At 49.1% G+C, this 51,707-nt stretch carries 51 protein-coding genes (1 of these 51 only partly in view); 31 read left to right on the forward strand and 20 right to left on the reverse strand.

The genetic code is table 11. From position 1 onward, the window contains the following. From JWJ90_RS04795 to dusB, 14 genes are all read left to right on the forward strand, one after another. Window positions 1-1,211, forward strand: partial view of a methyl-accepting chemotaxis protein gene (locus JWJ90_RS04795; RefSeq protein ID WP_205226061.1) — the 3' portion only. 508 nt of this gene lie to the left of the window's left edge; the window shows 1,211 of its 1,719 coding nt (coding positions 509-1,719); its start codon lies off the left edge, out of view; it ends in the stop codon at window positions 1,209-1,211. Between the two features lie 48 nt (window positions 1,212-1,259). Further along, window positions 1,260-1,739, forward strand: a complete 480-nt coding sequence (locus tag JWJ90_RS04800; protein WP_205226062.1) for a chemotaxis protein CheW — start codon at window positions 1,260-1,262, stop codon at window positions 1,737-1,739. A gap of 37 nt (window positions 1,740-1,776) precedes the next feature. Next, window positions 1,777-2,916 (forward strand): protein-glutamate methylesterase/protein-glutamine glutaminase, encoded by a 1,140-nt coding sequence (locus JWJ90_RS04805; RefSeq protein WP_205226063.1) that lies wholly within the window; start codon window positions 1,777-1,779, stop codon window positions 2,914-2,916. A 25-nt stretch (window positions 2,917-2,941) separates the two neighbouring features. Continuing rightward, complete coding sequence (locus JWJ90_RS04810) at window positions 2,942-3,778, forward strand: CheR family methyltransferase (protein ID WP_205226064.1); 837 nt, start codon at window positions 2,942-2,944, stop codon at window positions 3,776-3,778. A 113-nt stretch (window positions 3,779-3,891) separates the two neighbouring features. Then, window positions 3,892-4,461: a response regulator gene (locus tag JWJ90_RS04815; RefSeq protein ID WP_205226065.1), complete on the forward strand. Its 570-nt coding sequence runs from the start codon at window positions 3,892-3,894 to the stop codon at window positions 4,459-4,461. Between the two features lie 17 nt (window positions 4,462-4,478). Further along, complete coding sequence (locus tag JWJ90_RS04820) at window positions 4,479-4,886, forward strand: MazG nucleotide pyrophosphohydrolase domain-containing protein (RefSeq protein ID WP_205226066.1); 408 nt, start codon at window positions 4,479-4,481, stop codon at window positions 4,884-4,886. A gap of 117 nt (window positions 4,887-5,003) precedes the next feature. After that, the gene (rpsF, locus tag JWJ90_RS04825) at window positions 5,004-5,426 is read left to right on the forward strand and encodes a 30S ribosomal protein S6 (RefSeq protein WP_205226067.1); all 423 of its coding nucleotides are present in this window, start codon (window positions 5,004-5,006) and stop codon (window positions 5,424-5,426) included. 41 nt (window positions 5,427-5,467) lie between these two features. Then, complete coding sequence (gene rpsR / locus JWJ90_RS04830; RefSeq protein WP_205226068.1) at window positions 5,468-5,704, forward strand: 30S ribosomal protein S18; 237 nt, start codon at window positions 5,468-5,470, stop codon at window positions 5,702-5,704. Window positions 5,705-5,718: 14 nt separating this feature from the next. Then, window positions 5,719-6,675, forward strand: a complete 957-nt coding sequence (locus JWJ90_RS04835; RefSeq protein ID WP_205226069.1) for a DUF2232 domain-containing protein — start codon at window positions 5,719-5,721, stop codon at window positions 6,673-6,675. A gap of 83 nt (window positions 6,676-6,758) precedes the next feature. Continuing rightward, window positions 6,759-7,220, forward strand: coding sequence for a 50S ribosomal protein L9 (rplI, locus tag JWJ90_RS04840; protein ID WP_205226070.1), 462 nt, complete (start codon window positions 6,759-6,761; stop codon window positions 7,218-7,220). Window positions 7,221-7,439: 219 nt separating this feature from the next. Beyond that, window positions 7,440-8,858, forward strand: a complete 1,419-nt coding sequence (gene dnaB / locus JWJ90_RS04845) for a replicative DNA helicase (RefSeq protein ID WP_205226071.1) — start codon at window positions 7,440-7,442, stop codon at window positions 8,856-8,858. A gap of 140 nt (window positions 8,859-8,998) precedes the next feature. Continuing rightward, window positions 8,999-11,464 carry a leucine--tRNA ligase gene (gene leuS, locus JWJ90_RS04850; protein ID WP_420828896.1) on the forward strand — a complete coding sequence of 822 codons (2,466 nt, stop codon included), beginning with the start codon at window positions 8,999-9,001 and terminating at the stop codon, window positions 11,462-11,464. Window positions 11,465-11,671: 207 nt separating this feature from the next. Beyond that, complete coding sequence (lptE, locus tag JWJ90_RS04855) at window positions 11,672-12,205, forward strand: LPS assembly lipoprotein LptE (protein WP_205226073.1); 534 nt, start codon at window positions 11,672-11,674, stop codon at window positions 12,203-12,205. A 94-nt stretch (window positions 12,206-12,299) separates the two neighbouring features. Next, a complete protein-coding gene (gene dusB / locus JWJ90_RS04860; RefSeq protein WP_205226074.1) occupies window positions 12,300-13,274 on the forward strand; it encodes a tRNA dihydrouridine synthase DusB in 975 nt (324 codons plus the stop codon). Between the two features lie 104 nt (window positions 13,275-13,378). Here the strand turns inward: dusB and JWJ90_RS04865 are convergent, their stop codons facing one another. Further along, a complete protein-coding gene (locus tag JWJ90_RS04865) occupies window positions 13,379-14,317 on the reverse strand; it encodes an MBL fold metallo-hydrolase (RefSeq protein ID WP_205226075.1) in 939 nt (312 codons plus the stop codon). An 81-nt stretch (window positions 14,318-14,398) separates the two neighbouring features. Then, on the reverse strand, window positions 14,399-14,953 hold the full coding sequence (locus tag JWJ90_RS04870) for a DUF1643 domain-containing protein (protein ID WP_205226076.1): 555 nt from the start codon (window positions 14,951-14,953) through the stop codon (window positions 14,399-14,401). Between the two features lie 165 nt (window positions 14,954-15,118). Between JWJ90_RS04870 and JWJ90_RS04875 the strand changes: the two genes are divergently transcribed. Together JWJ90_RS04875 and JWJ90_RS04880 are read left to right on the forward strand one after the other, a co-directional pair. Continuing rightward, window positions 15,119-15,916: a DUF3047 domain-containing protein gene (locus JWJ90_RS04875; protein ID WP_205226077.1), complete on the forward strand. Its 798-nt coding sequence runs from the start codon at window positions 15,119-15,121 to the stop codon at window positions 15,914-15,916. Further along, complete coding sequence (locus JWJ90_RS04880; protein ID WP_205226078.1) at window positions 15,897-16,199, forward strand: Smr/MutS family protein; 303 nt, start codon at window positions 15,897-15,899, stop codon at window positions 16,197-16,199. The genes JWJ90_RS04875 and JWJ90_RS04880 overlap by 20 nt, the downstream gene beginning before the upstream one ends. On the opposite strand, the gene JWJ90_RS04885 is transcribed toward JWJ90_RS04880, so the two are convergent. Further along, window positions 16,168-16,677, reverse strand: a complete 510-nt coding sequence (locus JWJ90_RS04885) for a hypothetical protein (RefSeq protein ID WP_205226079.1) — start codon at window positions 16,675-16,677, stop codon at window positions 16,168-16,170. The two genes, JWJ90_RS04880 and JWJ90_RS04885, sit on opposite strands and share 32 nt — an antisense overlap. Further along, entirely contained in the window at window positions 16,674-16,937 is a 264-nt protein-coding gene (locus tag JWJ90_RS04890; protein WP_205226080.1) for an HP0495 family protein, read from the reverse strand. Before JWJ90_RS04890 ends, JWJ90_RS04885 begins: the two co-directional genes overlap by 4 nt. Window positions 16,938-17,144: 207 nt before the next feature. Between JWJ90_RS04890 and JWJ90_RS04895 the strand changes: the two genes are divergently transcribed. Both JWJ90_RS04895 and JWJ90_RS04900 read left to right on the forward strand, forming a co-directional pair. Continuing rightward, the gene (locus JWJ90_RS04895) at window positions 17,145-18,059 is read left to right on the forward strand and encodes a GGDEF domain-containing protein (RefSeq protein WP_205226081.1); all 915 of its coding nucleotides are present in this window, start codon (window positions 17,145-17,147) and stop codon (window positions 18,057-18,059) included. Window positions 18,060-18,121: 62 nt separating this feature from the next. Further along, window positions 18,122-18,880 (forward strand): YaaA family protein, encoded by a 759-nt coding sequence (locus JWJ90_RS04900; RefSeq protein ID WP_205226082.1) that lies wholly within the window; start codon window positions 18,122-18,124, stop codon window positions 18,878-18,880. A 144-nt stretch (window positions 18,881-19,024) separates the two neighbouring features. Here the strand turns inward: JWJ90_RS04900 and JWJ90_RS04905 are convergent, their stop codons facing one another. After that, on the reverse strand, window positions 19,025-19,447 hold the full coding sequence (locus JWJ90_RS04905; RefSeq protein ID WP_205226083.1) for an NINE protein: 423 nt from the start codon (window positions 19,445-19,447) through the stop codon (window positions 19,025-19,027). Then, a complete protein-coding gene (locus JWJ90_RS04910) occupies window positions 19,437-20,480 on the reverse strand; it encodes a glycoside hydrolase family 3 protein (RefSeq protein ID WP_205226084.1) in 1,044 nt (347 codons plus the stop codon). Before JWJ90_RS04910 ends, JWJ90_RS04905 begins: the two co-directional genes overlap by 11 nt. Window positions 20,481-20,726: 246 nt before the next feature. Between JWJ90_RS04910 and JWJ90_RS04915 the strand changes: the two genes are divergently transcribed. Beyond that, window positions 20,727-21,746, forward strand: a complete 1,020-nt coding sequence (locus JWJ90_RS04915; protein ID WP_240194749.1) for a GGDEF domain-containing protein — start codon at window positions 20,727-20,729, stop codon at window positions 21,744-21,746. A 174-nt stretch (window positions 21,747-21,920) separates the two neighbouring features. Here JWJ90_RS04915 and JWJ90_RS04920 read toward each other — a convergent pair whose 3' ends face one another. Then, window positions 21,921-22,316: a pancreas/duodenum homeobox protein 1 gene (locus tag JWJ90_RS04920; RefSeq protein WP_205226085.1), complete on the reverse strand. Its 396-nt coding sequence runs from the start codon at window positions 22,314-22,316 to the stop codon at window positions 21,921-21,923. 206 nt (window positions 22,317-22,522) lie between these two features. Between JWJ90_RS04920 and JWJ90_RS04925 the strand changes: the two genes are divergently transcribed. From JWJ90_RS04925 to JWJ90_RS04940, 4 genes are all read left to right on the forward strand, one after another. Continuing rightward, entirely contained in the window at window positions 22,523-24,742 is a 2,220-nt protein-coding gene (locus tag JWJ90_RS04925) for an ATP-dependent helicase (protein WP_205226086.1), read from the forward strand. A 63-nt stretch (window positions 24,743-24,805) separates the two neighbouring features. Further along, window positions 24,806-26,098, forward strand: coding sequence for a bifunctional folylpolyglutamate synthase/dihydrofolate synthase (locus tag JWJ90_RS04930; RefSeq protein WP_205226087.1), 1,293 nt, complete (start codon window positions 24,806-24,808; stop codon window positions 26,096-26,098). Then, on the forward strand, window positions 26,091-26,399 hold the full coding sequence (locus tag JWJ90_RS04935) for an HNH endonuclease (protein WP_205226088.1): 309 nt from the start codon (window positions 26,091-26,093) through the stop codon (window positions 26,397-26,399). The genes JWJ90_RS04930 and JWJ90_RS04935 overlap by 8 nt, the downstream gene beginning before the upstream one ends. A gap of 211 nt (window positions 26,400-26,610) precedes the next feature. Beyond that, on the forward strand, window positions 26,611-27,231 hold the full coding sequence (locus JWJ90_RS04940; protein ID WP_205226089.1) for a hypothetical protein: 621 nt from the start codon (window positions 26,611-26,613) through the stop codon (window positions 27,229-27,231). A gap of 48 nt (window positions 27,232-27,279) precedes the next feature. Here the strand turns inward: JWJ90_RS04940 and JWJ90_RS04945 are convergent, their stop codons facing one another. From JWJ90_RS04945 to JWJ90_RS04980, 8 genes are all read right to left on the reverse strand, one after another. Beyond that, complete coding sequence (locus JWJ90_RS04945) at window positions 27,280-28,176, reverse strand: protoheme IX farnesyltransferase (RefSeq protein WP_205226090.1); 897 nt, start codon at window positions 28,174-28,176, stop codon at window positions 27,280-27,282. Window positions 28,177-28,181: 5 nt separating this feature from the next. Then, window positions 28,182-28,772, reverse strand: coding sequence for a cytochrome c oxidase subunit II (gene coxB, locus JWJ90_RS04950; protein WP_205226091.1), 591 nt, complete (start codon window positions 28,770-28,772; stop codon window positions 28,182-28,184). Between the two features lie 262 nt (window positions 28,773-29,034). Next, window positions 29,035-29,319 carry a cytochrome C oxidase subunit IV family protein gene (locus JWJ90_RS04955; RefSeq protein WP_205226092.1) on the reverse strand — a complete coding sequence of 95 codons (285 nt, stop codon included), beginning with the start codon at window positions 29,317-29,319 and terminating at the stop codon, window positions 29,035-29,037. A gap of 20 nt (window positions 29,320-29,339) precedes the next feature. Then, the gene (locus JWJ90_RS04960; RefSeq protein ID WP_205226093.1) at window positions 29,340-29,936 is read right to left on the reverse strand and encodes a cytochrome c oxidase subunit 3 family protein; all 597 of its coding nucleotides are present in this window, start codon (window positions 29,934-29,936) and stop codon (window positions 29,340-29,342) included. Between the two features lie 19 nt (window positions 29,937-29,955). Then, window positions 29,956-31,608 (reverse strand): cytochrome c oxidase subunit I, encoded by a 1,653-nt coding sequence (locus JWJ90_RS04965; RefSeq protein WP_205226094.1) that lies wholly within the window; start codon window positions 31,606-31,608, stop codon window positions 29,956-29,958. 18 nt (window positions 31,609-31,626) lie between these two features. After that, complete coding sequence (locus tag JWJ90_RS04970; RefSeq protein ID WP_205226095.1) at window positions 31,627-32,448, reverse strand: SCO family protein; 822 nt, start codon at window positions 32,446-32,448, stop codon at window positions 31,627-31,629. A 14-nt stretch (window positions 32,449-32,462) separates the two neighbouring features. Continuing rightward, entirely contained in the window at window positions 32,463-33,005 is a 543-nt protein-coding gene (locus JWJ90_RS04975; protein WP_205226096.1) for a DOMON domain-containing protein, read from the reverse strand. Window positions 33,006-33,063: 58 nt separating this feature from the next. Further along, entirely contained in the window at window positions 33,064-33,489 is a 426-nt protein-coding gene (locus JWJ90_RS04980) for a DUF2231 domain-containing protein (RefSeq protein ID WP_205226097.1), read from the reverse strand. A 212-nt stretch (window positions 33,490-33,701) separates the two neighbouring features. Between JWJ90_RS04980 and JWJ90_RS04985 the strand changes: the two genes are divergently transcribed. The 7 genes from JWJ90_RS04985 (at window position 33,702) to JWJ90_RS05015 (ending at window position 44,184) form a co-directional block, all read left to right on the forward strand. Then, window positions 33,702-36,380 carry a cache domain-containing protein gene (locus JWJ90_RS04985; protein ID WP_205226098.1) on the forward strand — a complete coding sequence of 893 codons (2,679 nt, stop codon included), beginning with the start codon at window positions 33,702-33,704 and terminating at the stop codon, window positions 36,378-36,380. A gap of 391 nt (window positions 36,381-36,771) precedes the next feature. Next, window positions 36,772-39,438 (forward strand): bifunctional acetate--CoA ligase family protein/GNAT family N-acetyltransferase, encoded by a 2,667-nt coding sequence (locus JWJ90_RS04990; RefSeq protein WP_205226099.1) that lies wholly within the window; start codon window positions 36,772-36,774, stop codon window positions 39,436-39,438. A 113-nt stretch (window positions 39,439-39,551) separates the two neighbouring features. After that, window positions 39,552-39,746 carry a ferredoxin gene (locus JWJ90_RS04995; RefSeq protein ID WP_205226100.1) on the forward strand — a complete coding sequence of 65 codons (195 nt, stop codon included), beginning with the start codon at window positions 39,552-39,554 and terminating at the stop codon, window positions 39,744-39,746. A gap of 290 nt (window positions 39,747-40,036) precedes the next feature. Then, window positions 40,037-40,312, forward strand: coding sequence for an Lrp/AsnC family transcriptional regulator (locus JWJ90_RS05000; RefSeq protein WP_205226101.1), 276 nt, complete (start codon window positions 40,037-40,039; stop codon window positions 40,310-40,312). An 886-nt stretch (window positions 40,313-41,198) separates the two neighbouring features. After that, window positions 41,199-41,402 carry a cold-shock protein gene (locus JWJ90_RS05005; protein WP_205226102.1) on the forward strand — a complete coding sequence of 68 codons (204 nt, stop codon included), beginning with the start codon at window positions 41,199-41,201 and terminating at the stop codon, window positions 41,400-41,402. A 178-nt stretch (window positions 41,403-41,580) separates the two neighbouring features. Next, window positions 41,581-42,252, forward strand: a complete 672-nt coding sequence (gene tsaA, locus JWJ90_RS05010; protein ID WP_205226103.1) for a tRNA (N6-threonylcarbamoyladenosine(37)-N6)-methyltransferase TrmO — start codon at window positions 41,581-41,583, stop codon at window positions 42,250-42,252. 312 nt (window positions 42,253-42,564) lie between these two features. Then, window positions 42,565-44,184, forward strand: a complete 1,620-nt coding sequence (locus tag JWJ90_RS05015) for an ABC-F family ATP-binding cassette domain-containing protein (protein ID WP_205226104.1) — start codon at window positions 42,565-42,567, stop codon at window positions 44,182-44,184. 30 nt (window positions 44,185-44,214) lie between these two features. Here the strand turns inward: JWJ90_RS05015 and nudC are convergent, their stop codons facing one another. After that, window positions 44,215-45,024 (reverse strand): NAD(+) diphosphatase, encoded by an 810-nt coding sequence (gene nudC, locus JWJ90_RS05020; protein ID WP_205226105.1) that lies wholly within the window; start codon window positions 45,022-45,024, stop codon window positions 44,215-44,217. Window positions 45,025-45,372: 348 nt separating this feature from the next. Between nudC and JWJ90_RS05025 the strand changes: the two genes are divergently transcribed. Further along, window positions 45,373-45,702 carry a DUF5320 domain-containing protein gene (locus JWJ90_RS05025; protein ID WP_205226106.1) on the forward strand — a complete coding sequence of 110 codons (330 nt, stop codon included), beginning with the start codon at window positions 45,373-45,375 and terminating at the stop codon, window positions 45,700-45,702. Window positions 45,703-46,180: 478 nt separating this feature from the next. Here the strand turns inward: JWJ90_RS05025 and JWJ90_RS05030 are convergent, their stop codons facing one another. From JWJ90_RS05030 to JWJ90_RS05045, 4 genes are all read right to left on the reverse strand, one after another. Then, window positions 46,181-46,903 (reverse strand): hypothetical protein, encoded by a 723-nt coding sequence (locus JWJ90_RS05030; protein WP_205226107.1) that lies wholly within the window; start codon window positions 46,901-46,903, stop codon window positions 46,181-46,183. A 3-nt stretch (window positions 46,904-46,906) separates the two neighbouring features. Further along, entirely contained in the window at window positions 46,907-47,356 is a 450-nt protein-coding gene (locus JWJ90_RS05035) for a hypothetical protein (RefSeq protein ID WP_205226108.1), read from the reverse strand. 112 nt (window positions 47,357-47,468) lie between these two features. Further along, entirely contained in the window at window positions 47,469-49,523 is a 2,055-nt protein-coding gene (locus JWJ90_RS05040; RefSeq protein WP_205226109.1) for an ATP-binding cassette domain-containing protein, read from the reverse strand. Window positions 49,524-49,542: 19 nt separating this feature from the next. After that, a complete protein-coding gene (locus JWJ90_RS05045; protein WP_205226110.1) occupies window positions 49,543-51,444 on the reverse strand; it encodes a TonB-dependent receptor plug domain-containing protein in 1,902 nt (633 codons plus the stop codon). Window positions 51,445-51,707: the final 263 nt, after the last annotated feature.

A 51,707-nucleotide genomic window follows, 5' to 3' on the forward strand; every position in this document is an offset into this window, starting at 1 on the left:
ATGTCACTGGTGGCACCAAGGAAGGGTGGCGAGAAGGCGAGATGCATGGGGCTTTTGAGATAATCAGCTCTCTGGAAAAGACCAATGAGGCTGTCAGTAAGGCGAAATGGCATGTCCTTCTTGTCGTTGGTTGTATCCTCGCACTTGTTACCGTTTTCTGCATTTATCTTGTGCAGTCGGGTATTGTGCGGCCGGTTCGCAAGGTCAATGAATTTATCGAGAAAATTGCCGAAGGAGATTTGCAGAATACATTAAAGGTGGAAACCGGTGATGAAATCGGGAACATGGTGGATAAACTCTCCAACATGACCCGGCAACTGAACCAGATAATTCGCGAAATTTCACAAACAAGCGATGAATTGACCGGGTCTTCTCTACATCTCGGGAACTCCGCCGATAATTTTTCACTCAAAGCTGAAGATACCTTTAATCGTACCATTAACGTGGCTGCCGCTGCTGAACAGATGAGTGTGAATATGACTTCGGTCTCTGCAGCTACCGAAGAGGCTTCAATCAACATCTCTTTGGTGAGTACGGCAACTGACGAAATGACATCGACCATTCGAGATATTGTCAGTTCAACGGAGAAAGCCCAGGAGATCACCATGGCAGCTGTTCGCGAGGCGGGTTCCGCCTCCGAGCGCGTTGATGAGCTTGGACGTGCGGCCATAGAGATTGGTAAGGTTACCGAGGCGATCACCGAGATTTCTGAGCAAACGAACCTGCTGGCACTTAATGCAACCATTGAGGCGGCGCGTGCTGGTGAGGCAGGCAAAGGGTTTGCGGTTGTCGCCAATGAGATCAAAGAACTGGCCCGACAAACGGCAGGTGCAACCGGGGAAATAAAGGATCGGATTGGTTCCATACAGGAATCAACCGAGGCAACGGTACGCCAGATCCAGCAGATTACTCAGGTAATTTCCGAAGTGAATACGATTGTTTCTTCTATTGTTACTGCAGTTGAAGAGCAGTCAGCCACTACCGGTGAGATTTCTACTAACATTAATCAGGCATCCCTTGGGATCCAAGAAGTTACTGAAAATGTGGCGCAGGCCTCTACAGTCTCCGGTGACGTTGCCCAGGATATTGTTGAAGTCAGTCAGTCCGCTGAGACTATAAGTATGGGCAGTGGCGAGGTAAAGCAAAGTGCGGTGAACCTCTCGCAGATGGCACAGAAGCTCAAAGAGATCGTGGGCCATTTTAAAGTCTGAACGAGTTAATATTATAACTTTTTATGTGAATGAATACTGGAGACTGAGATGACGGAATCCAATACAAGTAGCAAAGAAACCATTGAGCTCTCGACTTTTTATGTCGGTAAAGCACTCTGCGGTATGGATATCCTTAAGGTACAGGAAATCAATAAGCTCATGGAGATGACGAAGGTTCCCCAGGCCCCTGATTATATGGTGGGCATTCTTAACCTTCGTGGCCAGATTGTCACAATTATTGACCTGGGACAGAAACTTGGTCTTGGCAGTATTGAGGTCAATAATGACTCACGAAATATCATTGTCAATACACCTGGGGAGCATGTCGGGCTCTTAGTCAGCAAAATAAGTGATGTTGTGATGGCAGATCCCGATCGTGTAGAACCCGCACCAGCCAACATGAACGGTATACAGGGTACTTTTTTTACCGGAGTCTATAAAACGGAAAATAAACTTATCGGTATTCTCAACATTAAAGAAGTCCTTCGCCTGGAATCAGATAACCTTAGCCGCGGACTTGAGCGTTAATATCTCATACATCCGTTAAAACGAGTAGATACATTTAATGATCGGTAAAAAAATTAAAGTTCTCGTCGTTGACGACACCATTGTTTATCGCAAGGCGGTAAGTGATATACTCACCGAGATGCCAGGTGTTGAGGTGGTGGGCGTGGCGCATAATGGCAAGATCGCTGTTGCCAAAATCAAGTCACTGAAACCCGACCTGTTGACTCTGGACATTGAAATGCCGGAGATGAATGGGCTGGAAGTTCTGGAATTCTTGCACAAGCATGCTCCACAGACTTCGGCTATTATGGTCTCTACTCTGACCAGCGAGGGTGGAGATATGACCATGCGCGCCCTTGAATTAGGCGCCTATGATTTTATTTTAAAACCCACTGCTAAAAATATTGTTGAAAGTAAACAACAACTACGCAGCCTGCTTACCCCTTTAATCAAGGCCTTTCAAACGGGGCGCACAACTGTTGGCTCTATGCAGGACAGAGGACGCCAACGATGCGGTCGTCCTCGGACCGCGGCTTCGACACAACTGAGAACTCACCCTACATCTCCCGGTACCTCCCTCAAGGGAAAAACTGTTACCAGACCCATAACCCGACGTCAGGGAAAGTCCGAAATCATTACCATCGGAATCTCCACCGGTGGCCCCAATGCTCTGGCACGCATGATGCCAATGTTACCTGGCGATCTGGGGGTGCCTATTGTCATCGTTCAGCACATGCCTCCGGTGTTTACCAAATCACTTGCAAACAGCCTCAATAACAAGTGCGCACTGACTGTGAAAGAAGCGGTCGATGGTGAACCATTACAGGCAAATGTTGCATATATTGCTCCTGGTGGTAAACAGATGAAGTTAGTCGCTTCCACCGATGGAACCAACCGGAACATTAAAATTACCAACGATCCACCGGAAAATTCCTGCAAACCCTCAGCAGACTACCTTTTTCGCTCGGTTGCCGATTACTATGTTGGAAGAACTACAGCCGTTATTATGACTGGCATGGGTTCGGATGGAACCAAGGGGCTTGATGTACTCAAACAAAAAGGAGCATTTATCATTGGACAAAATGAAGAAAGCTGCGTTGTTTACGGTATGCCCAAAGCTCCCGCTGATCTCGGTTTGACCGACGTGGTAGCGCCTCTGGACAGGATCGCCGGTGAAATAATTAAATCGGTGAAATAACAGAATCTTTGGAACGGCAGGGCCCATGCTTAAAATTTCCCCTGAAGAGATAAAGCTCATCACAAAGTATATATACGAAATTTCAGGTATATATCTTGACGAGAGCAAGAAGTATCTCCTGGAGACTCGACTTAATTCCATAGCCGAGGAATATAAATGCTCCAGCTATCAGGATTTCTATAGAAAGGCCAAGGCAGATGCGTCCAAAAAAATTGAACGTAAAATTGTCGATGCCATATCAACGAACGAAACGCTCTTTTTTCGTGATACAGGTCCATTTCAGCTCTTGCAGCACAAGATCCTGCCCGAACTTATAGATGCACGGGCTCCCAAGTCATCTATGCTCAAGACCAACCTTAAGATCTGGAGTGCCGCCTCATCCACAGGTCAAGAGCTCTACTCAGTTGCCATTACGCTTCAGGAGCTTTTAAAAGATACCTCCAAATATACGATCAAACTCCTTGGAACAGACATTAGCGATGCTGCTGTTGCCCAAGCAAGTAGCGGAAAATATAATAAATTTGAAATAGAGAGAGGTCTTGCTCGGGATAAACTCACCAAGTATTTCACCCCCATGGGGCAGACCTGGAAGGTCAGCGACGAATTACGGGCGATGGTGAATTTCCGCAAGTTTAATCTCATGTCACCTTTTACAGGCATTGGCAAATTTGACATCATCATGTGTCGAAATGTCGCTATCTATTTTACCCTGGAAGACCGTAAAAAATTATTTAATAAAATTGCCAGTGCCCTTGAACCTGATGGATACCTGATTATCGGGAGCACAGAATCCCTGACAGGCGTCTGTCCCCGGTTTATTCCTAAACGGCATTTGCGCTCTATTTTTTACCAATTGAAATAGATTTGTAGTGCCTTTTTGCTTTGAAAATTATCCACTGACTCCCTAATTTTGATTGTCTCAGTGGGTTTTAGCAGCCAAGTAACATGCCGGGTCATTATTGAGGAGGTGGGCTTATGAACACAATGTCGATTCTTGTTGCTGATGATGATCCTGTCATCCGTCGTCTATTTGAAAAACGACTATCCGATGAGGGATATGATGTCACGGTTGCAGTGGATGGGATTGAAGCCGCTCGTCTTCTAGATGTCAGCTCCTACGATGTGGTTATCACCGATCTGGTGATGCCTGGTGCTATTGGTGGTATCGAGTTGTTGAACCTGGCAAAGGAAATAAGTATTGAAATTGAAGTGATCGTCATTACTGCCCATTCTTCAGTGAACACAGCGGTCGAGGCGATGAAAAAAGGGGCTGTTGATTATCTGGAAAAACCCATCAATTTTGATGAACTTTTTCTTCGGCTTGAAAAAATTGCTGAGGTCAAAGCGCTTATGAAAAACGCCGGGGACCTCCGTGAGGCTATGAATGTTACCGAAAATTCGGCTGCTCATACCATTCAGGCCCTTGAAATGAACAATGCAACACAACAGGCAACACTGGATAAAGTCGAAAAAGTCCTTGCTGATACATCACAAGATGATCTTGATCGCATCCAGGTTGCCCTTAATCTCATCCGACAAAGGTAGTTAGTTTTATGGAGGAAATGCATCCAGCTCCCACAGGGGAGACTCTTGCTGATCTCATGGCAATTATCGCCACATTACGCGGTGAAAACGGTTGTCCCTGGGATAAAAAACAAACGTCACAAAGCTTAAAAAAATATTTTGTTGAAGAGTGTCAGGAACTCATCGAAGCCATTGAACAGGGAGAATGCACCTCGATCTGTGAAGAGCTTGGCGATGTCTTTTTCCTGCTCTCTTTTTTTATGCATATCTATCGGGAAGAGCAGCAGTTCACTTCCGAAGATGTATTCCGGACCATTATTCAAAAAATGGTTCGCCGTCACCCCCACGTGTTTGCCGGTTCGCCAGTAACCGACGAGCAATCCCTGCGCGATCAATGGAATCGCATCAAAGCTGAGGAAAAAGAAGGGACTCAATCCCAGGACTAAGACCTTTTTTCTTGACTTTACCGTCTCTTTTCCACTAATAAGAAAGATTCAACTATAACCTTCTCGCTCTCATCGTTGGGATTGAAGCGAGGGCCACCAAGACCATGAGGAGGAATCATGCGCCATTACGAAACAACGTATATCCTTCGCCCAAATCTGGGTGAAGACCAATTCACTGAAATTATTGATCGTACCAATGCGATCATCACCGACGATGCGGGTTCTGTTATCACTCTTGATCGTTGGGGGATGAAACGCCTTGCCTACGAGATAAAAAAGGAAGTTCAGGGCTATTACGTCTACCTGAATTATGCTGCAACTGCGCAGGCTGTCGATGAGATCGAGCGTATTTTCCGCATTGACGATCGCGTGCTGCGTTACCTCACCATTAAGCTTGCCGACGCCATGGATGCAGAGGCTATTGAGGCAGAGAAACAGCGCATCGCTGAAAAAGCTGCAGCAAGTGAGCAGGCAGCGGCAGAGGCTGAGGAAGGCGATGACTCCGAAAATAAATCGGATGACGACAACAACGACGAATAATTCATCGCACAATAAACAGCAGATTTCAAAGGAGTAGCACCATGGCACCAAGAAAAATTTTTTCCCGTCGTCGCGTTTGTCGTTTTTGCACCGACAAAGAACTGTATATTGACTACAAAGACCCGAAAACTTTGAGAAATTTTGTTACCGAGCGTGGTAAAATTATTCCTCGTCGTATCTACGGTACCTGCGCCAAACATCAGCGCGAACTGACCGAGGCTGTCAAACGTGCCCGTCAGTTGGCTCTTCTGCCCTACTCGGGTTCTACCCAGGCGTAAACGATCCTGCTGGAATGGGTTTTTTAGGGCGGAGCTGGGGGAACACAACCATCCCCCCTATCCTGCTGTTTGCTCTGAGCATACTGTATTTTCTACCGGTCGCAGCCCCCTCTGTATTTGGGTGGGTGAACGGTTTTTTAGCTGTTCCGGTGTTCTTCTTGCTTCAGGTTTATGGCTCCACCAAAGGCTTGGCGGTTATTCGTCCAAGCCTTATACTGGTTGGTTTTGCTGCACTTTTATTGCAGCGCATCGATATCTATCTCTTTACACTGACCATGGTTCCCCTTGGCTATGTACTGCACGCCAGTGCAAACAGGGGGGAAACGGCCGCTCAAAGCGGGGGCAAAGCCCTGGCAACGCTTCTTGTCTGCTGGCTTATCTTTTGGACTGTTTTAGGGATAGCAACCAACACCAACCCGTACACTTCGCTCATTAACGCTCTTGACCTCGGCTTCCAACAGGCCTTGGAGATGTACTCAGCCAAGGATGCAGGCCTTGCCCCTGAAATGGTGTATAACCTGCAAATTATAACGAATAATCTACGCGAGATTGTGCCCAAGGTGATGCCGGGGTTACTCGCAACAGCGGCCATTCTCACGGTGTGGATGAATATGGCAGCGGGTAATCGTTTTGTTGCCCGGGCAAAAGCCGCACCCTGGGGCCCTTATGAGGGCTGGAAATTACCAGACCAACTGGTCTGGTTGCCGATTGTAGCCATAGTTACCGTACTACTCGGTAACGGGAAACTGCAAAATGTTGGGCTTTGGTTTGTATTTGTTAGTGGTGCTCTCTATTTTTTTCAAGGCCTAGCCGTCATGCTGGCCTTGTTGAACCGCTGGCAGGTACCACCCTTTGCTCGTATTTTTATCTACGGATTTCTTATAATCCAAAGCTACAGTCTGGTGGTCCTGGCTTTGCTAGGCATGTGTGATGTTTGGTTTAACTTGCGACACAAATCGATTGAACGATAAAGATCGACTTCTCACGAAGAGGTATCCAAGATAGGATCTTTGATCGTTTTTTAACGAGACGATAGAGAAAAGAGGACTTTTCAATGGAAATTATATTACGCGAAACAATAGAAACCTTAGGGCAAGAGGGTGAAATCGTAAAGGTCAAATCCGGCTATGCCCGCAACTACCTTATCCCGCAACAAAAAGCCGTTCTGGTAACCAAAGCTGCTCTTGCTCGCCTGGAGAAGGAAAAACAGGCCATTGCCGCTCGTCTGGCCGAAGAAAAGAAACAAGCTGACGGTCTGGCTGCTCAACTGGAAGGCAAAGTGATTGCCATCAGCAAACGCGTTGGTGAAGAGAATCGTCTGTTTGGTTCAGTAACCAACGGGGATATTGCCCAGGCAATTGCTGATGCAGGCGTCACCGTCGATAAAAAATCCATCGTGCTTGCTGACGCCATTAAAGCCATTGGCGAATACAAAGTAACCGTGAAAACCGGTTACCAAACCACCGCCACTGTGACGGTTCAGGTTGTTCCTGAAAATATGGAGAGCGAGCAGTAATGCACCCGTAAAGGCTTTGCTTTTTCCACTCCCTTGGATCGGGAAAAACAAAGCGCAAACAGATGGGCTCACTGAGTGTGGAGCCTGCTGCTTGCCTAGCTATCTAAGTGCCTTTTCTGACATCAGAAAAGGCACTTTTATTTTGCGCGTGCCATTCACTGCCAGCCAAGGTATAGTACACGTTCAACCCTGATTTCATTCCTCTATCACCTACAACGCATGCAACAACCCGCCCCTTCCATAAGTGGTTCCATTACGCCCTCAATGATCCCGCCTCAAAGCATTGAAGCCGAGCAGGCAGTCCTAGGAACCATCCTGTTGCAAGACAAAGCCCTTCTCAAGATCGTTGAACTTATACGCGCCTCTGATTTTTACAAGGATGCCCATAAAACGATCTACGCCGCCATGGTGAATCTGTTTGAAAGGCATGAGCCACACGACCTGATTACAGTCACCAGCCTGCTCTCAGACCAGAACAAACTTGAGCAGGTGGGAGGTGCCTCATATCTGGCCTCGCTTATCGATATCATTCCCTTTAGTGGCACCCTGGTGCATCACGCCCAGCTGATTCGTAAAAAATCAGTCCTTAGGCAACTGATTCAGACTACATCGGAGGTGACTGCACGCTGCTACGATGCACAGGATGATATCGACCACCTTATTGACGAGGCTGAAAAGACAATCTTTGAAATTGCGCACTCCAACAATGCCCAGGGCTTTCAGCCGATGTCGTCCATTGTTCCCCGCGCATTCGACCGTATCACCACCCTCTTTGATAAACAGGAGCAGATTACAGGCGTGGCCACCGGCTACGATGAACTCGATAGAATGACAGCGGGGCTGCAACCTGCCGAGTTGATCATCTTGGCCGCCCGCCCTTCCATGGGGAAAACCGCCCTGTCGATGAATATGGTTCAGCATGCAGCGCTTATCGGCAAGGTGCCCACGGCGGTTTTCAGCCTTGAGATGTCTATGGAATCTCTTGCCCTGCGTATGCTTTGCTCTGTTGGTCGTATCGATTCGCAACGCATGCGTACCGGTAAACTCCACGATAATGACTGGCCCAAACTCACGCGTGCAACCGGCATGCTCTCCGATGCTCCTATCTATATCGACGACACGGCTGGCATCACTGTATTGGAGATGCGTGCCAAGGCTCGTCGGCTCAAATCCGAACACGATCTTGGTTTGATTGTGGTCGATTACCTGCAGTTGATGCAGGGAAAGAGCAATTCCGAAAACCGAGCCCAGGAAATCTCTGAGATTTCCCGATCACTCAAGGCCATGGCCAAGGAACTTCATGTGCCTGTAATAGCCCTTTCCCAGCTCAATCGAAGCCTGGAGAACCGAACGGATAAACGTCCTCAGCTCTCCGATTTACGTGAATCAGGTGCCATTGAGCAGGATGCCGATGTTATTATGTTTATTTACCGTGACGAGGTCTACAACCGTGCGGAGGATAACCCGAACAAGGGCCTTGCTGAACTGATTATCGGTAAGCAGCGTAATGGGCCAACCGGAATGATCAAGCTCACCTTTCTGGGTGAGTACACCACCTTTGAGAATTACACGACACGTCTTCCAGGCGTCTACCAGGCCGAACCTGATATGTCTGAAGAGGAGATCGACATTACCTGAGGCGAGAGTACAGTTAAAAAAATATGTACCTAGCAGAGTGTCTTCTTAGCGAGAGCAAGAGCTCCTCATCTTCTCCTTGAGCCTTTTCTCGTTAACGACAATTACTATAAATCAAATACTTGTGCACATTCGTCATGCAAATCAACGAGAAATACGATTTCAAAGATATTGAACAGCGCTGGCAGTTACGCTGGGATGAGGAAAAGACGAACAAGGTCACCCATGAACCTGGACGTCCTAAATATTACGTACTTGAGATGTTCCCCTACCCCTCCGGTCGTATTCATATGGGGCATGTGCGCAACTACTCCATAGGCGACGTCATTGCTCGGTACAAACGGATGCAGGGCTACAACGTGCTGCATCCCATGGGCTGGGATGCTTTTGGACTGCCAGCGGAAAATGCAGCCATGAAACGGGGAATTCATCCCGCTGCCTGGACCTATGACAATATTGACTATATGCGTGGCCAGCTCAAAGCCATGGGGCTCAGCTACGATTGGGATCGGGAACTGGCCACCTGTCGCCCGGAATACTACCGTTGGGAGCAGAAGCTCTTCCTCGAGCTTTTAGAGCGTGGTCTGATCTATCGCAAGGAAACCACAGTCAACTGGTGCGACGACTGTCAGACGGTCCTTGCCCGTGAGCAGGTTATCGATGGCACCTGCTGGCGGTGTGACCAACCGGTACTGCCCAAAACCATGCACGGCTGGTTTTTTAAGATTACCGACTACGCAGAAGAGCTGCTCAGTGATCTGGACAAACTCAGCGGCTGGCCTGAGAAGGTTGTGACCATGCAGCGCAACTGGATCGGTAAATCCACTGGTCTTGCCTGTGATTTTCAAGTTGACGGGCATGATGAGACGATTACCATCTTCACCACCAGGCCAGACACCATTCATGGCGTCACCTTTATGTCGCTTGCGGTGGAGCACCCGCTGCTGAAAACGCTGACCGAAGGGACCCCGCAGCAAGAGGCGGTGGAGCGCTTTGTTCAGGAAACATTGATTGAAAAGCAACGCTCCTCGCTTGATCAGGAACCCGATAAAAAGGGTGTGTTTACAGGGAGATACTGCATAAATCCCTTTACCGGAGATCGAGTCCCCATCTATGCAGCCAATTTCGTCCTCATGGAGTACGGCACCGGTGCGGTTATGGCGGTTCCTGCTCACGATCAGCGAGACTTTGAGTTTGCCAAAACATATGATCTGCCCATCAAACCAGTGGTTCAGCCCAAGGGGGACACTCTTGATCCCGCCACCATGGAATCTGCGTCTGTCGATCCTGGAGTGTTGGTTGCCTCTGGAGATTTCACTGGGACCGAATCCGAGCAGGCCAAGGTAGATATCATTGCCCATGCCGAAAGTCAGGGGTTTGGCAAGTCGCATGTAACCTATCGGTTGCGTGACTGGGGCATCTCCCGCCAGCGTTATTGGGGGGCCCCCATCCCCGTGGTCCATTGTGAGCATTGTGGCATCGTGCCGGTGCCTGAAAACGAGCTTCCGGTTGTCTTACCTGGCACCAATGAAGCCAGCGGTAACCACAGTCCCCTGCATCAGCAGGAAGAATTTATCGCCACTACCTGCCCAAGCTGCGGCAAACCCGCGCGCAGGGAGACCGATACCATGGATACCTTTGTTGAGTCATCCTGGTACTTCGCCCGCTACACCAGCCCGCGCAACGAGGACGGGCCGGTGGACAAAGAGGCTGCCAAATACTGGCTTGGCGTCGACCAGTACATCGGCGGGGTTGAGCACGCCATCCTGCATCTGCTCTATGCCCGGTTTTTTACCAAATTACTGCGCGATCTCGGTTACCTGGAGGTTGACGAGCCCTTTATCAATCTGCTGACCCAGGGGATGGTCATCAAAGATGGGACCAAAATGTCGAAATCAAAGGGCAACGTGGTTGACCCCAGTGATCTCATTGAACAATACGGTGCGGATACGGTACGGTTGTTTTCCCTTTTTGCCGCCCCTCCCGAGAGGGATCTTGAATGGAACGCCCAAGGCGTTGAAGGGGCCTCACGCTTTCTCAACCGGGTCTATCGCATGGTGGTGCAGAACCTGGCCTGTTTTGAAGCAGAGGCTAGTGTCGATACGGCCACGCTCAACGACGCTTCACGGGCCCTTCACAGAAAGACCCACCAAACCATTGCCCGGGTAACCGATTCAATTGAAACCAACTTTCATTTCAATACCGCCATTTCCGGTGTTATGGAATTGGTCAATCAGGCTGGCTCTTCAGCTGGTGATGGTGTGGATCAGGCAGTCTACAGAGAAACACTTGAAACCATTCTCACCCTGCTCTTCCCCATGGTTCCTCATTTCTGCGAAGAACTCTGGACCCTTTCCGGCCATAAAGAGCAGCTTCATTTTTCTTCCTGGCCGAGTTTTGATGCCGAGGCCGCCAAAGAAGATGAACTCACCATCGTGGTCCAAGTCAACGGAAAGGTTCGCTCAAAGCTGCAGGTAACTCCGAGTATTGGAGATGATCAGCTCAAAGAACTCGCCCTTAATGATGAGAAGGTTATTAAGTTCATGGATGGCAAAGAGCCCAAAAAAGTGATTGTGGTCAAAAAGAAGCTGGTCAATATTGTTATTTGATATGGGTGGCCTGCGCCTATCTTTAGGGAATCTTGAATAATTACTTTTTCTGCCAATCTCCCGGAGTCTGGCGCTTACCTCGTCATACTCAAAATTTTATCCTCGGAATATCAACTATATGCCTGCGGTAAAATTTTTCACAATCCTTGACCTTGATTGAAAAATCTAATTATTCAAGACACCCTTTACTTTATCTGAACTAGGACTATGCTTAAAAAACACGCCTTCATTGTCGGCCTTGTTTGTGTCTGTCTCGTTGCAGTCACCAGCTGTGGTTATTACTTCCCCCATGTCTATGAAGGGAAGCACCGGGTTATTTACGCCGCATCCTGGAAGAACCGAACCAACAAGCTGAAGCTGGACATGACCATCTACCAGTCCCTCTCCCGTTGGTTCCAAAAGACGCAGGCCGTCGATCTTACCAAAGAGCAGATCGGAGCAGACTACATTCTTTCCGGTGAAATCATGGCCATTGATCTGCCAACGGTTTCCTGGGATACCAATTCCGATGCAACCGGAACCAAGGTCAAGCTTTTCGTGCGTTACTCTCTCAAGGATCGACGCACAGGAGCAATCCTCTGGCAAGAAAACGATAAGCTCTATACAGCCGACTACACTGTTGCGGTGGCCAACAGTGCAGCCGATGACGAGGCTCTGGCCAAAATTATAGAGGATATGTCCGAGATTATTTATCTTGGCACCCTGAAACAGTTACGACGGCAAGACCAGAAAACCAAATAATCCTGGGGCTTGTTAGCTGCCTTCTCGTGTTTTTTACAACGTACTCGCATAAGGCGTTTGGGATGAACTCCCTACGCCTTATTTATTTATGGACATGACACCACAACCTACCGTCTACCCTGCCCTAAGCATCGGAGCCCTACAGCTCCCCTCATCTCTGCTTCTGGCTCCCCTTGCCGGGTATACAGATTTGCCTTTTCGCCTTCTCTGCAAAGAAAACGGGGCAGCACTCTGCTATTCGGAAATGGTGAGTTGCCATGGCCTGCTGTACGAGCAGAAGAAAACCTATGAACTTTTGGCGACCGTCCCGGAGGAGCGACCATTTGCAGTGCAACTTTTTGGTAGTGAGCCCGAGTTTATGGGCCGAGCGGCGGCGGTTGTTTCACAAGGTGAAGTCGATCTGATTGATATCAATATGGGCTGTCCGGTCCGTAAAGTGGTCAAAAAAGGCAGTGGGGCCGCCTTAATGAAAAATCCTTCCAATGCCGAAGCCATTATTAAAGCTGTCTGTGCCAATACAGACTTGCCCATAACGGTTAAATTTCGCTCTGGCTGGACCGAAGAAACCCTGAACGCACCAGAATTTGCTCAGATGGCAGAAGCTGCAGGTGCGCAGGCACTGACCATCCATGGTCGGACCTGGGTTCAGGGTTTTGGAGGCAAGGCAGACCGTGCAATGATTCGCGCGGTCAAGGAGTCTGTTTCCATCCCCGTTATCGGCAATGGGGATGTGCTCTGCTATGCAGACGGGCTTTCCATGATTGAGGAGACCGGCTGTGACGGTGTTATGGTCGGACGCGGGGCACTGGGGAACCCTTGGCTTTTTGATCCGCACGGCATCCCGTCTACCCTTTCGGGGCGCATGCCAGTGATTGAACGCTACCTGCAGTTGGCCGAATTGTATTTACCTCTGGCCAAAGTCTTGTTTAAAGTAAAAAATCATACCGCAAAATTCCTTACAGGCCTTAACGGAGCCTCAACCTTGCGGCATGCCCTCTACGATTGTGATGATGTTCAAGCGATTCGCGATTTGCTTGGTAATGCAGTTGCACACCAAAGAGAGCAGTAGCAAAGAAATTTCAAAACACAACATCGCATCTTTAGAAGCATTGATTCCCTATCAAGGGGAACATCATCTGCCAATTAGACATCATCTGCCAATTAGGCTTGCTCCTACTTTTTCTCAGCCTGCTCGTTTCTCTTGTCCTGCAGATAACGGGTTTGAAGGTTCATCGTCACGATGTAATCACCACTCTTCCGTTCGGGAAGCACGTCCAACATGGCAGCGGTCAGTTTTTCGAGATCTTTTTCCTGAGCGCAAAGTTCTTTTGCTTTCTTATCAAAAAATGGCAGATATGCCCTCATCTCTTCAATGTTCCTGTTTGAGGATAAAGGGCCATGCCCAGGAATGATATGGCCAACGTTCATCTCATGGATGAAATCCAGATTATTTTCCCAGCCGGACAGATCAGCTTCACCTATATACGGATGAAAGTCTGTAAAAAGAATATCCCCGGCAAAAAGAACATCCTCTGAAGGGATATGCACAATTATGGAACCTGCGGAATGTGAGGCAAATCCGGTGTGTATAAGTTTTACGGTGATGCCGCCCAGGTCAAGAATCATCCCGCGTTCAAAGGCCATATCCGGAGCAACCGAACGGGTGTTGACCCAGAAATCCGCAGGTAGACCGAACGCTGCCGGGTTTCCAAGCATTTTCTCGCCGCCTGAAAGAATGGCATCCCGGCATTTCACATGGCCAATAATTCTGGCCCCCATATCGGCAAAAAAGCTGTTCCCCAATGCATGATCAAGATGGTAGTGCGTATTTACCACATACCTTGTAGGTTTATCCGTTATTTTCCGGATTTCTGCTGCAAAACCTTTAGCCTCCTCTGCAGACGTCAGGGTATCCACCACAAGCACTGCATCGTTTCCGATCACTATCCCAGAATTGGCGGAATATTTGTTGCCGGGAGTTCCTTCAGGTACCTCCGTATACGCATAGACCGATGCTGTGATTTTTTTCAATTCCGTTTTTAAAGTCTGTGCCGTTACGTTTTGAACAGGGACCATAATCAAAACGTTCATAATCAGTACTATCGTTTTCATTTTCTTCTTGTACCTCCTGTTCTTGGCACCAGGCACATTTTCGCATTCCGTCCTGGTTGAGATGATGCCCACATGGAACTCTTAAAAATATGGCAGCAAGGGAGCGTCGAGTTTCTGATATAGTGGATGTACAGGTGAACCGTTTTTATTTTGCCCAAAACAAAAAATATTCTTGGGATCGCAAGATTCTTGAAGAATCCTCTCCACTTCCGGGCCACGTCCTGAGGTGTGTCCGAGATTGCCCCAGCTCACCACCACAATCCGGGCTTTGGCAGCTATCTGCCGAATCCACACGTCGTTTTCAGGAAGATTCACCGTTGTCGTTTTGGCTAGCTCTTTTGAATAGGTGCCTCGAAGAGACATGACATTCAGCTGGTAATAGGCCCCCACTCCCCAGTATTCTCTGGCACGACGTACCATGCCATCAACTGTCGGGTCGCCGACGTCCTCTGCTGCGCCCGATGGATTCATACTGATACCGCAGGCATAATCTTCTGTATCCCCCCAATAGCGAAACAGGGTAAAACGGTGGGTCCTGTCGGTATTAAAAACTGTCCGTTCTATAATAAGTGGATCAACCGATGGATCCGGTAACGGGGCTGCGGAGCCGGTGGCGGCAGTAGCGTAAGTAGACATCAAGACATCTCGTTGGTAAAATGGTAAAAATCAAATATCTGAATCCGTGCTGGAGTGCGATTGACAAGCCGCGTATCTTCTCGAATAAAAGGAATGTGCATGGAATAGATAGAGCACTACATCGTTCCATTACATTTCGCAAGCCTGCCGTTGAAGGAGCAGACCATGCCCAGCCCCAAACTCCACACCAGGCCCGTTTTACAGCAGTGCACCACCCAATTGTTGAGATCGGTCCGGCTCATCGTCTTACTTCTGACGCTCTCCCCTCTTCAGGTCGATGCTGCGGCTCCCTCGATTTTCCTTGAGGAGCGTTTTACCAGTTTAGAGCGGTGGGCTCCGCTGAATTTTCCTGAGATTGACCGTCATTCAACTTACAGTACCGGCAAATGTGGAAAAGCATCCTGTCTCCTGATGGCAAGTGATAATTCAGCCTCAGGTCTGGTACTGAAGGAGAGTTTTAACGTCTACCAGTACCCCATCATCAAATGGCGATGGAAGATCAGTAACATTTACCGAAAAGGGGACAGTTCAAAAAAAGAGGGTGATGACTACCCTGCCCGGCTCTACATTCTCTTTGCCTATGACGAGAATAGGGCATCTTTAGGCAAACAACTCAAATACAACATGGTCAAGCTGATCTATGGACAATACCCGCCGGATAGCTCAATCAGTTATATCTGGTCCAACAAGCCTTCCAATAAACCCTTTATAATAAATGCCTACACAGACGAAGCTCGAATGATACCCGTGAGTTCCGGCAATGCACTGGTAAAAACCTGGCAGGATTACTCGGTCAATATCGTGCAGGACTATACGATGGCCTTTGGCAAACAGCCCCCGTCTACAGCAAGTCTTGCCGTCATGTGTGATGCTGACAATACCCACGAGTCTGCTCAAGCCATGATTGAATATATTCGTATTGAAAAAAAGAGTGAGCGATTGGATGCACGACGAGAAAAATAAGCCGAGCCCGGTTGAGATTCCCATTGATGGCGTCCTTGACCTCCACACCTTTGCCCCAAGCGATGTCAAAACCCTGGTTCCGGAATATCTTCTAGAATGTCAGCGATTGGGAATTGTTCAGGTGCGGATCATCCACGGCAAGGGCACCGGCACACTTCGGCGCACAGTGCATGCCTTGCTGGAGCGGATGGATATGGTTGCAGGCTATCGTCTGGGCGACGAGAACTCCGGCGGTTGGGGGGCAACGCTGGTCAGGCTTCGGGGGACGGCGACGCTTCCATAGGTTCGACTAACCCGTGCGAGGTAGCCAGGGTACGCACCTGCAGCATAAAGGTGGAAGGCAGGGGCAGCTCCCGCTCTTCCTGGAGAATGCCCAGGGTTTTGGCGATTAACAGTGAACCGATGGAGTGAATGCCTTCCTGGTTATCACAGATGGTTTTCATGCGCAGGGCATCGGTGATGATGGGCACCAAAGGTTGCATGGTGTCTTTCAGTTCATGCAGTTCCCGTTCAACCAGTTCCCGATTGGTATTGGCAAATGTGCGCATGCCATCGTCCATTGGCTGGGTCCCAAAAAGGTTATTAATCACCGCTCCGGAAAGCTGGGTATGGTAGGTCTCGTCCTGATCGACATAACGATCATGTACATTCTCTCGCAAGACCTTAAATAAAATCATTTGGACCGTGGTCACGGCTTCCCGCATAACCGGGATCACCTTATTGTCGACCATGGGTGCTTCGTTTGCTGTCTCTTGGGTCATAAAACTACTCGTATTGCCGAATGATTAGAAAATACTTCATAAAGACGAAGCCGTTCGGCCTCACTGATCACTTCGATTTCCAGATTGAGGCTGAGATACTTCCCGCTTGAACTGGCGTTTCCCTCGACGATCTGACACCGGCCGATATCCACGGTCTGTTCGATCACAGCCAGAATAGCGGTACGTTCCTCACCGATGAGTTTATACTGCCACTGGCAGGGATAAGAAATCTCAGGCTTGCAGCCATCCAGACACTTCATAGGTTCTCCTCCTGCGGCCTTATACCGCATGTTACCACATGCCACCAGGAAATTATTTCCGTATTATTATCTATCAATGTTAGAATAGTGTCCATCCAGATAAGGCCTTTTCGGAGTCGGGGCCTACCTGAACTTGAACAAAAATCCTCATTTCTGAACAGACACGAGAAAAAGCATAACCACCCCCCGAGACGATGGAGAGAAGGGATGCGTCACCAAATTTTAATCGTGAACAGCCAGTTGCAGCGTGCTGAGCTGCCGGCGGAGTATGCAATCAAATTTGATCTTGTTACCGCAGCAGATGGCAAGGAAGGACTGGCACGACTTGCGCTTTCTTCCAACTGGGCGGCCGTACTTGTAGCAACGGAATTGGGAGATATGACGGGCCAGGCCTTTCTCAGCCAGGCGGTTACTCTTTCGCAGGCCGTCCCTCTTCTCTTGGCCCCTGATGATCAGCTCCTCGCCCCCTTACAGTGGGCCAACCGCCGTTCTCTTTTTCGGGTCGTCCCTGAGTCCACACCCGGGGATGTGCTGGCTCGGATTTTTTTAGACGCAGCCCACCAATACTCTCTCATTCATCAGGAAGAAGACCTGTGGGAGCGTATGAGCAAACTGAGCCTTGTCGACCCGCTCACCGGTTGCTATTCCCGCCTGACCCTTGAGGATTATTTACGAAAAGAGCTGAAACGCTCTATTCGCTATGGCCACCACCTCTCGGTCATCCTCAGCGATATCGACGGGCTCAAGGGGGTGAACGAATCGTTTGGTCACCGCATAGGCGATCAGATACTCACTGGTTTTGCCAATATAACTATGCAAAATATTCGCCGAGACATTGACACTATTACCCGCTGGGGTGAAGACGAGTTCCTGATAGTCCTTCCCGAAACTTCCATTCGCGGTGCAGGCCAGGTTGCCGGACGGTTGCAGGAACAGATTTCCCACAAGGGATGCTTTCTCGATGGGCACCAAGTGAGTTGTACCGCAAGTTTTGGGGTCGCCGGCTTTGCTCCAGATCATTCCAGCCGCAATAGCCAGGTCGAGGACCTGTTGCTCATTGCCAGTCGTTGCCTGATGCAGGCAAAATCTGCCGGGGGAAACCAGGTGCTCTGCTGCCCCTGATTATTCGCCGATATAAAAAATGGCACCCAGTTCACCAATAGACGGATTGCACATCTTTCATCATGATTCTTTTTACCTCTTCCAAGGGCCAGAATTTCAGCCCCACAGCTTTGGATTTCACTCCAACTGAGCCCGTTTTTCAAGAAAAGGCACTGTATCTTAACCAACTGCTCACTTCCCTTTCACCAGCAAAGTTGCAATTGCTCATGGGAATCAGCGATACCCTTTGTGAGGAAACCCTTCCCAAAATTGCTTCATTTCCCACTGCGAAACGAAAACCAGCTCTTATATCCTATAGCGGTGAGGCGTATAAAAGTCTTGAGCCTGATTCTCTACCATCAGATGCCCGTGAATTTGGTCAGGCTCATCTTCGCATTCTTTCTGGCATGTATGGGCTCCTTCGTCCCTATGATCTGATAGCGCCCCACCGTCTTGAGATGGGGTACAAGCTGGCAAGCGAGGCTGGCCCGACACTCTACCCCTTCTGGAAGGATGCTGTAACCCAGCACCTCAACGCGACAATGAGGCAAAACAGGAGTGAGGCACTCTTTAACCTTGCCTCTGTCGAATACTCCAAGGTAGTGGATAAAAAAAACCTTATCTGTCCCTTTGTCGATATTCAGTTCAAGGAAGATGATGGGGGCAGACTCAAATCCGTCGCTGTATACGCCAAACGGGCCCGGGGCTTGATGGTTCGCTACCTCCTCTCCAATCAAATTACCGCCCCTGAGGCTCTCCTTCAATTCAGGGCTGGCGGCTATAGTTACCGCCCGGAACTCTCCAAAGAACATCTTCTGGTGTTTACTCGACCCAAACCTTGAAATGCTCCCTGAATCCGTGACGGCGGAGGGGCACTGAACAACGTATCCCTTTAAAGGAGCAAAAATTTTTAAACAAATTCGTGTATTGTTCAGTTTCTTCAGTTTCACACGCCGTCACGGATTCAGGTGCTCGTTTATCTTTTTTTACCTGCCAGTGCTGTGACGGGTGTAACGGCTATTGATCAGAGTGATCTGGTCATTTAACGTCCAGAGATCATAAATATAACCGAGGCCAAAAAACCCGAGGGTCAGCAGATAGAGGATGCCGGTACCAATTTTGCCCAGATAGAAACGATGCACTCCAAACAACCCAAGAAAGACAAGCAGTAACCAGGCGACGTTATAGTCGATAGGGCCTGGTTCATAACGGAGATCTGCCTCACGATCCATCATGGGAATAAGAAATAGATCCACAATCCAGCCAATAAAAAAGATCCCCAGCGTTAAAAAATAAATGGTGCCGGAAAGCGATTTCCCGTAATAAAAACGATGGGCGCCAAAAAAACCAAAAATCCAGGCCAGGTAACCGATCACGATGGAGTGAGTCGGTTGCTGATTATATTCCATTGATTGTACTCGTCCAGGTCGATTTCATCTGTGCTATGCGCGAGAGGGAAACATCTACACGATTGTAATCTATGCGACCGCTGTCAAGTAGGGCGCGGATCGCCTCAATGCCCCGAGAGAGAGCGTCCTCCTGCGGGGTAAGATTATTTCCGATAACCAACATATCAACCCCGGCAAGAAAGGACAATTGCACAGCCTCCTCCAGCCTCCACCCCTGTGAAATAGCTCGCATCTGCAAATCATCACTCAGCACCACCCCGCCAAACCCAAGCTTCTGGCGCAGCAGCCCATCAATGATACGAGGCGAAAGCGTTGCCGGCAGCCGTTTGGGGTCCAGCACCTGGTTCACCAGATGGGCTGTCATAATTCCGTCAGTGTACCCACCGTCGATAAGTTGACGATAGGGGGCCAACTCAAGCTCTTGCCAGCAGGCAGAAACATCCACGAACCCCAGATGGGAATCGCCTCCTGCTGAACCGTGTCCTGGAAAGTGCTTCAGGCAGCAGTGAACATGATGGTCATGGTGGGCTTTGATGACCGCACGAGCATGGGCGACTACCTGGGCGACATTCGGTCCATAGCTTCTTTTGTAGCGGCTAATTATCGGATTTTCCAGGTTTAAATCCAGGTCGACCACCGGTGCAAAATTCAGATTCACTCCCATTGCGGCAAGCTGGACAGCGCAGCTGATGGCTGCTTTTTCAGTTGCCCCTACCCCTTTGTTGGCCAAATCAGTTGCAGAGAAGGAAGGAGAAAAACCATCACGTTCTTTCAACCGACTCACCATTCCTCCTTCCTGATCAATGGCAATAAGGAGCGGAGTGATGCTTCGTTCCTGCAGCGCTGTCGTTAATTTGGCCAACTGGGCAGGTGATTCAATATTTTGTACACTCCCATCGACATTACGATCAAAAAGGAGGACCCCACCGGGGGGATTTTCCCTGAGTGCGGTTGTCAGCCAATTGTCATTCGAGAGAGTGACCCCGCGAAAACCGACCAGAAACAGCTGGGCTAGATTGTGTATCAAATCCATAAAATACCTTTAGATATTGCCATTCATCTCGAGATGTCGGAAAAATGACAACAGATTCAAATTATTGCTTGCATGGATGGTATAAATCCAGTATCAAAAATTTAACATCTTCTTTTCACGAAGAAAAAAAATTTTAACTTTGTTAGGCATGAATTTCGCAAAGTGAATCGTGAATTCCTTCTCGCCCAATGCTTTCAGCCCAAATTGGACGGCAATAAACGAGACATCAACTTCGGGACTTCTGTAATGCGTAAAAATGCCATGGACCAAAAAGCTTTATCAGAGCAGAGACCTCCTCAGCTTCCATCAAATATGGAAAACCTGCTCACTGAGCTAAGCCACTATCGGCACCAGTCAGAAAAGCTTCGAAAAATCAATACACTTTACCAACGAATGGCGGGCATACTGGATCTGCCTTCCATGATTGAGGCCTACTCGATCTGGTTGATGGAGTTTATTGGCCATGAACTCATAGGCTACAATAACGCCTGTAGAGATCGGATGCACATGTTCTGTTCCTACCATGGCCCACAAAGACGTCAGGCCATTCAGTTGGCCCAGGAACTCCTCAACACCGACACCGATGCAGGAAAATGCCCCTCAACGGTTGATGGATTCCACGTTCATCGCTGGATCATTGACTCCTCCGATTGCTGTGGCGTGCTGGTTATGCTGCGCAAAGGAAAGCCTCTCAATAGCGATGATCTTGATTTTATAGAAGAATCGCTTTTGATTCTTGCTGATCCGCTAAAGCGCGCTCTGGAGTATGAAGAGATCTTCGCCCAGGCTCGTAAGGATATGCTTACCGGCTTACCCAACCGATATGTCTTTGAAGAGCGGATCGGCTCTATTATCGAGCAGGCTAAACGCCATGGTCACCCCCTCACCCTTGCGGCTCTGGATCTTGATCACTTTAAGGCAGTGAACGACACCATGGGCCACCTTGTAGGTGATAAGGTCCTGAAGCAGGTGGCGGAGGTCCTGAAGAACCAGATCCGGTTGACTGATCTATTGGTGCGCATGGGGGGCGATGAATTTTTCTTGGTCCTGCCCGACACCTCTCTGCAGGATGCCCGCTATCTCGCCGAACGCCTCTGCCTCGCCGTAGAAGACCTAAACATTGAAACCAGCAGCGGAAAGTTGGCCGTGAGTATCGGGCTTTCCGAATGGGGCAATCAAATGGATTTGGGCGTATGGCTGGAACGAGCCGATGATATTTTGTATCAGGCAAAGACTAACGGGCGGGCACAGGTGGCTGTCAATTAAGGGAATCTTGAATCATTGCTTTTCAAGACACCCTGAAGTTACACTGCCTTCGTCAGGTTCAAAAAAATAAGTTTTAGCTGTTTCCAAAAAAAAAGCCGTTTCTTAGGAAACGGCTTTTTTTTATGTTTTTTTTACGAGTGTCTCGTAAATCGGCCGCCCCGTCACTGTTGCCAATCAAACACCTTCAACCTTAATCTGCAGGGGAATGCAATGCATGGATTTCTCTTTTTGGATGGTGCGACCAAGCTGCCAGTCTGCACAGGAGGCGCTCTCACCTAAAAGTTTAACAGCCTCGTCAACCAACCCTTTGACATTGATAATCGGATGTCTCTTGAAAACCTCGGGCAATCCGTGGGTGAGGTTACATGCAAGACAACGACCGGGCCGCTCATGCAAGTTGAGCACAAAGCCCAGGATTTTACTTGAGGCATCATAGCCTTCATAACCCAAGGTTATATCGTAGGCCCCCTCATCGGCATCACCAAAAAGCGCATCAAAAAAGTCATTGGTCCTCTCCGCAGGAAAAAGGGTTGCAAGGGTTTCCGTGGTATAAATCTGAGCAGGTTCCATCTGTTACTCCAGGTAAACGTCAAATAATTGGCGATATTCCCCCTGTTGTTATAGGTAAAGCCTCTACAGGGAAAATTCTCTATAGTTTCCATGTGTTCCACATTTTCTCTGCACGAGAATACTGGTATGGCGGCAAACTTAATCATTCTCCCTGTTCCATGTCAACATCATTGCAGCACCTCGTCCACTATGGTAGATACCCGCTCATGCAACGCCATCTCTTTAACGACATTGAAACGCCGCCCGAAATCGGATCAGAACCTGCAGAGAGTGCAGTCACCCCCGAGGTCCTCAATCCTGCCCAGTACACAGCTGCCACCCATGGGGATGGCCCTATCCTGGTCATTGCCGGAGCAGGTTCCGGCAAAACCCGCACTCTGGTCTATCGTATGGCCTATCTTATCGAACAGGGTATTGCTCCAGAATCCATCCTCCTCTTGACCTTTACTCGCCGCGCCGCCCAGGAAATGCTGCACCGTGCCGGTGAATTAACTTCAGGATCCTGTCGTCGAGTGATGGGGGGGACCTTTCATGCCACTGCCAATATTTTACTGCGTCGCTTTGGTCACCATATAGATATTGGTTCAAATTTCACCATCATTGACCGAGGGGATGCCGAAGGTATTATTAACCTGCTCAAATCCTCCCTCGGTATGGCCGGCGCCGGCAAACGTTTTCCTTCCAAACGCGTAGTGATGAATCTTATCAGTGGCGCGATCAATAAAGCCAACTCCATTGAAAACCTCGTGTACCAGGAGCAGATTCATCTCACTGAATTTATCAACGATTTTTATACAATTGCTGATCATTACCGTCAGTTTAAGCTTGACCACGGCTTGATGGATTATGACGACCTGCTCGTTTTTCTCAAGAAGCTGCTTGTGGAATCAGAGGAAGCCCGCACTCAACTCTCTGATCGGTTTCAGTACATTCTCGTCGATGAGTATCAGGATACCAATCAGCTCCAGGCCGACATCGTGCGGCTGCTTGCCCATCGCCACAATAACGTGATGGTGGTCGGTGATGATGCCCAATCGATCTATAGCTTCAGGGGGGCGGATTTTTACAACATCATGCGCTTTCCCGAGCAGTTTCCTGGTGCCAAGATTGTTAAACTGGAAGAGAATTACCGCTCAACTGAGCCTATCCTCCAGCTGACCAATGCGGTGATAGCCAGCGCTGAGCAAAAATTCACTAAAACCCTGTTTACCAGCATTACCGGTGGTGTTCGGCCGCAGCTCATTATCGCAACCAACGAGGCGGCTGAAGCCCGCTTTATAGCCAAGGAGATAAAGAAACTCCAGGAGGCAGGCACCCCCTTGGGTGAGATCGCCGTCCTTTTTCGTTCCGGGTTTCATTCCTATAAACTCGAGATCGAACTCTCGGGACATAATTTTGACTTTGATAAACGCGGTGGCCTCAAACTTACAGAATCCGCCCACATCAAAGACCTGCTCGCTTTTTTTCGTATCGTCATCAATCCCTGGGACAATCTCAGCTGGAACCGTATTCTCTTACAGCTGGAAAAGGTGGGGCCCAAGACCGCCAACAAAATTCTTGCAACCCTGCGCGATGTTGATGATCCAGTCCAGGCCCTGGCAAGTTATCGCCCTGCTGCAGCCTGGAAAGAGCAGTTTAAACGACTCAACGCCATGCTGGTCAAACTCGTACAACCTGGACAGTCCCCCTCGGACCAGTTTGACCTGGCCATGGGATATTATGAGCCAATTTTTGAAAAAATTTATTACGACGATTACCCCAAACGACGACGCGATCTGGATCAGTTCAAGGTGCTGATGTCAGGCTACGGCGACCTGCAGTCCTTTGTCGATGATACAGCCTTAGACCCGCCTGACGTCAGCAGCACAGGGGAACAGCCTGAAGATACTTCCGAAAAGCTTATACTTTCCACCATCCACTCCGCAAAGGGGCTTGAATGGGATACGGTTTTTGTCATCGGTTTGGCAGAAGGCCGCTTTCCCCACCAAAACGCAGTGCCTGGCGAGCAGTTTGAAGAAGAACGGCGGCTGCTCTACGTGGCTTGTACAAGAGCTCGCAAACAGCTCTTTTTGACCTATCCGCGGGAAATGACCACCGCCGACCGTAAAACCATTCGGGCCAATCTTACACCTTTTCTGCGTGAGGTGAGTTCTGGACTGTACAATACCAAAGAACCCGCTCGCTCTGCACCAGGTCCGATTTCTTCGCGTCCAGGTCGCGATGAAAACATGGGGCTCCCCTCTTCAGATTGTAAAAAATCAGCGCGGGTCACCTATAAAGAGGGGATGAAAGTTAGCCACGCGTTTTTTGGCTGTGGCCATATTGTTGCCATTCCCGGACCTCGTCGCGTTGAGGTCCATTTTGACCGTCACGGACCGAAGATCCTGCATCTTGACTACGCAAAACTTGAAGTCCTCTCCGAGTAATTCATCCCCACCGTGGAGATAAAGACGGTTTCTTTGTCTCCAGGCAGAGAACAGATTGGTTGTATGAACTATCAACAGGCCTGTGACTGGCTGAATCAGCATCAATTTTTTAGCATCAAACTTGGGCTTGCAACGACGCGCGAACTCTTAGCGGAACTGGGCAATCCTCAGGATCAGTACCCGATTATTCATCTTGCCGGAACAAACGGTAAAGGCTCGGTGGGGGCAACACTCCTCTCCTGTTTGAGCCAGGGAGGGTACCGTACAGGGTTCTACTCATCCCCCCACCTGGTCTCTGTACGTGAGCGATTTTGCCTTGGAACGCAATGGATCCCGCGTGATGAATTCACTGATATCATCAACAGTCTCGACCTTTTCCTGCACGACCGGACGCACCCCACCTATTTCGAACTTACCACCATTATCGTGCTACTCTGGTTTGCTCGACAGAAGGCCGATCTGGTCATTCTTGAGACCGGGATGGGAGGTCGCCTGGATGCCACCAACGTGGTTACCCCACTGCTCAGCATTCTCACCGATATCAGTCTGGACCATGAACAGTACCTCGGCGATACCATAGAAAAAATTGCCTATGAAAAGGCCGGTATCATAAAACCGGGGGTTCCGGTTGTCTTTTCCGGACGCGACAGGGCAGCTCTGCCAACAATCAGTACACAAAGTAAACAGCAGCAAAGCAGGCTCTACCTTCTGGGGAAGGACTTTTTTGGAGAGGCCTGTGATGGGGGAATTGAATATACCTCCCTCTGTGGTACCAGACAGCGCTATTCCCTATCCCTTGCCGGAGCCCATCAGGTGGTGAATGCCAGCCTGGCGCTTGCTGGTCTGGACGTGCTCACCGCCCACTTCCCTCTTACAATCGATCAGATTCGGACAGGGCTTGCACAGGTTGTATGGCCAGGACGCATGGAGCTTGTTTCTCATTTATATCGGGGAAAGAAGATTCAGGTTCTCTTTGATGGCGCCCATAATGAGGCGGGGGTCATGCAACTCGCCGAATCTCTGAGCCAGGGATACCCACGTAACCGACTGATTCTTGTTTGGGGGAACATGGCCGACAAGGTTATGGCTCCAGCCTTTGAACGTATCCTTGCCTGCGCAGACAGCGTCATTCTCACTCGGGCAGAGTACCAGCGTTCAGCCCCAGCTGAATCCCTTTTTGCCCGTCTGCCAGAACCGGTTCAAACCAAAGCCTGTTGCCTTGAGCCAGCTGCTAGAGCCTTGCAGTTTGCTCTTGAGGAGGCAAATGAAGATGATCTGGTCTGTGTAGCTGGTTCACTCTATCTGGTTGGACTTGTCCGCCACATTCTTAACGACGGGGTAACGAGCAATGGATAACTTTTTCGACATGGGGACAATGGATGAAGGTGTCTTGAAAAAGGAGCGGAAAAAGGCTCGAGAGCTGCGGAAAACCCGGTGGTGGCAACAGAAAACTGCAAGTGGCACCTGCTGGTATTGTGGAGAAAAGGTTGGATTTCACAACCTGACCATGGACCATGTTATTCCACTTGCCCGCGGCGGTCGCTCCACGAAAGATAACCTTGTCCCCTGTTGTAAAGAGTGTAACACCAAGAAAAAAAACGCCCTGCCTGTTGAGTGGGACGAGTATATGGATGAATTGAAAAAGCGTAAGGAGTAAAAAAAGAACTCTCCCTGCCAGAGTTCCGGCATACCGAACTAGAGACAATCACATTCGGACAGAAGTTTTTTTGCTCATCCCCCTATTTTCAAGGGTTCCAGCCTTGTCCTCGCTCTTGCTTTGTGCTATCACATTCTTAGACCTCAACCACAAAGTGGACCTTTATGATATTCGAGCAGGCCTCAGGTAGGCAGGCAATGGAAGAGCATTGATGAACCCTAATCTGGTCAAAATCAATGATATTTTTAACATCTACAATTCGTACATTACCCTTTTAGCTCAGCTGAAAAAAGATTCAGGCAACTTTGGCATTGTCTTTCATGATCCAGTCCAAAAACGAATTATTCAGCTGCTCGATGTGGAATTTGCCAAAAATTTTCGTGAAATCGTCTCGGATTTTTCTCTGGGCATGACCACCGGTTCCATTGTCGGACTGGCTAGAGAACGCACCCCAGCTGATATCTGGCATAGCGATACAATTGAACGAAATTATTCGGATAAAAACAGCCTGCACCAGGGAATCCGCCGTATTGTCGAACAAGAAGACGGTATTCCAGTCTTTGTGAATTCCATCAAAGTCATCGGCAACATCTCCCCTGCCCTGGCCTACTCACTGAAGGGGAACCCGACCGAAATCCAACAGATGTTGCAAAAATACAATCAGGTGCAGAAACATATCCTGGAACAGATCAGCAAAGGACGGCCAGATCTGGCTCACTCGACGCCCCCCACCCCGACAAAATCATACAGTGCCGGAGAAGGCTACAAATCGGAAAACCGCCTTCACTCAATTCGCAGACGCATCGACGCGCTTACCGTTGGCACGGACTAAGTGACGCAGCAGTGAATACACATTTCTTTTCTTTCGCATCACCACTCCTCAGTACAGTTGTAGCGCCATAACCAAAGAGATGGAGAGAAAAAAACTGGCATTAAAGACAGTCAGTCCTCGACCAATCCCCCCGCTTTCCCTCCTTACAATCCAAGCGAATACTCCCAAAAATACCAGCCCTGCACAAAATCCCAACAGTATAATCTTACTGGTAAATTTCAACTGTGGCATTTCTACGATAAAGGCCAGGACCGCAGTGATAAGTGCAGCAATCCAGACAAAGAAAATCCGTGTACAACCCTCTGATGAGAGGTGTTGAATCAACGAGGGATACCCAACTTGTCGGTAGTCCTCTTGATGCCGAAAAAAAATCAGAAAAAAATGGGGGATCTGCCAAAGGAAATAGAGAGCAAACAATAACCAGGAACCAAGACTAAAAAATGATCCTCCAGCAGCCGTCCATCCAATGACCGGTGGAAGGGCCCCGGCTACTGCGCCTGGAAGCAGGGCAAAGGGAGATCTTTGCTTGAGTGGGGTGTAGACCAGGTTGTACGATCCAAGAGCAAGCAGTCCCAATAGAGGCGGAACTATCCCTCCAGTTCCCCACCAGAGCACCCCTATTCCTGGAAGAATGCAAAAAAATCCTAAAAGACGGGCCTCCCATGGTTGCAATGTTCCTGTAACCAGAGGCCGCCGGCATGTTCGCGCATACTGACGATCTGTTTCAATCTCCTGGAGGCTGTTGACAGCAGCGCCTCCACAAGCGAGCCCAAAAACGCCCAGACAACTCCACAACAGCGCCCACTCCAGAACAGGTTTATGGAGTACATATCCAAATCCGGCTGCACAGCCAATCGGCAGGCACAACAGGGTTTTTGTTAGTTGGAAAGTGGCCCCAACTTTGGAGAAAAAAGGCTTCAACACAACCACGGCCTGAGGCGACAAAAGTTTTAATACTCCTCAAGCCAGGCTTCATATTCGGCCTGTGGTACAACTTTCAATTTGCCCAACATTTGAGAATGATCAAGGCCACAGTATTCGGCGCATAAAATGTCGAATTCTCCAGGCCCCTGTGTTTGAAACCAGACATAGGTGGGATAATTTTTGACGGCATCGGCTTTTACTCGAAAAGCAGGCAGGTAAAAACTGTGGATAACATCGATTGATTCGATGTTCAGTTTAATTGGTGTATTCTCCGGAACAACCAACAGGTTTTCCGATTCCTTGTCGTTGTCGTAGACAAAGATCCAGGAAAACATCTGGGCGTACACCTCCACCTCGACGGTTCCAGCAGGAACGGAACGCAACCCTGTATACGATTTCCAGCCAACGACAAACATGGACAGGGCTATGAGCGTGGGAATGATTGTCCAAGCCAATTCCAGCTTCCAGTTATCGCGAATATCAGCAGCCAACGGATGCCGGCTACGGCGGTACCGAATCACAAAATAGATCATGACAACGGTAATCAGGGTAAGCAGAACAGCGGAAACAACGAGAATGTACCAAAATGCCTGATCTACACCAACAACTGGATTCATGCGAATATCCCTTGATTATTGTCATCGTCATGCTTCAGGGTGTCTTGAATAAATAGATTTTTCAATCAAGATCAAGGATTGCGAAAAATTTTACCGCAGGCATATACAAGATATTCCGGGGATAAAATTTTTCGCGTGACGCCGAGATTGGTAGAAAAAGCAATTATTCATGATGCCCTTCAGGTAATAACTTCTCATACTATACTTTACACGCAGTGCATTGTTCCTTTTACATTTGTCATCAGATGACCTTCTCCCGTCATTATCTGTATGCCACATCCCAAAAGGTAAAGCTGATCATGATAGCCAGAAAGCAGATGGTGCAGAGAAAGGAAATCTTGATTGCCCTGCCTTCAAATTTCAGATGCATGAAATAGAGCAGGACAAAAGATACCTTGGTACTGGCAATGGCCAAGGCGATGGGAACGTTTAAAATCCCCATATGGACATAGCTGACACCGATGGTCAGCCCTGTGAGAACCAGAAGAGCGGCAAGCACCAAAGCCAGGGTTTTATATGAGAGTATATGTTGCTCGTTTTCTTTCATTATCCCCTCCTCCCCTTGGTTTAGAGCACTAAATAAAACAAGGGAAAAACAAAAATCCAGATAAGATCCACCAGGTGCCAGTACAGGCCCGAGTTTTCAAGAAACGCATAGCGTTGTCCTGTAACCGAATTTTGCCAGATCAGAACAAAACTGATTGCAAGCAGAGTCATTCCAATAATGACATGCAGTCCGTGTAACCCGGTTATGACGTAATAGAGACCAAAAAATATATTGCGCCCTGGTGGGCCATTGATAAGCTCCGGAGCATTGGGATAAATGCCATGGGCGAATTTATGGCCCCATTCAAAATATTTATTGATCAGAAACAGAAGCCCGCAGCCAAAAGAGATGGCCAGCAAAGCAAGGCTCAAGCGTTTGCATTCCTGGCGAATCGCTGTTATTGAGGCCGCCACCGTGAAACTTGAGATCAAAAGAATGCAGGTGTTGAGCGAACCGATAATCCGGTTGAGTTCCTTGCCGCCCTCGGCAAATTCTTTGGGGTAATCGTGAAAATACACTGCATAAAGAACAAAAAGGCCTCCAAAAAGGATGATCTCGGTGTAAAGAAACAGCCACATCCCGATGCGAATACCAGTTTGATCGTCCTGGTGTTTCATAGTGTTTTCCAGTCTACAGTCAATCAGGTTTACCTTGTTCCACCTTGGCCTCGGTTTCGATTTGAGCGATCACATCAGAAAAATCATACGGATAGTCTTTTATAACCGGCTCGGTGACAAAGTTATGCAAAGGAGGAGGCGAAGGAACGGTCCATTCCAGGGTACAGCCTCCCCAAGGGTTGGCAGATGCCGTTTTCCGCTGCCGAAAGCTCAACATCAGGTTGGCCAGCATGAGCATCACTCCGAAAAAGAGTAAAACCCCGCCCACAGCAGCCAGCATGTTTCCCTGAGCATATTGGGGAAGATAGTCGTAATACCGTCTCGGCATCCCCTGAAGCCCAAGAATGAACATGGGCACGTAATGAAACATAAAACCGACGGTGGTCAGTGTAGTTGCGATATACGCCACGCGAAAGTTGTAGAGGATACCAAACATCTTTGGCCACCAGTAATGGAGGGCAGCAAAAAAAGCAAAACCGGTACCTCCAAACATGGTGAAGTGAAAATGGGCAACCACAAAATGGGTATCATGTACATGAATATCCGGGCCGGCAGCTCCAAGAACCAAACCGGTGAGGCCACCGACGGAAAAGAGATAGATAAAAACAAGCGACAACAGCAAAGGGGGAGTCATCTCGATTGAAGCCTTATACAGCGTCGATACCCAGGAAAACACCTTAACCGCGGTGGGGATGGCCACCAGAAAGGTCAGCAGAGAAAACACAAAGACAGCCGTGTCACTCATACCGCTGGTGTACATGTGGTGTGCCCAGACCAGAGAACCGGCAATGGCGATTCCCATGGAAGAAACAACTATCGCCTTATAGCCAAAGATAGCCTTACGGGAAAAGGTGGGGATAACCTCGGAGATAACGCCCATGCCCGGCAGGATCATGACATAGACGGCAGGATGGGAATACATCCAGAACAGGTGCTGATAGAGGATGGGATCGCCCCCCTTGGCGGGATCGAAAAGGCCCACCTGAAAGACCCGCTCAACAATCACCAACAGCAGGGTGATGGAAATAACCGGGGTGGCGAGGAGCTGCACCCAGGCTGTTGCATAGAGAGACCAGGTAAAGAGCGGTATCTGCATCCACCCCATCTTCGGGTCCCGTTTACGATGCACGGTGGTGATAAAATTCAGCCCTGTGAGCATAGATGACATGCCGAGGATAAAGGCGGCAAAAACAGTCATGGGGACATTATGTTTTGTCCCCACACTGAAGGGAACATAGAAGGTCCAACCTGTGTCGGGAAAGCCGCCGCTACTGAAAAGCGAAACAATGGCCAGCATGCCTCCAAGCATGTACAGATACCAGGAGAGCAGGTTCAAGCGTGGAAAAAAGACATCGTCGGTTCCCAGCTGAATAGGAAGAAAAAAGTTACCAAAGATTGCAGGGATCGCCGGAATGATGAACAGAAAAATCATGATCACCCCATGGAGGGTGAAGGCAGAGTTGTAGACTCTGGCCGACATGATCGTTGGCCCCATGGTCGCAAGTTCTATGCGAAGAAGAAAACCTACACAGAGGGCGATCACAAACCAGAACAGGATAGCCCAGAGATACATGAGCCCCAGTCGTTTATGATCATGAGTCAGAAGCCAGGCCTTGATACCTTTCAGACCGGGCGGTGCGGGAGTCTCATAAAATGAAGGTGGATTGGCCATAGCGTACAAGAAAGAAATTTAAGAAGATTTTTTTTTGCGCAAGAGGCGAAACAACCAGATGCCACCACCAACAAGCACGACACCGGAAGCAACCTTGAGAATCTTGAAGACAAGAGCGTTTTGCCGCGGGTTTGCCGGAAAACAAAAGGCCAGGAGACGTCGAATCGATGTCGAAGGACGGCCTTCGGCAGCTTCTTTCAAGGCAAGCTCAACATCGCCGGGTATAAAAGCACCATAGACATATTTAATGATCTGCCCATCTTTTGCAACGGCCACGAGAGCTGATGGATGAAGAAACACTCCATCAGACTGGCGGGCGAACCTATAGCCGATAGCATCGGTCACCCGACGGATATTGCCCTTGTCTCCCGTAAGAAAGGTCCAGTTCTCCTCAGGAAAGTCATCCTGAAACAAATGCGTGTAATTGGGTTTAGCTTGCCGCGCTATCTCTGGGGTTTCCTCTTCATCAAAGCTCAAGCTCAACACATGAAAACCGTGCACACCTTTTTTGCTTAGGCGACGTATCGTGTCGGCCAGGTTCGCCTGGTCAAAGGAGCAGATAGAGGGGCAGGTGTAATAGACGGGCAGCAACAGGGTTGGTCGATCAATGAGTTGACCAAGACGAACCCGCCTTCCCTCTTCATCGTAAAAAAAAGAATCCAGGGGAAGATACGCGCCGGTTTTCTCCTCAACCCAGTCTCGGGGCGCTTGCAGCTGGTCAATTCCTGAAACAGCCGCCTGTTGCCCGTGGAAAGGGGAATCTTCTTCCCCTCCCGCGGGTAGGGTCCAGATAAAGCCCAGCAACAAGACGAGCAGTATCGGTATTGGTCTGTTGAACACGGACAAACGACCCCTTATTTCATAGTACCTGTACTCAGGTTGATGGTCACAATCTTATCATACACGTGTTTCATCCGCATCGAATCGCGATCCGGTCCGTAAGCCAACATGACCTTGGTCTCTGCCGCAGGGTCGATCATCCCGTCTTTCGCATCACCGCTCTTCAATGGGATGGTAAATTCAAGAGTGGTGGTTTTACCAACCTCGCTCCCCCCGACAACCGTCACATTGGAACTGCCCCCCCTTCGCTCATCGGGCGCATGTGAGGTTACTCCAGTACCAAAATCATCGGAAATCTTGACCTTACCATCCTTTACATAACCGATGATAATGTTGGCATCTTTCATCATATCTGACGGATTAAAGCCAACTCCAACCCAACCCGTCGTTGGAGCAGCAACCTTGACGGCCAAGGTGTCGCTATTCACGCTCCAATCCAAGCTCATAGTATCGATAGTCAGCGAATGCTGGTAAGTTCCGGCATAAAGGGAGCCGGCTAACAACAAAGAACACGAAAGCAGACCAAACGTAGAAACGACTCCACGACGAAAAGACATACACATCTCCTTTAGATAGAGAGAATGAAAAAATGAGCCGATGCGCTTCAAAGAGGCATCAGCCACCATACACCAGTTGACCACCGGAAAATCCGAGCCCGACGGCAGAGACGAGGCAAAGGCAATAGACAATGAAAAGTTTTTTCGCACCGGTATTTTTTCTGTGCAATATCACTGAGTACACAAGCAATCCGGTGAGCACGAAGGCTAAAACCATCTTCACTACTATGTAGGGAAGATAGCGTCCGGCATAGAGATGTTGCCAGTCGAGAAGACCGGCAAGAATTGTGGGGATGATAAAAATTAAAGCAAGGACCGCGCAATGAAAGCTTGTTTTCAGAAAAATATCTTTTTTACCGTAATAGGCAAAAAGGCTGAAAAAGAAACACCCCATGACCATTCCCATGGGAATATGGGTGAGCGCAGGGTGCAAGGGATGATGAAAACCGACATTACCCAGGAAGGCATACAATGATTCAATCATACAGATCCTCCTTTGAACTGGTTTCTTGATAAAATATACGAATAATTCCTTTTACTTCATAAAGCCAGCATTACCAAAAAAAAAGAGAGCGAAAAGGGTGGCCGGTGAAAAATATTTTAAAAATTCTTATTCGGGCTTTATTCCCCCACCCAACCCCCCTACAATGAAACATCTGTTTAGGAAACATCTGTTCCACCTTAAATTGGGTATTCATGAAACTGCAAACAAAAATAGCCATATCTTTGGGCCCCTTTGTCCTTTTGGTACTCGCTGCTATTTTTGCGTTCAATTACACTTTGATTCATCGTATTCTCAGCGAGACAGCCCTTCAGGAAATCCGTAAAACTGAAAAATCGATGTATCGTGCGGTACAGGTTCAACTGAGCACAGCTATCAACAATTACCTCCGAGGAATAACCGAACATAACCTGGAATATATTCATGCCCGCTATCAGGAATATCTCTCAGGAAAATTAACGGAAGAGCAGGCGAAAAACGCGGTTGCTCAACACTTCAGTGAGCAAAAAGTTGGTTCCAGTGGATACCCGGTGGCAGTTCTGCGCAAAGAAGGGCGGCTCTATCTTAGGCTGCATCCGTATCAGCAGGGCTTGGACTGCACCCATACCCAAGGATGCGGCCAGTGGGATACTGTCAAGAACGGCTACCTGGAGTACTCCTGGAAAAACCCCGAAGACGACAGCGAGAGAAAAAAGGCCGCCTTTGTCCGGGAGTTTAAACCCTGGCACTGGATTATTGGCTCCTCTTCCTACCGCGACGAGTTTGTTGACCTGGTCAACATTCAGGATCTCACCCATCTTTTAGCCCCTATGCGGATCAACCGGACAGGTTACTTTGCTCTCTTTGATCAAAAGGGTAAATTACTGCTGCATCCACAACTTTACAAATTCCGCAACAGCGAGACCTTCCAGGACCAGGTCAGTGTCATCTTTAACCGACTCAAGGAAAGCAAAAACGGCTACCTTACCTACGAATGGAAGAATCCTTCTGACTTAAAGCCACGCTCCAAGTATGCATTCATCGAACGGTTGGAAGATTTTAACTGGTACCTTGTTGCCACGGGATACCATGAAGAAATTAACGAACCCTTTCAACCCGTTCGTAATATCACCTTGATGATGATTGCAGGCGCCGGTCTGCTCCTCTTTTTTCTCTTTTTCCGTTTAAGTCGTCAACTCACCTCCCCGCTGATTGAACTTGAGCAGGGGATCAAGGACTTTGACGAAGAAAAGATCAGGTTTCGGTGGCAAAAGCATAACATCAATGAGATAAACGTATTAGGAAATGCTTTTGCCCGCTTGACTACCCAGCTTATTCAAATGATTGATAAGCTGAAGACAAGTAACAGGCAACTGGCACACTCTGAAGAGGAAAACCGCAACAGCCGCACCCTTGTTGAAAGCACTATTGATTCCATGCCTTCAATTATCATTGGGGTTGACGCACAACTCCACATTACCCTGTGGAATAAGACGGCTGAAGACTTGACCGGATTACCGCGCAATCAGGTTGAGATGCGTCCGCTTGCCGAAGCCTACCCGGAGATGGAAAAATATCTGAGCGACCTTGCCCAGAGCCTTGCCATCAATAAACCCTGTGTCATACCTACTAGCTTCGTCTCCGCAGATGGGACAACCCGTTTTAACGAGCTGACGATCTATCCTCTCCTGAGTCATGGAATGAAGGGAGCTGTTTTACGAATCGATGACATCTCAGAACGAGTTGAGATGGAGAAACGGCTCAGACAGAGTCAAAAGATGGATGCTATTGGTCATTTGGCAGGTGGGATGGCCCACGATTTCAACAATATGCTTGGAGGAATTCTTGGTGCCGCCGACACGTTGCAGCTCCGGCTTGGTGAGCAAGAACAACCGCTTATCCAAAATATTCGCGTCGCTGCGCAGCGTTCCGGTGAATTGATTCGTAACCTTCTGGCCTTTGCGCGTAAAGAGCATATTGCCCTGGCCCCTGTGAGCCTTGGCCAGATGATACGCGAGACTGTCGAAATCCTCAGGCGGACCCTGGATAAACGAATTATTATCAGCTATGACCTCACCTCCTCCCCCACCGAGGTTCTTGGTGACGGCGGCCAACTGCAAAGTGCCCTGATGAATTTAGGCATCAATGCCGGGCAGGCCATGTCGGCTGGGGGCTCCATCACCTATCGCACGAGCATACGTACACTTGATCCCCTCTACTGTGAGCTCAGCCCTTTTTCTTTGCTACCTGGCCAGTATGTAAAGGTTGAGATTGAAGACACGGGAACCGGAATAAAAGAGGAGCATTTAAAACGTATCTTTGAACCATTTTTTACCACCAAAAACGAAGAACAGGGGACGGGACTGGGACTTGCTGCAGTCTACGGCACTATGCAGCAACATAGTGGAGAGATTTTGGTGGACAGCACCTGGGGAAAAGGCACAACCTTTACGCTGCTTTTCCCCCTGCATGAGGTTCAGGAGCCAGAGGACGCCCCCGCCGACGACCAGCTATTTTCAGGAGCTGGCGATATTCTTGTCATCGACGATGAACCTGTTATCCGTCTTGCCGTACGTTTTATGCTTGAGGAACTCGGGTATACTGTTCACGAGGCGGAAAATGGGAAAAAAGGAGTCGAGTATTACCATGAGCATACACAGGAAATCGACCTCATTTTACTGGATATGGTGATGCCTGTTATGGATGGGAACGAATGCTTCCGGCTCTTAAAAGAAATAAAGCCGCAAGCTAAAATCGTGATCGCCTCAGGGTATACCCGCGAGGCTGATTTCGGCAGCCTGACCCAAAAGGGACTCGCTGGTTTTATCCGTAAACCCTATACGTTGGAACAGCTTATCGCCCTCCTCAAAGAACTTTTAAAACCGATGAGCTAAAAAGGGATAACAAATCCGTTTTTCTTCGTTTTATTTGTTTTTCCCACCTCTCTAGTCATGGTAATATACTTGTCAAATCTGCTCGGAAAGAGTAGGTGATGGCAGCCTCGGGCTTTTTGGGCAATTGCTGGGGGCACCATGTACAATCACGCAGGGACATCGACAGATGTCAGTTCCCTCCTTCTTGTTGTTTTCCAACCATCTTCACAAGCTCCTTGCATACAAGGACCGTCACACAGAAAACAGCGGAAGCAGAGGGGAGCGTATTGTACACATGCTGTAGGGTGTCTTGAATAATTAGATTTTTCAATCAAGGTCAATATTCAAGATTCCCTGTATTCAAACGGGGGAAAAGATCAGTCACTAACCCAAACAGGGGATACCACACTTCATGGAACAATTCTTTAACCCGGAAAGTATCGCCGTTATCGGTGCCAATGATAAACCCAACGCCATTGGCTCCGCTCTCATGGATAACCTGATCCAGGGAGGATTTCCCGGGACAATCATCCCGGTCAATCCAAATCATGAAACGGTGCGTGATTTAAAATCCTACGGATCTGTCGTTCATATCAACCCACCGCCTGAGATGGCTATTATTGCCACCCCCATTGCCACCGCTCCTGACATTGTACGTCAATGTGTCATCGCCGGGGTTAAAGGCGTGATCATCATTGCCGCCGGTGGCAAGGAGTTGGGGGAAGAAGGGGCGCTGATTGAAGAACAGATAGAGGGGGCGGCCGAAGGCTCAGGCATGCGCATTATCGGTCCCAACTGCATGGGAGCGATGCATCCAGCCACCTTTGTTAACGCGACCTTTGCCGGTGGCATGCCCGCCACAGGGAACCTGGCGGTCATCTCGCAAAGTGGTGCTATCTGTGCGGCTATCCTTGATCGCGCAGCCGCAGGCCACCTGGGTTTCAGTCACTTTGTTTCGATCGGCTCCATGCTTGATGTCGATTTTGGCGATCTGATTGACTACCTTGGCAACGATGGCTCAGTCCGCGCGATCCTGCTCTATATGGAAAACCTGACCAACCCCCGTAAATTCATCTCAGCGGCGCGTTCGGTCTCTCGCATCAAACCCATTATTGTCCTGAAGTCTGGCCGCAGCGAGGCTGGAGCCAAGGCTGCCTCCACCCATATAGGGGCCATGGCTGGTGAAGATGCGGTCTACGATGCCGCCTTTAAGCGGGCAGGAATTGTTCGTGTCCCCTCCCTGGCCAGACTCTTTGACTGTGCAGAGCTGATGGCCAAGCAGCCCCGCCCCGCAGGAACACGACTGGCTATCCTCACCAACGGTGGTGGCCCAGGGGTGATGGCAACCGATACGCTGTCCGAATACGGCCTTGATCCGGCTCCTATTCCCGATGAAATCTGCGCCCAGCTCAATGACCTGCTGCCTCCGTACTGGAGTCGTTCCAACCCTATCGATATTCTTGGTAACGCCACTGTAGACCGGTATGCCAAGGCCCTTGATATCTGCCTCTCCACGCGGGAATTCGATGGTTTGCTCGTCATTATGGTGCCTCAGGATCTTACCCCCCCTGAAGAGGTGGCCAAAACCCTGACACAGATAGCCAAGCGGAAACGTATTCCAATCTTTGCCTGCTGGATGGGCGGTAAACGCATGGTGGAAGCCATCAAAATCTTAGATGAGGCGGACATCCCCACCTATGAGACCCCCGAACGTGCGGTACGTGCCTTTATGTACATGTGGGAGTACAGCCGCAATCATGAACTCCTCTCCCAGGTACCACCGAAACTCTCCAATGAACTCTACTTTAACCGAGACCAGGTCTTTCGGACCATCTATGAATCTTTCGAACAGGAAGTCGACCTGCTCAATGAATTAAAAAGCAAAAAAGTGCTGGAAGCCTACGGCATTCCGACCTGTCCCTCTGTGCTTGCGACCACAGTTGAAGAGGCGGTGGAGAAGGCCAATGCAATTGAAGGCCCGCTGGTGATGAAGCTGCTCTCCCCTGATATTGCCCATAAATCAGACGCCAACGGCATCCACCTGGATTTGCGGAACGACGATGATATCCACAGGGCTTTCACTGCTATTATGGAGGGCGCCAAGCAGTTTAATCCTGAGGCGCGAATCGATGGGGTAAGTCTGCAGCCCTTTATTGCTGGAGCTGATTTTGAACTTTTCATGGGAGCGAAACAGGACGACAACTTTGGCCCGGTGCTGTGCTTCGGTTCCGGTGGCGTTTTAGCGGAATTGGTCGATGATAAAACCCTTGGCCTGCCCCCCTTGAACAGGTTGCTTGCCCGTCGCATGATAGAAGAAACCCAGATCATGCCTCTCTTGCAAGGATTTCGCAACAGCACTCCGGTCGAACTGGAAAAAATCGAAGAACTGTTGATGCAGCTCTCCCAGCTGATTATTGACTTTCCTGAAATTGTTGAGATGGACGTCAACCCCATCCTGATCAAAGATGGTAAGCCCTATGCAGTTGATGCGCGAATCATGCTGCAGCGGGTTGAGAACTCCAATGCGCCCCACCTGGTGATAAGCGCCTATCCCCAGCATTTAGAGCGGCATGATCTCACCGACATGCAGTGGCCGCTCTTTATCCGGCCTATTAAACCCGAAGATGCCCCTCTCTTCGAGGAACTGTTTGACACTTTAACACCAACCAGCATCTACTACAGATTTTTCTCTGTGGTAAAATCCCTGTCACCTGAAATTTTGGCTCGCTTTACCCAGATAGATTACGATCGAGAAATTTCTTTTGTTGGCCTCGATGAAAATATGGGAAAAGAGCGCATGCTGGGGGTAGCCAATATATTAGGTGAACCGGATGGAAGACGTGGGGAATTTTCCGTGCTTATCGGTGACCCTTGGCATGGAAAAGGCATTGGTGCCAAATTGCTGCTTCAATGCCTGCGCATCGCCCAAGAGCGTGGAATGGAAATCGTCTGGGGGACGGTGTTAGCGGAAAACAAGTACATGGTAGAACTCGGGAAAAAGCTTGGCTTTACTGTGAAACAGGGAGATGACCCATCCGAGTATAAATTGACCATTGACCTGAACACTGCAAAGTTGTAAACGGTCGGCAAGATACCAAGGGAGACGGCCTGGACCCCTTGCGTGTCATGAGTATATCAACGCTGGCCGCACCATACGGCAGCACCTCTTTTTTTCTCAGTTTGAGGTTGAGTATGTCGCAAGAAGTAAGAATCGATCAAAAAGAATGCATGGGCTGCGAGGCCTGCGTGGAAATATGCCCTGAAATCTTCGGATTTGACATCGATGAGGGAAAAGCCTATGTCATTGAGTCAGAGGAAGAGTTTGATGAGGACTGCATAGAGGAGGCAATTGGATCTTGTCCGGCTGAATGCATCGGCTACGAGTAAATTGAGATTTTGAATATTTGCTTTTTCTGTTCATCCAGAGGAGTCTGGCCCTTACCTGGCCTTGATTGAAACATTTCATCATTCAAGACACACAAGTGCTCACGGAAGAGACAATCCTGAACCTGGAGCCCAGGAGCGGAATGGCCAAATACGTTTGGTCAGGGGCAACAGACAATGCCTTGCTGGCGCTGCAGGCTCAGGATACTCATTGCCTTGAAATCCAAAAGCATTCGTGTAGAACAGTTCCGCTCTGATCTGACACTGAGTAAAATAAAAGGGAGGAATATTCCATGGTCACATCGATTATCCTTATCAACGCAGAACGCAAGGCAATCAATACGATCGCTGAAAAACTGCAAAAGACCCCGGGGATTTCCGAAGTCTATTCGGTAAGCGGGAGCTATGATCTGGTTGCCCTGGCACGCGTCAAGACCAACGATGACCTCTCCGCTCTGGTGACCCAAAAACTGGTCGAAATCGAAGGTATTCATAAAACAGAGACAATGCTCGCCTTTCAGGCATTCTCCCGGCATGATCTTGAATCCATGTTTGCGGTAGGGATGTGAGCGATCATAGGGAGCAAGCCCCGAATAGGTCGATATCAACGAGTCGCTGAGCGGATACTGGCGAGGGAAGGTGTGTAAGGCATTGATCTGTACAGCCTTCCCCTCTGAGGAAGCGCTCGCATCAGCGCCTTGACCGAGAGCCGCGACGCGGAAAAGTTTGTGGAGTTTTATGCCTGAATTTCGCTGATTTCCTGGAAGACCTGGCCGGATTAAGGAAAAAAAGTGCGATTACATAACCAGATACAACGCAAAAAAATGATAAAATCAGTTGTAACTTTCAATGAAATAGTTTATTCAGCATCAACTTGAAACGAAAGAGTCTTTTTTTTGGGGTACCAATACAAACTCCACGAGACTCGCTCATTGCTTTGGTAGTCTTTTAGTCCGCATGATTTTTACTTGTTGTTCACTTGCTTTACGTACTCTCCACTCGTCTCGATCTCAGTACCACCTCTGCAGTTCGGTTCTCTCATTCTCTTAATATATAGACATTGAAAGTGTTCACCAACGTGACAGTACTCTGGCCATAATTGATATGGATCAAAGTACACGTATCCGGTGATTGCAGATGAACAAACTCACGCCCTCTTCTATATAACCGGGCTTACAGTTTACTGAGAAAATCGGGTTGCAAAGAAAAAGCAAACAACACGACGTAAAAGACTTCAGGGGAAATTTGTTATCCCGACATACAAAAAAGAATAAATATGTCTGGTTAAAAAAAATTGTCCTTGCTCATGCACAGTTCAAAATGCCTTTGAAGCTTGCAGGCAATGACAAAAAACTACTGAATGATCTCAGTGAATATTCAGTGGCGTACAAATGGCCCATCAGGGCCAAATCACAATAGTGCGCAGAGCGCACACGTAATGAGGAGTAGTAAAAAATGGCTGAAGGAACTGTAAAATGGTTTAACGATTCCAAAGGATTTGGTTTTATCGCTCAGGATGGCGGCAATGATGTGTTCGTTCATCATTCTGCAATCCAGTCTGATGGCTTCAGATCCCTCGAGGAAGGCGAGCGCGTCACCTTCGACATCGTCGATGGCGCCAAAGGCCCGGCCGCCTCTCGTGTTATGAAAATGCGCTGAGATCGGATAGTTCAAGAGCCCTCGCCTCCTGCGGGGGCTCTTTTTTCATTCCCAAAGAACAAACGCCCCACCCATTCTCTCCCCTCCTCTCTTTTTCCAATTTTACAAAGCTCACAGGCGTAGGCAAATCACTTCGATGAATTCCTTGCAAGATGGCCAAAGCGGAACATGTGGACCGATGCAGATTATTGCTCATATCCAGACTGATTTCTCGAGCAAATTTGGAATTCCCCGACAGAGTGGCCTGGTCGAAGAGTTGGTGGGAAAAATTATATTTACTCCCCCTTACCGTAATAAGGATGCTGTCCGAGGACTGGAGGGATTTTCTCATATCTGGCTGCTCTGGCATTTTTCACAGGCACACAGTCAGGGTTGGTCCCCCACGGTTCGTCCCCCACGTCTTGGTGGAGATACCCGCATGGGCGTGTTCGCAACGCGCTCCCCCTTCCGGCCCAACAATATAGGCCTTTCTTCCCTTACGCTGGACTCTGTTGAATTGCATACAGGACAAGGCCCCATTCTTTGGGTCCGTGGAGTCGATATGCTCAATAACACCCCAATCTTAGATATAAAGCCCTACCTTGCCTATACCGATAGTCACCCAGAGGCCAATCAGGGGTTCACACAACACCAGGACAGCACGGACCTTGAGGTTATTTTTCTTCCGGAACACCGAGAACTGCTCTCCTCATCAGAACAACGAGCCCTTACCGGCGTGCTCAGTCAGGACCCCAGACCCCGGTATCAAAACGATCCGAACCGCACCTATGGGTTTTCCTTTGGCCGCTGGAATATCACGTTTCAGGTTTGTACAAATAGGCTAAGAGTTCTTTCTCTCGATTTGACGTAAGTTCGCCGCCCCTCTTCGTTTTCTGCCTTCTGGCCGCGAATACTACCTTAACCATGGGCATGGTTGCTTATACCCGCCATGAGAGCTATCGCTTACAGAAAAATAGGCGCTGTTCATGGGGCATGAGGAGCAAAATAGTTTTAGGAAAATGAGTTAAAAAAACGACAAAACCATATTTTCCGCTTCATTTCTCCTCCATTTCAGAGTAGGTTCCCCACTCTTTTTCAATTTCAGGGTTTGTCTCTCTACTTTTTCTCCAATGCGCATTTTTGTTGAGTCAGTGCGCCCAGCAACTTACAGGAAGTTCACTTCATGCTCCAAGCGACCAATATTGCGCTTTCCTACGGCAAGCGCGTTATCTTTAAAGACGTCAATATCAAATTTACCCATGGCAACTGCTATGGCCTGATTGGGGCCAACGGTGCGGGGAAATCGACCTTTTTAAAAATCCTTGCCGGACAGAAAGACGCAGATAAAGGTGACGTTTCCATCGATCCCAAAGAGCGGATAGCCGTTCTCCAGCAGGACCAATTCGCCTATGATGAGGAGACCGTGCTCAACACGGTTATCCGTGGGCACCAAAAATTGTACGATATTAAAATCGAGCGTGAAGCCCTCTATGCAAAGACCGAGTTGAGCGAAGAAGAAGGTATGCGCTGTGGAGATCTTGAGATCGAATTCGGCGAGATGAACGGCTACGAGGCCGAGTCGGACGCCTATGTTCTCTTAAGTGGTCTTGGCATCTCCGAAGAGATGGGCGAGATGAAAATGAAAGAGCTCGATGGCGGTGACAAGGTGCGTGTTCTTCTGGCCCAGGCGCTCTTTGGCAACCCGGATATTCTCCTGCTCGACGAGCCTACCAACAACCTTGATGTTCAGTCCATTGCCTGGCTGCAGGAATTTTTAATCCGTTTTCCCAATACCGTGATCATTGTCTCCCATGATCGCCACTTCCTCAATCAGGTCTGTACCCATATGGCGGATATCGATTATGGCCAGATCAAGGTGTATGTCGGCAACTACGATTTCTGGTATCAGGCCAGTCAGCTCGCCCTTCAACAGCGGCAACAGGAAAACAAAAAAGCAGCAGCCAAGGTCGCTGAACTCAAGGAATTTATTCAGCGTTTTTCTTCCAATGCCTCCAAGGCAAAGCAGGCAACCTCGCGCAAAAAATTGCTTGATAAGATTACCGTGGATGACATGCCGGTTTCTTCCCGCAAGTATCCCTGGATCGCCTTTAAACCAGAGCGTGCCTGCGGCAATGTTATCCTGGAGGTCGATGGGCTCAGCAAAAAAATTGAAGGGGTGGATGTGCTCAAAGATCTAACCTTTTCAGTGAACAAGGGAGAAAAAATAGGCTTTGTCGGCACCTACGGTTTGGCTAAAACCACACTGTTTCAGATTCTTGCGGGAGAATTAGAGCCGGACAGCGGCTCTTTTCGTTGGGGGCAAACCATCACCACATCGTATTTCCCCAAGGAGAACAGTCAGTTTTTTAAAGACAACCTGCGCCTGCTCGACTGGTTTGGCGAGTTTATTCCACCAACGGAGAGTGAAAGTTACTCCCGCGGGTTCCTGGGCAGGATGCTGTTTTCTGGTGACGAAGTCGAAAAAAAGACCGGTGTCCTTTCCGGTGGAGAGAAGGTGCGCTGCCTCCTTGCCCGCATGATGCTCAGCGGGGCTAACGCATTGATTCTTGATGAGCCGACCAACCACCTGGATTTAGAGTCCATTACCTCATTGAACAACGGTTTGATCGCCTTCCCAGAGGTTATTCTTTTCTCTTCCCACGATCACGAGTGCGTTGCCACTGTTGCCAATCGCATCATTGAGCTGGGTCCTCAGGGAGTCATCGATAAGATGATTTGCTACGACGATTATTTAGAAGATGCGGCCATTGCAGAGCAACGGGAAGCGATTTACGCTAAGTAATCTCTGATGCAACCAACATACGCAGGCGCCCTATTCGGGGGCGTCTGCATTTGCCTCCCCCTCCCTCCCTTTTCTTTTTTGCGCAAGCACCGCATCTATCAACTGGCGTGAGAGTGTCATCGGATCTGGAAGTTGCGGCAGATGGAAGATGGAATACCAATCCGCTGCCTCAATCTCGTTGGGATCAAGCCGCAAACTCCCGCCTGCATAGTCAGCGGTAAAGGCAACCATGAGTGAATTGGGAAAGGGCCAGGGCTGGCTGCGAAAATAGCGCAAGTTTTGGATTTTTATCCCTACTTCCTCATGTACCTCCCGATGTACGCATTGTTCCAAAGTTTCCCCAGGTTCAACAAATCCGGAAAGTGCACTGAACATCCCTGGCTTAAAGTGAAAACCACGGGCAAGCAGTATTTGATCGCCCCGAGAAATAAGCACCATAATAGCAGGTGATATCCGCGGATAAAAATGCAGGGAGCAGGTTGGACATTCCATGGCAAAAAGATCTCTTCCGCGCATGGTGGGCCTACCACATTTCCCGCAAAACCTATGCGTTGCCAGCCAGTCAAGCAGTTGCACCGCTCGACCAGCAAGCACATACGCCTCATTTCCCCCCAAAGTATGAAGAGCACGCAACGGTACCAGCTCATGGGGAATGTGCGGCAGGGTGTCCAGCTCCGCTGTCATACAGTTTCTCCCCTGCCACTCCCCAACCGGAAGCAGGTTTTCAACGGCACCAAAGTGTTCTGCCCGGCCAAAAGGAAAGAGCGCTTGTAAAGTGGTCGTACCGGTGGTCAATATGTGTTTGCGATAACGCAAAATCCAGTATGCTTCGTCGTTCATTTCGTTATTCTACTCTTTTTCTTCTTTCCCCTGAGTGTTCCTACATCCCAAAGTACCACTCCCTCTGCGTAAACCAAGGGGAAATTGCAACTTTGCCGGAACAGTGCACTACAGTCGCAAAACAACACCATTCGTCCGCCGCACAGGGTCCTAATGACGCTACTTTACATGCGTCTCTTTAGGGAATCCGTCAATGACCACCTGAGAAAACTCTGCGATTATAGCCGGTTAGAGGTCTTCAGTTTTCTGGCATCAAAGATGCTTAGGCAAAGCTAAGTTTAATTGGACAGTCTTTAAAAGACCTTCATGGTTCACATCATGCATTCAAGGAAGACAAGGAGGTGCTCTATGCCACGAGGAGACGGGACGGGTCCTATGGGTATGGGATCAATGACTGGTTGGGGAAGTGGATTCTGCACGGGAGGCACCGGCGCAGGGTTTGGCGGAAGAATGGGCTTTGGGCAAGGGCAGTTTGGGGGACGTCGCCGTGGGGCAGGCCGCGGCTTTGGTCGTGGTTTCTCCCAAAGTGGATACGCGCAGGGAGCCATGGGAACAGCGCCCCCCTTCTCTGTTGAAAATCAGGAACAAATATTGAAAAATCAGGCTAATGCCTTAGAGACGCAACTGCAACAGGTACAAAGCAAGTTAGCTGCAATGGCTCAAACGAAAGGCGACTAATTCAAGAGAACAGGCGTAAATGCGCCACCAAAATGACTCCGGCAACTCTCACTGCATCGCCTGAGGGGGATACGATGGCATGCAGAAGCGAGGTGTTGGAGTTAGGAGAGTGGGTTTGGTTTAGCCGAGCCCACTCTTTTTAATGCTGAAAAAAGGATTCTGCATCACCATCTTAAATTGCCCTGGCCTCTGTCGTTTCGACCGGCAGGGAGGATTCCCAGAAAAAGAAAAGAATCCTCTTTTAATTTCGAAAAGACAACATTCCAAAGAGTGTTTAATCCCGAGGCCAGGGCAAAATTGATGGTCACATAAAAAGGAAGGTACAGAGTTCGAAACGTCGTTCTCAAGAACCTTACGAGAACAACATCGTTGACTCGTCTTCGAATATGTTTGCCCTCTCTTAGACCCGATGCATTTTAAATGAGAGATAGAATAATTCTATCGTAAATACGCAGTCACCCTCAATTCCTTTTACAGGTTAATGGGTAACTTTGTTTTTCCCCCCCACTGCCCGCCAGGTATTATGTCCTGTTGATTCAACGGGGACCACTGCACGGCCTGCCCATAAACGTGGCCGCAGCCAATTCTGGGTATCCACCACATCCTCTTTTCCAGTGGCCAGGGCATTTCGATCAATGGAAAGCACATGCATCCCCTCGGCTTCCAACTCTGCCACAGTAACAGGGTTGGCGATCGTTCGCAGTTTGCCGAACTCGATAAAGCGTCCACACCAACCAGAGATGGTCAAACCGACGCCGGCGGTTGCACCGATAATCCCGTCGTTAGTCCCTCCATGGCCTGAAAGATGAAAACCGTTGACTGCCTGCATAGCCTCTTTCTGACTGACAATGCGTGAAGAGGCACTGCGACCAAACTCAAGGAGCTGTTCGGTTTTCTGGCCGTCCATAGGGACGACACAGAGTCCTGGGTCGCTCCCGTGAATAAAATGCTCCTGAATATGAGCACTACCCAGCTCTATTAACTCCTCGACCTGTGAGGGTTCGACAGCATCGAGAATCAAACACGCAGAAGAGTTTTGCGATGTATAGGGGATTCCCTCAAGCACCGGCAACTGCTGTCGTATAACGCCAAAAAGTTCTATGCCTGCAGGAATTTTGTCTACAAACCAGCGAGCAAATTTCCCGGTGCCGCGATCGGCTCCGACAACATCGGTATCATCAAACCCCACATACACTCTCATTGTTTAGTCCTCAATATGAAAACGCAATTGATTGCCATCTGGTGCGCAAACACCGTAGGCTTCTATTTTTTTTAGAACGGAGGGGATCGCCACCCCGCCAGCAGCACCAAAGACGATATTGCCGATGGACTTGATCAGTCCATGCTGTATCAATACCTCAAGGTTCATTCCCATGAGCATTTCAATGCCAAAGCCAATAGCAAACTGGGTGATACCAGCCATTACGCCTGCCAGCATGCAGAAGACAATTGAGCGAAACATCCCTGGGTAAATCATGGCCATCAGATCTACTGTCACCCCGGGCAGGACAAATTTCAGCACGAGAAGCGGCCCTCCATGCCCCATACCCAAGGTCAGTGCCAAAAGTCCACTGAGAAAGCCACAGAGTGTGGCAGCCCAGCGAAAGGATACGCAGCCCCGGGCAACCAATAGAAAAAACACGGAAAAGAGCATGGAATGTCCTGGGATTTTTAAATGTAATCGCAGGGCAGCGCGTGCACATACAATAAATACAGCGCAAAATCCGATAAATATGGAATCACGCAGGCTACATTTCATTGTTTATTTATTCTCCAGGCCAATACGTTCGATGGGGTAAACAGCCAAAATCCCGGTTACGGGCGGCCAAAGCGATTTCATCTGCCAGAGCCAAGGTGCGAATCAAGGTGGGCACCAGCAAGCAGTGGAGCCAGTCTGCCCAGGCGCGGGGATGACGTAGATCCCGCAGAAACAGTCGGGCGCCGCGTAAAATTTGAATTTCCCTAATTTCCCGCATCTCTGCAAGAAGCATGGGGAGAAAGCGTAAACAGACGGAAAAAACAAAAGCCAGGCGCGGGGAGAGAAAACGGCCGATAACCCTGGCTGTCTCTCTGGGGTTACTGATTTTCATAAATATGATCCCTGGCCAAAATCCAAGGAAGAGCTGCCAGGCCATGAGCAAGCCGGGGTTTATTCCCTGAGTGCCTCCGAAACGCAACATATAGAGGGCAACCACCAAACCACTTTGCCACAAAAAAAAACTCATACTCTTCTGCAGTAGTCGCAGGGGCTTGGGTGCAACCAGAGCAATCAACAAACCGTTGATCGAACTCAGCAAGGCCAGGATAAATGCGCCTTTTGCCATAAAGGCCAAACAGGAGAGAACAGTACAGCAAACAAGCAGCTTTCCTGAAGACATTGCTGCCTTGTTGTCCTCAATCCCGTACCAGGCCCACTTGTTGTTTCCTTTTTTTGTGGTGTTCTCTCCACTTAGCTGCGGTTGCTCTACTTGCCCAAGGAGGCAGACCCGATCAGCCCAGGCCGTAGATGTCGCAGGATCATGGCTGGTCCAGACCACTGTAAGTTTTCGCTCCCTGCACTCACGTTGGATCAAATGGATAACCCGCTTGGCACTGGCTTTGTCCAGACCGGCAAAGGGATCATCTAACAGTAGGACCTGAGGCTTTCCCGCAAGGACCGAAGCCAATCCAACCAGATGCTTTTGGCCATAGCTTAAAAAATGCGGTGAGGTGGCGTGCAACTGATCAATGCCCAGATGCTTGAGCAAATGATGCACCCGTTTGTCCAAATCATCGCCTTCTAATCCACAGCGTTTTCCCCCAAAAGCCACCTCCTCAAAAACCGTGGTTTCAAAAAGTTGCTTTTTAGGGTCCTGGAGCAAATATGCCAAGCGCCCCTGCACGGTACACAAAGTAGGAGAGGCCCCTAGAAATAAAATCTTTCCGTGTTCTGGTTCGGCAAGTCCTGCCAGGCACCGCATCAACGTTGTTTTGCCAGCCCCATTCTCTCCCAGAATGGCCATCCCCTGTCCTTGGCAGAGATCAAAGTCAAAGGTCAACTGGCGGGAAGGGCTGGCGAACAGTCGAACATTTTGCAGGGAAAAGACTACATCGTCAGCATAACATTTGTCGTGCCTGTTGATTGCAGTGATCGTATTCTCTTTCTGGGCAGTGGTCGCATTGTCACCACCTCTTATTTTTTTTTCACCGCCGGTGTGCAGGCGTCCGTTCTTATCCATCTCCCAGAGCACATTAACAACCGGACGAACAATAGGGCCCAGATGCTCTGAGACAAGTATCGCTTTACCCTGAGACTTCCACTCATCTATGAGCTGCAGCACTTGTTGCCGCCCCGAAGGATCAAGTTGGGCTATGGGTTCATCCAGCAAGATGACATCCGGTTCACAGACCATCTGCCCGGCAATGCAACTTCGGTATTGCTGTCCCATGGAGAGGCGATCTACAGGAAAAGACAGAGGACGATCCACACCGAGCGTAGCCAGGGCATCTTCTACGGCAGCCTTCATCTTTTCAGGTACAAGGCATCGGTTTTCAAGGCCAAAAGCGACATCGGCTCCCAGGGTTGCATAAAGCAACTGAGTGGCAGGACGCTGCATCACCAGCCCCACACTTCCATTAAGCGTTCGCTGTCCCCTCCTGGTTCCCTGTGGCAGCAGGCCGCGAAGGGCAAGCAGTAAGGTCGACTTACCACAACCTGTCGGCCCTTCTAAAAGAGTGCAGGTTCCCGGAGCAATAGCCAGAGAAATATCCCGGAGGACGAAGTCATCCGCACCGGGATAGGCATAACTAAAGTTGTTCAAAAAAATAAGTGGCTCTGCCATGGGAAGAACAGTTCACCTCTTAGAATTTGTAGACCAGCCCGGCGTAAAGCAGACGACCGGGTTGCGGCAGGCCGTAGCTCTCTTCATAATTTTCGTCAAAGAGATTGTCGACGCCTCCATAGATTTCAAGAGGGGTGGTTGGTATTTTCTGGCTGAGTTTCAGATTAACAAGGGTAAAGTCACCCAGTTCTTTTTTCTGGGTCTCTGTTTTTTTGTCGTAGAGATATTGATTTGCTACATAAATAACTTCACCGGAAACACGTAGGCCAACGTCAAATGTGTACTGACCATCCAAGGTCGCCTTCCACTCAGGGCGGTATTGCAGATCATCCCGGGTGCTGCCGCTTGATCGATCTTCAGTTTGCATCCAAGTCAAGCCACAACGAAGACGAAGATTGTCAAGGGGCTCCATGCTTAGGGTAGACTCAATGCCATAAAACCTAAGATCCTGGTAATTTCTATATATAGAAGTAGTATCCTTTTCGATGTAGTCGGTGGCATCGATGAGAAAGCCGGTCAAATCAAGCTTCGTCGTCGCACTTAATTGCTGTTCGGCACCGATTTCATAGTGGGTGGTGATCTCCGTATCAAGGTCTTCGTTGCCAGCACCCACTGTGTAGAGTTGCTTAAGCGAAGGAAAACGGATTTTTCGGGCATGATTGGCCTTGATCCTCGTTGAATCGGTGAGATCATAATAGGTGCCGATCATGTACGTAAAATCATTGTCATCTTTTTCATTCCTATCTTGAAAATGATGACCATATCCAAGAACAAGATGCCATCTCTCACTCAGCGCACGTTGATACTCAAGGGCAACCGAATAGGTGGAGAGGTCCTCATCACTGTCGATGGGATCTGTCACACCAATCTCAAACCCATCAGCTTCCCAGGATTCCTGCTCACCGGTCAGGCCCAAAGTCAGCCGGGAATCATCTGCAAAGGTGTAACCAGCCTGGGCATGGGCACCGGCGAGCTCAACCTCAGAGTCCTGATGATACGAACCTTTTTTGGTTTGGCTGTCATAGGTTGGGCCGTCATACCCGTTTTCTTCGGTGTCAGTCTGGCTGAAATACACCCAGGCCCGATAATCCCATGGCCCGGCCCCCTGATGAGCAAAAGCGGCCTGTACCATGGTCGAACTCATGTCATCGATGCGCTCATACTTTGCTTTTTTATTGGCAAAGTCATCGATGCCCGCATTGGTGATGGGAGGTTTGCCGTTTTCTCCAGTAACGCGACTCAAAGTCAAACCAAGCGTATTTTCATCAGTCAGGGCATAACTCATATTGCCAAAGAAACTGACCCGGTCGCGATCGGAGTTAAGCCGTTCGTCGTCCCCCTGGTCACCTGCTGCAGTAAAATTATCACTTAAAGGAAAATAGTTGCGGGTCTGCATGCCGACATTGCCGTAAAAACTCAGTTTGTCGTTGCCTCCGAAAAGACCGCTATTTAGCTCATAGAGATCGCCGCTGCCAATCTTGCCGTCTATGCGGCCATGCACACCATCTCCTCCAGCCTTGGTGATAATATCGATAACCGCTCCATTGCCACCCGACCCGTAGAGAACAGAACTCCCCCCAGAGAGTACCTTGATCTCTGAGATAATTTCCGCAGGAATGACCGTGGGGTCGAACTGACCATCATTGGTGTTGCGAATGGGGATGCCATTTAAAAAGAGGTGAACATGGCGAGTACGAAACCCGCGGACATCAATACGTGGCGTTCCTTCGGCGCCTTCGCGGACGTTAAGGCCCGGTACCAGTTCCAGGGCTTGATCCAGTGTTGAGGCCCCACTCGCCTCAATATCGGCTTGGGTAACCCGATAGACCGTTCCAGCCTGTTCGCTCGTAGCTATTTTCTCGGCATTGACAACAACTTCACCCAGAGTATAGGCCCCCTGCTCTACTACAGCAAATCCCATTTTGTCCCCTGGACCGCCAATGTGAATGGTGCTGAAGAGACTTTTGGGTTTTTCTGTGGAGTTTAAGGCATATTTTCAGCGCCTTCTCAGCCCGCTGGCTGCAAGGACCATGTTTTTTCGTCATGTAGGGCCTTTTTTAGACGCACTTATCCTCTTCCCTTTTCAGATAAAACCGAAGGGGCTGCTCTTTGACAGTTCTGCTGAATGACTTGAACGCTAACCGCCGAGCCAGTCTCTCTCCATCACAATATATCCGCCTGGGC

Origin of the sequence: Desulfobulbus rhabdoformis, assembly GCF_016919065.1 — a bacterium.
GTDB lineage: Bacteria > Desulfobacterota > Desulfobulbia > Desulfobulbales > Desulfobulbaceae > Desulfobulbus > Desulfobulbus rhabdoformis.

Bases quoted from the DNA above. Each gene is read 5' to 3' on its own strand.
- JWJ90_RS04800 (WP_205226062.1), top strand. From the start codon at position 1,260: ATGACGGAATCCAATACAAGTAGCAAAGAAACCATTGAGCTCTCGACT.
- JWJ90_RS04805 (WP_205226063.1), top strand. From the start codon at position 1,777: ATGATCGGTAAAAAAATTAAAGTTCTCGTCGTTGACGACACCATTGTT.
- JWJ90_RS04810 (WP_205226064.1), top strand. From the start codon at position 2,942: ATGCTTAAAATTTCCCCTGAAGAGATAAAGCTCATCACAAAGTATATA.
- JWJ90_RS04815 (WP_205226065.1), top strand. From the start codon at position 3,892: ATGAACACAATGTCGATTCTTGTTGCTGATGATGATCCTGTCATCCGT.
- JWJ90_RS04820 (WP_205226066.1), top strand. From the start codon at position 4,479: ATGCATCCAGCTCCCACAGGGGAGACTCTTGCTGATCTCATGGCAATT.
- rpsF (WP_205226067.1), top strand. From the start codon at position 5,004: ATGCGCCATTACGAAACAACGTATATCCTTCGCCCAAATCTGGGTGAA.
- rpsR (WP_205226068.1), top strand. From the start codon at position 5,468: ATGGCACCAAGAAAAATTTTTTCCCGTCGTCGCGTTTGTCGTTTTTGC.
- JWJ90_RS04835 (WP_205226069.1), top strand. From the start codon at position 5,719: ATGGGTTTTTTAGGGCGGAGCTGGGGGAACACAACCATCCCCCCTATC.
- rplI (WP_205226070.1), top strand. From the start codon at position 6,759: ATGGAAATTATATTACGCGAAACAATAGAAACCTTAGGGCAAGAGGGT.
- dnaB (WP_205226071.1), top strand. From the start codon at position 7,440: ATGCAACAACCCGCCCCTTCCATAAGTGGTTCCATTACGCCCTCAATG.
- lptE (WP_205226073.1), top strand. From the start codon at position 11,672: ATGCTTAAAAAACACGCCTTCATTGTCGGCCTTGTTTGTGTCTGTCTC.
- dusB (WP_205226074.1), top strand. From the start codon at position 12,300: ATGACACCACAACCTACCGTCTACCCTGCCCTAAGCATCGGAGCCCTA.
- JWJ90_RS04865 (WP_205226075.1), bottom strand. From the start codon at position 14,317: ATGAAAACGATAGTACTGATTATGAACGTTTTGATTATGGTCCCTGTT.
- JWJ90_RS04870 (WP_205226076.1), bottom strand. From the start codon at position 14,953: ATGTCTACTTACGCTACTGCCGCCACCGGCTCCGCAGCCCCGTTACCG.
- JWJ90_RS04875 (WP_205226077.1), top strand. From the start codon at position 15,119: ATGCCCAGCCCCAAACTCCACACCAGGCCCGTTTTACAGCAGTGCACC.
- JWJ90_RS04880 (WP_205226078.1), top strand. From the start codon at position 15,897: ATGCACGACGAGAAAAATAAGCCGAGCCCGGTTGAGATTCCCATTGAT.
- JWJ90_RS04885 (WP_205226079.1), bottom strand. From the start codon at position 16,677: ATGACCCAAGAGACAGCAAACGAAGCACCCATGGTCGACAATAAGGTG.
- JWJ90_RS04890 (WP_205226080.1), bottom strand. From the start codon at position 16,937: ATGAAGTGTCTGGATGGCTGCAAGCCTGAGATTTCTTATCCCTGCCAG.
- JWJ90_RS04895 (WP_205226081.1), top strand. From the start codon at position 17,145: ATGCGTCACCAAATTTTAATCGTGAACAGCCAGTTGCAGCGTGCTGAG.
- JWJ90_RS04900 (WP_205226082.1), top strand. From the start codon at position 18,122: ATGATTCTTTTTACCTCTTCCAAGGGCCAGAATTTCAGCCCCACAGCT.
- JWJ90_RS04905 (WP_205226083.1), bottom strand. From the start codon at position 19,447: ATGGAATATAATCAGCAACCGACTCACTCCATCGTGATCGGTTACCTG.
- JWJ90_RS04910 (WP_205226084.1), bottom strand. From the start codon at position 20,480: ATGGATTTGATACACAATCTAGCCCAGCTGTTTCTGGTCGGTTTTCGC.
- JWJ90_RS04915 (WP_240194749.1), top strand. From the start codon at position 20,727: ATGCGTAAAAATGCCATGGACCAAAAAGCTTTATCAGAGCAGAGACCT.
- JWJ90_RS04920 (WP_205226085.1), bottom strand. From the start codon at position 22,316: ATGGAACCTGCTCAGATTTATACCACGGAAACCCTTGCAACCCTTTTT.
- JWJ90_RS04925 (WP_205226086.1), top strand. From the start codon at position 22,523: ATGCAACGCCATCTCTTTAACGACATTGAAACGCCGCCCGAAATCGGA.
- JWJ90_RS04930 (WP_205226087.1), top strand. From the start codon at position 24,806: ATGAACTATCAACAGGCCTGTGACTGGCTGAATCAGCATCAATTTTTT.
- JWJ90_RS04935 (WP_205226088.1), top strand. From the start codon at position 26,091: ATGGATAACTTTTTCGACATGGGGACAATGGATGAAGGTGTCTTGAAA.
- JWJ90_RS04940 (WP_205226089.1), top strand. From the start codon at position 26,611: ATGAACCCTAATCTGGTCAAAATCAATGATATTTTTAACATCTACAAT.
- coxB (WP_205226091.1), bottom strand. From the start codon at position 28,772: ATGAATCCAGTTGTTGGTGTAGATCAGGCATTTTGGTACATTCTCGTT.
- JWJ90_RS04955 (WP_205226092.1), bottom strand. From the start codon at position 29,319: ATGAAAGAAAACGAGCAACATATACTCTCATATAAAACCCTGGCTTTG.
- JWJ90_RS04960 (WP_205226093.1), bottom strand. From the start codon at position 29,936: ATGAAACACCAGGACGATCAAACTGGTATTCGCATCGGGATGTGGCTG.
- JWJ90_RS04965 (WP_205226094.1), bottom strand. From the start codon at position 31,608: ATGGCCAATCCACCTTCATTTTATGAGACTCCCGCACCGCCCGGTCTG.
- JWJ90_RS04975 (WP_205226096.1), bottom strand. From the start codon at position 33,005: ATGTCTTTTCGTCGTGGAGTCGTTTCTACGTTTGGTCTGCTTTCGTGT.
- JWJ90_RS04980 (WP_205226097.1), bottom strand. From the start codon at position 33,489: ATGATTGAATCATTGTATGCCTTCCTGGGTAATGTCGGTTTTCATCAT.
- JWJ90_RS04985 (WP_205226098.1), top strand. From the start codon at position 33,702: ATGAAACTGCAAACAAAAATAGCCATATCTTTGGGCCCCTTTGTCCTT.
- JWJ90_RS04990 (WP_205226099.1), top strand. From the start codon at position 36,772: ATGGAACAATTCTTTAACCCGGAAAGTATCGCCGTTATCGGTGCCAAT.
- JWJ90_RS04995 (WP_205226100.1), top strand. From the start codon at position 39,552: ATGTCGCAAGAAGTAAGAATCGATCAAAAAGAATGCATGGGCTGCGAG.
- JWJ90_RS05000 (WP_205226101.1), top strand. From the start codon at position 40,037: ATGGTCACATCGATTATCCTTATCAACGCAGAACGCAAGGCAATCAAT.
- JWJ90_RS05005 (WP_205226102.1), top strand. From the start codon at position 41,199: ATGGCTGAAGGAACTGTAAAATGGTTTAACGATTCCAAAGGATTTGGT.
- tsaA (WP_205226103.1), top strand. From the start codon at position 41,581: ATGCAGATTATTGCTCATATCCAGACTGATTTCTCGAGCAAATTTGGA.
- JWJ90_RS05015 (WP_205226104.1), top strand. From the start codon at position 42,565: ATGCTCCAAGCGACCAATATTGCGCTTTCCTACGGCAAGCGCGTTATC.
- nudC (WP_205226105.1), bottom strand. From the start codon at position 45,024: ATGAACGACGAAGCATACTGGATTTTGCGTTATCGCAAACACATATTG.
- JWJ90_RS05025 (WP_205226106.1), top strand. From the start codon at position 45,373: ATGCCACGAGGAGACGGGACGGGTCCTATGGGTATGGGATCAATGACT.
- JWJ90_RS05030 (WP_205226107.1), bottom strand. From the start codon at position 46,903: ATGAGAGTGTATGTGGGGTTTGATGATACCGATGTTGTCGGAGCCGAT.
- JWJ90_RS05035 (WP_205226108.1), bottom strand. From the start codon at position 47,356: ATGCTCTTTTCCGTGTTTTTTCTATTGGTTGCCCGGGGCTGCGTATCC.
- JWJ90_RS05040 (WP_205226109.1), bottom strand. From the start codon at position 49,523: ATGGCAGAGCCACTTATTTTTTTGAACAACTTTAGTTATGCCTATCCC.
- JWJ90_RS05045 (WP_205226110.1), bottom strand. From the start codon at position 51,444: ATGGGATTTGCTGTAGTAGAGCAGGGGGCCTATACTCTGGGTGAAGTT.